This window comes from Psychromonas sp. psych-6C06, from assembly GCF_002835465.1.
Lineage (GTDB): Bacteria > Pseudomonadota > Gammaproteobacteria > Enterobacterales > Psychromonadaceae > Psychromonas.
Genome location: NZ_PIZM01000013.1, coordinates 1 through 57,671 on the forward strand (window position 1 = coordinate 1; position 57,671 = coordinate 57,671).

At 39.4% G+C, this 57,671-nt stretch carries 54 protein-coding genes and 1 tRNA gene (1 of these 55 running past the window's edge); 35 read left to right on the plus strand and 20 right to left on the minus strand.

What is annotated here, in order from left to right:
• Positions 1 to 868: 868 nt before the first annotated feature.
• From CW745_RS15005 to CW745_RS15015, 3 genes are all read left to right on the plus strand, one after another.
• On the plus strand, positions 869 to 1,249 hold the full coding sequence (locus tag CW745_RS15005) for a Rap1a/Tai family immunity protein (protein ID WP_101109515.1): 381 nt from the start codon (positions 869 to 871) through the stop codon (positions 1,247 to 1,249).
• Complete coding sequence (locus CW745_RS15010; RefSeq protein ID WP_101109516.1) at positions 1,246 to 1,740, plus strand: T6SS effector amidase Tae4 family protein; 495 nt, start codon at positions 1,246 to 1,248, stop codon at positions 1,738 to 1,740. The genes CW745_RS15005 and CW745_RS15010 overlap by 4 nt, the downstream gene beginning before the upstream one ends.
• A 375-nt stretch (positions 1,741 to 2,115) precedes the next feature.
• Positions 2,116 to 2,820, plus strand: a complete 705-nt coding sequence (locus tag CW745_RS15015) for a hypothetical protein (protein ID WP_101109517.1) — start codon at positions 2,116 to 2,118, stop codon at positions 2,818 to 2,820.
• A 242-nt stretch (positions 2,821 to 3,062) separates the two neighbouring features.
• On the opposite strand, the gene CW745_RS15020 is transcribed toward CW745_RS15015, so the two are convergent.
• From CW745_RS15020 to CW745_RS15035, 4 genes are all read right to left on the minus strand, one after another.
• Positions 3,063 to 3,578 carry a methyltransferase domain-containing protein gene (locus tag CW745_RS15020; protein ID WP_101109518.1) on the minus strand — a complete coding sequence of 172 codons (516 nt, stop codon included), beginning with the start codon at positions 3,576 to 3,578 and terminating at the stop codon, positions 3,063 to 3,065.
• Complete coding sequence (gene radA, locus CW745_RS15025; protein ID WP_101109519.1) at positions 3,578 to 4,987, minus strand: DNA repair protein RadA; 1,410 nt, start codon at positions 4,985 to 4,987, stop codon at positions 3,578 to 3,580. The genes CW745_RS15020 and radA overlap by 1 nt, the downstream gene beginning before the upstream one ends.
• A 4-nt stretch (positions 4,988 to 4,991) precedes the next feature.
• A complete protein-coding gene (locus tag CW745_RS15030) occupies positions 4,992 to 5,657 on the minus strand; it encodes a regulatory protein RecX (protein WP_101109520.1) in 666 nt (221 codons plus the stop codon).
• 119 nt (positions 5,658 to 5,776) lie between these two features.
• Positions 5,777 to 6,742, minus strand: coding sequence for a VanZ family protein (locus CW745_RS15035; RefSeq protein WP_101109521.1), 966 nt, complete (start codon positions 6,740 to 6,742; stop codon positions 5,777 to 5,779).
• A 133-nt stretch (positions 6,743 to 6,875) separates the two neighbouring features.
• Here CW745_RS15035 and CW745_RS15040 point away from each other — a divergent pair, with 133 nt between their 5' ends.
• Positions 6,876 to 7,697, plus strand: coding sequence for a GGDEF domain-containing protein (locus CW745_RS15040; RefSeq protein WP_101109522.1), 822 nt, complete (start codon positions 6,876 to 6,878; stop codon positions 7,695 to 7,697).
• Positions 7,698 to 7,703: 6 nt separating this feature from the next.
• On the opposite strand, the gene CW745_RS15045 is transcribed toward CW745_RS15040, so the two are convergent.
• Both CW745_RS15045 and CW745_RS15050 read right to left on the minus strand, forming a co-directional pair.
• Positions 7,704 to 8,504 (minus strand): hypothetical protein, encoded by an 801-nt coding sequence (locus CW745_RS15045; protein WP_101109523.1) that lies wholly within the window; start codon positions 8,502 to 8,504, stop codon positions 7,704 to 7,706.
• A gap of 65 nt (positions 8,505 to 8,569) precedes the next feature.
• Positions 8,570 to 9,913, minus strand: coding sequence for an MATE family efflux transporter (locus CW745_RS15050; RefSeq protein ID WP_101109524.1), 1,344 nt, complete (start codon positions 9,911 to 9,913; stop codon positions 8,570 to 8,572).
• Positions 9,914 to 10,095: 182 nt separating this feature from the next.
• Here CW745_RS15050 and CW745_RS15055 point away from each other — a divergent pair, with 182 nt between their 5' ends.
• Positions 10,096 to 12,801, plus strand: a complete 2,706-nt coding sequence (locus tag CW745_RS15055; RefSeq protein WP_101109525.1) for a GNAT family N-acetyltransferase — start codon at positions 10,096 to 10,098, stop codon at positions 12,799 to 12,801.
• 15 nt (positions 12,802 to 12,816) lie between these two features.
• Positions 12,817 to 13,737 carry a M15 family metallopeptidase gene (locus CW745_RS15060; RefSeq protein WP_238596841.1) on the plus strand — a complete coding sequence of 307 codons (921 nt, stop codon included), beginning with the start codon at positions 12,817 to 12,819 and terminating at the stop codon, positions 13,735 to 13,737.
• Between the two features lie 21 nt (positions 13,738 to 13,758).
• Here the strand turns inward: CW745_RS15060 and CW745_RS15065 are convergent, their stop codons facing one another.
• Positions 13,759 to 14,097: an MGMT family protein gene (locus tag CW745_RS15065; protein WP_238596842.1), complete on the minus strand. Its 339-nt coding sequence runs from the start codon at positions 14,095 to 14,097 to the stop codon at positions 13,759 to 13,761.
• Between the two features lie 68 nt (positions 14,098 to 14,165).
• On the opposite strand from CW745_RS15065, the gene pepN reads away from it, so the two are divergent.
• The 3 genes from pepN to CW745_RS15080 all read left to right on the plus strand — a co-directional run bounded on the left by pepN (position 14,166) and on the right by CW745_RS15080 (position 18,865).
• Positions 14,166 to 16,820: an aminopeptidase N gene (gene pepN / locus CW745_RS15070; RefSeq protein WP_101109526.1), complete on the plus strand. Its 2,655-nt coding sequence runs from the start codon at positions 14,166 to 14,168 to the stop codon at positions 16,818 to 16,820.
• Positions 16,821 to 16,968: 148 nt separating this feature from the next.
• Complete coding sequence (locus CW745_RS15075) at positions 16,969 to 18,381, plus strand: SLC13 family permease (protein ID WP_202973210.1); 1,413 nt, start codon at positions 16,969 to 16,971, stop codon at positions 18,379 to 18,381.
• 10 nt (positions 18,382 to 18,391) lie between these two features.
• On the plus strand, positions 18,392 to 18,865 hold the full coding sequence (locus CW745_RS15080; RefSeq protein WP_101109528.1) for a response regulator: 474 nt from the start codon (positions 18,392 to 18,394) through the stop codon (positions 18,863 to 18,865).
• Positions 18,866 to 18,888: 23 nt separating this feature from the next.
• Here the strand turns inward: CW745_RS15080 and cysZ are convergent, their stop codons facing one another.
• Entirely contained in the window at positions 18,889 to 19,674 is a 786-nt protein-coding gene (gene cysZ, locus CW745_RS15085; protein WP_101109529.1) for a sulfate transporter CysZ, read from the minus strand.
• Positions 19,675 to 19,855: 181 nt separating this feature from the next.
• On the opposite strand from cysZ, the gene zipA reads away from it, so the two are divergent.
• From zipA to CW745_RS15105, 4 genes are all read left to right on the plus strand, one after another.
• Complete coding sequence (zipA, locus tag CW745_RS15090) at positions 19,856 to 20,764, plus strand: cell division protein ZipA (RefSeq protein WP_101109530.1); 909 nt, start codon at positions 19,856 to 19,858, stop codon at positions 20,762 to 20,764.
• Between the two features lie 232 nt (positions 20,765 to 20,996).
• The gene (gene ligA, locus CW745_RS15095) at positions 20,997 to 23,003 is read left to right on the plus strand and encodes an NAD-dependent DNA ligase LigA (RefSeq protein WP_101109531.1); all 2,007 of its coding nucleotides are present in this window, start codon (positions 20,997 to 20,999) and stop codon (positions 23,001 to 23,003) included.
• 10 nt (positions 23,004 to 23,013) lie between these two features.
• Positions 23,014 to 23,274: a DUF5062 family protein gene (locus tag CW745_RS15100; RefSeq protein WP_101109532.1), complete on the plus strand. Its 261-nt coding sequence runs from the start codon at positions 23,014 to 23,016 to the stop codon at positions 23,272 to 23,274.
• A 28-nt stretch (positions 23,275 to 23,302) separates the two neighbouring features.
• Positions 23,303 to 24,007, plus strand: coding sequence for a DUF3581 family protein (locus tag CW745_RS15105; RefSeq protein ID WP_101109533.1), 705 nt, complete (start codon positions 23,303 to 23,305; stop codon positions 24,005 to 24,007).
• A gap of 101 nt (positions 24,008 to 24,108) precedes the next feature.
• Here CW745_RS15105 and grxD read toward each other — a convergent pair whose 3' ends face one another.
• Positions 24,109 to 24,441, minus strand: coding sequence for a Grx4 family monothiol glutaredoxin (grxD, locus tag CW745_RS15110; RefSeq protein ID WP_101109534.1), 333 nt, complete (start codon positions 24,439 to 24,441; stop codon positions 24,109 to 24,111).
• Positions 24,442 to 24,643: 202 nt separating this feature from the next.
• Here grxD and CW745_RS15115 point away from each other — a divergent pair, with 202 nt between their 5' ends.
• Entirely contained in the window at positions 24,644 to 25,225 is a 582-nt protein-coding gene (locus CW745_RS15115) for a Fe-Mn family superoxide dismutase (RefSeq protein ID WP_101109535.1), read from the plus strand.
• A gap of 254 nt (positions 25,226 to 25,479) precedes the next feature.
• Here CW745_RS15115 and CW745_RS15120 read toward each other — a convergent pair whose 3' ends face one another.
• Positions 25,480 to 26,691, minus strand: a complete 1,212-nt coding sequence (locus CW745_RS15120; protein WP_202973208.1) for an amino acid deaminase — start codon at positions 26,689 to 26,691, stop codon at positions 25,480 to 25,482.
• Between the two features lie 114 nt (positions 26,692 to 26,805).
• Between CW745_RS15120 and CW745_RS15125 the strand changes: the two genes are divergently transcribed.
• Genes CW745_RS15125 through recR form a run of 5 tightly spaced genes read left to right on the plus strand, consistent with a single transcriptional unit; the run spans position 26,806 to position 31,913 of the window.
• Complete coding sequence (locus CW745_RS15125; RefSeq protein WP_101109537.1) at positions 26,806 to 27,672, plus strand: MurR/RpiR family transcriptional regulator; 867 nt, start codon at positions 26,806 to 26,808, stop codon at positions 27,670 to 27,672.
• A 20-nt stretch (positions 27,673 to 27,692) separates the two neighbouring features.
• Positions 27,693 to 29,135, plus strand: coding sequence for a D-aminoacylase (locus CW745_RS15130; RefSeq protein ID WP_101109538.1), 1,443 nt, complete (start codon positions 27,693 to 27,695; stop codon positions 29,133 to 29,135).
• Positions 29,125 to 29,514 (plus strand): RidA family protein, encoded by a 390-nt coding sequence (locus tag CW745_RS15135; protein ID WP_101109539.1) that lies wholly within the window; start codon positions 29,125 to 29,127, stop codon positions 29,512 to 29,514. The genes CW745_RS15130 and CW745_RS15135 overlap by 11 nt, the downstream gene beginning before the upstream one ends.
• 16 nt (positions 29,515 to 29,530) lie before the next feature.
• Complete coding sequence (locus CW745_RS15140; protein ID WP_101109540.1) at positions 29,531 to 31,273, plus strand: family 20 glycosylhydrolase; 1,743 nt, start codon at positions 29,531 to 29,533, stop codon at positions 31,271 to 31,273.
• Positions 31,274 to 31,316: 43 nt separating this feature from the next.
• Positions 31,317 to 31,913 carry a recombination mediator RecR gene (gene recR / locus CW745_RS15145; RefSeq protein WP_101109541.1) on the plus strand — a complete coding sequence of 199 codons (597 nt, stop codon included), beginning with the start codon at positions 31,317 to 31,319 and terminating at the stop codon, positions 31,911 to 31,913.
• A gap of 71 nt (positions 31,914 to 31,984) precedes the next feature.
• Here the strand turns inward: recR and CW745_RS15150 are convergent, their stop codons facing one another.
• Both CW745_RS15150 and CW745_RS15155 read right to left on the minus strand, forming a co-directional pair.
• Positions 31,985 to 34,249, minus strand: coding sequence for a YgiQ family radical SAM protein (locus CW745_RS15150; protein WP_101109542.1), 2,265 nt, complete (start codon positions 34,247 to 34,249; stop codon positions 31,985 to 31,987).
• A 173-nt stretch (positions 34,250 to 34,422) separates the two neighbouring features.
• A complete protein-coding gene (locus CW745_RS15155) occupies positions 34,423 to 36,396 on the minus strand; it encodes an exoribonuclease II (RefSeq protein ID WP_101109543.1) in 1,974 nt (657 codons plus the stop codon).
• 169 nt (positions 36,397 to 36,565) lie between these two features.
• On the opposite strand from CW745_RS15155, the gene CW745_RS15160 reads away from it, so the two are divergent.
• Positions 36,566 to 36,656: transfer RNA gene (locus CW745_RS15160), tRNA-Ser, on the plus strand.
• Between the two features lie 277 nt (positions 36,657 to 36,933).
• On the opposite strand, the gene CW745_RS15165 is transcribed toward CW745_RS15160, so the two are convergent.
• The 4 genes from CW745_RS15165 to CW745_RS15180 all read right to left on the minus strand — a co-directional run bounded on the left by CW745_RS15165 (position 36,934) and on the right by CW745_RS15180 (position 40,738).
• On the minus strand, positions 36,934 to 37,683 hold the full coding sequence (locus tag CW745_RS15165; protein WP_101109544.1) for a hypothetical protein: 750 nt from the start codon (positions 37,681 to 37,683) through the stop codon (positions 36,934 to 36,936).
• A gap of 600 nt (positions 37,684 to 38,283) precedes the next feature.
• The gene (locus tag CW745_RS15170; RefSeq protein ID WP_101109545.1) at positions 38,284 to 38,493 is read right to left on the minus strand and encodes a hypothetical protein; all 210 of its coding nucleotides are present in this window, start codon (positions 38,491 to 38,493) and stop codon (positions 38,284 to 38,286) included.
• A gap of 215 nt (positions 38,494 to 38,708) precedes the next feature.
• Positions 38,709 to 40,508 (minus strand): DUF3413 domain-containing protein, encoded by a 1,800-nt coding sequence (locus CW745_RS15175; RefSeq protein WP_101109546.1) that lies wholly within the window; start codon positions 40,506 to 40,508, stop codon positions 38,709 to 38,711.
• A 5-nt stretch (positions 40,509 to 40,513) separates the two neighbouring features.
• A complete protein-coding gene (locus tag CW745_RS15180; RefSeq protein ID WP_101109547.1) occupies positions 40,514 to 40,738 on the minus strand; it encodes a DUF1414 domain-containing protein in 225 nt (74 codons plus the stop codon).
• A gap of 155 nt (positions 40,739 to 40,893) precedes the next feature.
• Between CW745_RS15180 and yejK the strand changes: the two genes are divergently transcribed.
• The 6 genes from yejK to CW745_RS15210 all read left to right on the plus strand — a co-directional run bounded on the left by yejK (position 40,894) and on the right by CW745_RS15210 (position 46,187).
• Positions 40,894 to 41,955, plus strand: a complete 1,062-nt coding sequence (gene yejK, locus CW745_RS15185) for a nucleoid-associated protein YejK (RefSeq protein ID WP_101109548.1) — start codon at positions 40,894 to 40,896, stop codon at positions 41,953 to 41,955.
• Positions 41,956 to 41,982: 27 nt separating this feature from the next.
• Positions 41,983 to 42,849 (plus strand): 6-carboxytetrahydropterin synthase, encoded by an 867-nt coding sequence (locus CW745_RS15190; RefSeq protein WP_101109549.1) that lies wholly within the window; start codon positions 41,983 to 41,985, stop codon positions 42,847 to 42,849.
• A gap of 56 nt (positions 42,850 to 42,905) precedes the next feature.
• Positions 42,906 to 43,256 (plus strand): HIT domain-containing protein, encoded by a 351-nt coding sequence (locus tag CW745_RS15195; RefSeq protein ID WP_101109550.1) that lies wholly within the window; start codon positions 42,906 to 42,908, stop codon positions 43,254 to 43,256.
• Positions 43,257 to 43,270: 14 nt separating this feature from the next.
• Positions 43,271 to 43,870 (plus strand): penicillin-binding protein activator LpoB, encoded by a 600-nt coding sequence (locus tag CW745_RS15200; protein WP_101109551.1) that lies wholly within the window; start codon positions 43,271 to 43,273, stop codon positions 43,868 to 43,870.
• A gap of 71 nt (positions 43,871 to 43,941) precedes the next feature.
• Entirely contained in the window at positions 43,942 to 45,201 is a 1,260-nt protein-coding gene (locus CW745_RS15205; protein WP_101109552.1) for a hypothetical protein, read from the plus strand.
• Positions 45,198 to 46,187 carry an LPP20 family lipoprotein gene (locus CW745_RS15210; protein ID WP_101109553.1) on the plus strand — a complete coding sequence of 330 codons (990 nt, stop codon included), beginning with the start codon at positions 45,198 to 45,200 and terminating at the stop codon, positions 46,185 to 46,187. The genes CW745_RS15205 and CW745_RS15210 overlap by 4 nt, the downstream gene beginning before the upstream one ends.
• Here the strand turns inward: CW745_RS15210 and CW745_RS15215 are convergent.
• A complete protein-coding gene (locus tag CW745_RS15215; protein ID WP_238596843.1) occupies positions 46,165 to 47,064 on the minus strand; it encodes a 2-dehydropantoate 2-reductase in 900 nt (299 codons plus the stop codon). The two genes, CW745_RS15210 and CW745_RS15215, sit on opposite strands and share 23 nt — an antisense overlap.
• A gap of 123 nt (positions 47,065 to 47,187) precedes the next feature.
• Between CW745_RS15215 and CW745_RS15220 the strand changes: the two genes are divergently transcribed.
• Positions 47,188 to 47,670: a YajQ family cyclic di-GMP-binding protein gene (locus tag CW745_RS15220; protein WP_101109554.1), complete on the plus strand. Its 483-nt coding sequence runs from the start codon at positions 47,188 to 47,190 to the stop codon at positions 47,668 to 47,670.
• A 6-nt stretch (positions 47,671 to 47,676) separates the two neighbouring features.
• Positions 47,677 to 48,540 carry a DnaJ C-terminal domain-containing protein gene (locus CW745_RS15225; RefSeq protein WP_101109555.1) on the plus strand — a complete coding sequence of 288 codons (864 nt, stop codon included), beginning with the start codon at positions 47,677 to 47,679 and terminating at the stop codon, positions 48,538 to 48,540.
• A gap of 15 nt (positions 48,541 to 48,555) precedes the next feature.
• Here CW745_RS15225 and CW745_RS15230 read toward each other — a convergent pair whose 3' ends face one another.
• Positions 48,556 to 48,921, minus strand: coding sequence for a hypothetical protein (locus tag CW745_RS15230; RefSeq protein ID WP_101109556.1), 366 nt, complete (start codon positions 48,919 to 48,921; stop codon positions 48,556 to 48,558).
• Positions 48,922 to 49,054: 133 nt separating this feature from the next.
• Between CW745_RS15230 and CW745_RS15235 the strand changes: the two genes are divergently transcribed.
• From CW745_RS15235 to CW745_RS15260, 6 genes are all read left to right on the plus strand, one after another.
• Positions 49,055 to 50,983, plus strand: coding sequence for a DNA topoisomerase III (locus CW745_RS15235; protein ID WP_101109557.1), 1,929 nt, complete (start codon positions 49,055 to 49,057; stop codon positions 50,981 to 50,983).
• A 344-nt stretch (positions 50,984 to 51,327) separates the two neighbouring features.
• Positions 51,328 to 53,187: a TIGR00341 family protein gene (locus tag CW745_RS15240; RefSeq protein ID WP_101109558.1), complete on the plus strand. Its 1,860-nt coding sequence runs from the start codon at positions 51,328 to 51,330 to the stop codon at positions 53,185 to 53,187.
• A 145-nt stretch (positions 53,188 to 53,332) separates the two neighbouring features.
• Positions 53,333 to 54,100 carry a precorrin-6A/cobalt-precorrin-6A reductase gene (locus tag CW745_RS15245; protein WP_101109559.1) on the plus strand — a complete coding sequence of 256 codons (768 nt, stop codon included), beginning with the start codon at positions 53,333 to 53,335 and terminating at the stop codon, positions 54,098 to 54,100.
• The gene (locus tag CW745_RS15250) at positions 54,093 to 54,689 is read left to right on the plus strand and encodes a histidine phosphatase family protein (RefSeq protein ID WP_193755630.1); all 597 of its coding nucleotides are present in this window, start codon (positions 54,093 to 54,095) and stop codon (positions 54,687 to 54,689) included. The genes CW745_RS15245 and CW745_RS15250 overlap by 8 nt, the downstream gene beginning before the upstream one ends.
• Before the next feature lie 191 nt (positions 54,690 to 54,880).
• Positions 54,881 to 55,363, plus strand: a complete 483-nt coding sequence (locus CW745_RS15255; RefSeq protein ID WP_101109561.1) for a GNAT family N-acetyltransferase — start codon at positions 54,881 to 54,883, stop codon at positions 55,361 to 55,363.
• A gap of 23 nt (positions 55,364 to 55,386) precedes the next feature.
• Complete coding sequence (locus tag CW745_RS15260) at positions 55,387 to 56,160, plus strand: hypothetical protein (RefSeq protein ID WP_101109562.1); 774 nt, start codon at positions 55,387 to 55,389, stop codon at positions 56,158 to 56,160.
• 306 nt (positions 56,161 to 56,466) lie between these two features.
• Here the strand turns inward: CW745_RS15260 and CW745_RS15265 are convergent, their stop codons facing one another.
• Positions 56,467 to 57,009, minus strand: a complete 543-nt coding sequence (locus CW745_RS15265; protein ID WP_101109563.1) for a DUF2058 domain-containing protein — start codon at positions 57,007 to 57,009, stop codon at positions 56,467 to 56,469.
• Positions 57,010 to 57,143: 134 nt separating this feature from the next.
• Between CW745_RS15265 and CW745_RS15270 the strand changes: the two genes are divergently transcribed.
• Positions 57,144 to 57,548, plus strand: coding sequence for a CBS domain-containing protein (locus CW745_RS15270; RefSeq protein ID WP_101109564.1), 405 nt, complete (start codon positions 57,144 to 57,146; stop codon positions 57,546 to 57,548).
• Here the strand turns inward: CW745_RS15270 and aat are convergent.
• Positions 57,545 to 57,671: the final stretch of a leucyl/phenylalanyl-tRNA--protein transferase gene (aat, locus tag CW745_RS15275; RefSeq protein WP_101109565.1), read on the minus strand. Its footprint extends 590 nt past the window's final position; only the last 127 of its 717 coding nucleotides appear in the window; its start codon lies beyond the right edge, outside the window; its stop codon occupies positions 57,545 to 57,547. The two genes, CW745_RS15270 and aat, sit on opposite strands and share 4 nt — an antisense overlap.

Below are 57,671 nucleotides of genomic sequence, written 5' to 3' on the forward strand. Positions count from 1 at the left end.
ACCCACTGACCGTACACGCCGCGCTGACGAGCCATAATAAGCTGACTCGGCCTTGCTATTCGGGCTCGAGGCCCAGTTGACTATTCGAGTTTAATGCTTGGAGTCCTATACAACGTTCTCACTTGTTAACGGTCTCTCAAATGAGGAGCCTGCAATTTACCGAACTGTTGTATAAGAAGGCTTTGGTTGCAGCCAAAGCTTGGGCCTCACTTTACCTAAACGGGTTTAAAAGGTAACTATTTGGTGGGGTAATTATCCATACAAGGCAATTAAACGGAACTAAAACAGTGGGTTACGTTTCGCTTCGCTACACATTATAACCCACAATTTTAGTCCGCTTAGCGCGGCGTTATCAGGCTTACGAAATTGGCTTTTGGGTTGTTGTGAGTTTGGTCGTGTTTGGAAGGGCAGTTTTCAATTGAATGTGTTGTGCCTTGTGGTTTTAAAGTAACATTCAAAGTATTTCAGCTTCGGTGTCAAACCTTGGCTTTTCACTGGATTTAAAATAAGTGTTCAGTTTCACATTCATTGTGCAACTTTCTATTTATTAACGGCGCTAAAACCTATTTAGGTTTACACTCGCCGTGCTAACAAGGCGTTTAAACGGAACAAAAACAGTTGGCTTTTGTTCGTGCCTCACAAAGTATAGCCAACTATTTTTGTCCGCTTAACGCGGCGTTAACTGGCTTGATATATTCGCATATATCTATTGTTCATCACTTAAATTTCAGACGTTATAATTGATATATGGTAACTATCTGTTTTATATATTGGTATTTATTAATCTGTTGTTGTGGGGATATAGAATTCAGGTATTATTGCCTTTTAAGTTATTTAGTGCCTAATGAGATACTTTTAAGGAGCAATAATGAAAACAAAATTTGGGATGATCTTTATAATTCTTACTAGTTCACTGGTCTCAGCGAACAGTGAATCTATCCACATCCCCAATAATGATCGACAGCCACTGAATATTGCTAATCAGCCTCTATCTGTAGATAAGTTATATAATTCATATCTTAGTAAACAGGTAAGTGAAAGAAGGTTAGCTGAAATGTATTTTATTGGAGTTATCGATAGCACAGAAGGCACCGAGTGGTGTGGTTTTCAGAGTGTTAAGGCAACATCAGTACAAGAACTCGCTTTCTCTGCTATAGAAGCTGCTATACATACGAAACCTTCAGAAAGAGCATCTAAAGTTATAATTTCAAAATTACACAACACACTGCCATGTAAGGAACAAAAATGAGACCTAGTTTTCATAAATTATCTTCTAATTTCTATTCTGCCACTGCATATATGCCAAACTACCTAAGTGGTGATAAATTGTATGATGAAGTCGGCCTAAGCTACCAAGGCCTCATAAAACAAAATGCAGCTTATGCGAATACTTGTGCTACCAGGATGAGTTTAGCGTTACTTAAGTCAGGAATTATTTTTGACGGAAGGTTACAAATAAAGTCTGGTAAGTTTAAAGGGAGGTACTTGGAAACTGGTGCAAAATTACTTGCCGATCAACTGATGAGGCCAAGTGTATTTGGAAAGCCCAAAATTTATCGCCCAAATAACTTTAGCAACCAAGTATTAGGCTCTAAAGGTGTTGTGCTATTTTGGAAAATTGACGGATATGGTGGTGGTCACATCGATTTAATAGATTCAACCAATGTCGATAATGACGCAGAATGTAGTTCAGCTTGTTATTATGATTGTAGAGAAATATGGTTTTGGGAATTAAAGTAGCTTTCGAGCAAGAGCCAGTTAACAAGTCGTTTAAACGGAATAAAAACAGTTGGCCATTGCTTCGCGATTGTAGCCAACCATTAATTTCGGTTTAACGAGGCGTTATGTGACAGCTGTAAACGTGCGTAGTCACATTATCGAGAATTTTTCGCCCCAATAACGGGATAAATTACTGCTTATATTTATTTTTGATATATTAAGGTATAAAAATAAATTGGTTATATTGCATCTTGGTATTTGCTAATTTCTAGTCACAACACACAACATGATAGGCTATTGATGAGAACAATAGCTTTTAAATAACATTGGAATTATCAAAAAGATATGTAGCAGTTCAAACTGTCTTATAGCTAGCATACAATTAAGGATTTATATATGCCACAGTATCAACTTTTCGTACACGAAGAAAATAAAGGTTTGACTTATTTAGAAGCGAATACTGAAACCTACAATCAAGAGAAAGAACAGTTATTAGGTCAAGGTTTCATTATAGATACTAATTACTATATTCAAGCTAAATCAGGCGCTGAGGCATTGGCCCAATATGGTGATATAACAACGGAAGCGTTATATAATTATGCGCCAACAGTTATCTCAGCCCAAGGCGCTGTTGAGTCTACAGGTTTAAACCTTTGGAATACAAAAGCTTTAGCAACAAAAATAAAAAAAGACCTATTATCAGAAACTGAATGGAAAAATTATTACCTAGCAGGCTCATTAATTATTACCATATCAATCTATGTAGCATCTCTATTTCCGAGAGAAAATACCTTGTCTATTCTGATTGAGGCAATATTAATGATTGGTATTTTTATATTTGGCATTAACACTACCTTTACTACACATAAAAACAACGGCAAACCTGTTTGTAATTACATTGCAAAAATGGTCTCGCTATTCGTGCCACTAACTATCAAGTTTATTATTTTTTCATTTTCAGTAGGCTTTGCAATAGGCATGGCTGAAGTTTCTGGTTTACCTCCTTTCTTTGCTGATTGGGTGTTTGTTGTACTGAATGTAGCGGTACAAGCATTGATCTTCTGGCGTTTAAACGTTCATTTACATAGCATTAACTCATAACAAGCATTTTAAACGAAACTAAAACAGTGGGTTATTGTTCGTTCCTAAAGATCTGGACATCCGTACACTTTAGCAATTCAATGCGTACCCAAAAATTTCCGATACTTTTTCTTACTGTTAAGAAAAAGTGACTCGCTGAAAGGAGAAATGTGTGCAAAGTAGGTTCAAATATTGAATGGATGAGCGCAGACGAGTTAGAAAATATTTCGGAATGGCACTCACTGAGAACCAGTCTAATCCAGTTAGTAAATAGGTTTTTGACAAACAATTTGTGCAATCGCGCGATCTGGATTGCGTTTTATCCCTTCAAAATAGTGCAAACAGTGCCAGCCTTCAAAGTGTGTTTTTAACTCATTTTCTTGTAATAAAAAGGCATCACGATTCGGGCGTCCAAATTGCCTGTTCTCAGTGGTGAAGGTTTCATAAATAATCAATCCACCCGGCGCAATCGCTTGGTGAATTTGAGCCATTAGTGGGCGATGTAAATAGCGAAACACGATAATAGCTTGATAACTTTCTGCCGGGAGTTGAAAGTTGCCGTTTTCAAAGTCTGCGCAAATACATTGTGACGCGTCAATCATCGCGTTTGTTTTTAAGCGACTTAAAAGGTCTTGATTATGATCAGCAAAGTGCACCGGCAAACCCTGCTGATGTAAAAATAAACCGTTACGCCCATTGCCACAGGCCAGATCAAGTATCGGTTTTTCATTTTCCTTGAAGTAAGGTAAATAGCTCTCTAATAACGGTGAATGCGTCATTAATTTAGCGCCTCAATCAGAGCTTTAATATTTTTAAGGGGGTGGATCGTTTGATTGCCTTTAACAAATTGTTGCATCGATTTATGGTAAGCCACTTCGGGTATAAAGATCTGCTCTTTACCGTGACTCAACGCTTCGCGAACACGAGGCACTATTTGTGGAACTTGACGAAGCTCGCCGGTTAATGCCACTTCGCCAATAAAAACCGCGTTTTCAGGCAAAGGTCTTGAGTTAATTGAACTGAGCAAGGCAGCCGTCACTGCCATATCGGTAGAGGTTTCCGAGTCTGCCATTTTAAGGCCGCCTACCAAACTGATATTAATATCGTAATAGGTGGGGATACCGCCATGCTTTTTAAGTACCGCGGTAATAAGTGATAAACGACTATAGGAAACCCCAATACAGTTACGGATAGATTTCTCTCCCTCAACTTCGGTGGCAAGTGCCTGAATCTCAATTAACAAATTACGCGCACCATCTTTAATGACGGTAATTGCAGAGCCTTCAAAATGTTCTTCACTGCCGGATAAAAATAGTCGGCTAGGGTTATCTACCGAGCGCATACCAAATTCGGTCATCTGAAAAATACCGACCTGCTCGGTATCACCAAAACGGTTTTTATCGGCACGTAAAATACGCACTGATGCGTCATTAACTTCTATGTGGATCGCGGTATCAATAATGTGTTTGAGTGTTTGTGGGCCTGCCATCTGCGAATTTTTATTCACCTGCCCAACTAAAATAAGGGTGATACCGTGTTGCTTACACAGGCGGTTTAAAATTTTGGCGCAGGTTTTAACCTGAGTAACACCACCAGCACTACCATCTACTGCATTTGATTCAAAGGCTTGAATGGAGTCAGCAATTAAGAACTTGATGTTATTTTCAATACACTGATCAACAATATCTTCGATACTGTCGGTATCGCTAAGCATAAAGTTTGCTTCATTAAAGTTAAGTTTAAGGCGTTCAAGGCCACGTTTTGCCCATTGGCTTAAACTCTCTTCTGCGGTCACATAAAGGGTGTTCATGTTTTGTGACATCACTTCGGCGACTTTGGTTAATAACGTGGTTTTACCCGAACCCGGATCACCACTGATTAACACTACAGAGCCCAAGGTAATGCCTCCGCCGAGGACGCGATCGAGCTCAGAAAGTCCAGTGGAAACACGTGTTGCATTCTCAACCTGTACTTGATTTATACGTTGCACACCAATGCTTGGCCCGGCATAACCACCGCTAGTATTGCGTTTTACCGCTGCATTAACCGATTTTGTTGTGCTGGTGGGCTCGCGAAATTCAGTGATGGTGTTCCATGCCTTACATTCGCTACATTGACCTTGCCATTTGGTAAAGTCGGCGCCACATTCGCTGCACACGTAGGCGATTTTTGTTTTTGCTTTAGCCATGGAATTAACTGTCCTGTTCGCTTAGTTGTATGTTGTATTGTGTGATTGCTTTTTGGCAATCTTGATAAGAGTAACCACGCGAGACAAGAAAACGCAGCGCTTTATCCTGCTGTTTTTTATCGCTGATTGGCTCTCTAAACTTACCATTGAGTAGTTTTAGCGCATCGCCCAATGCATCGTAATCTTCGATTGGATAGGCTTCATTATGGCATTCTATCGCGCTAAAAATATGTTCAAAAGTATGACCTTTGTTTTGCAGGAAGGCCATCACTTTCTGTTTCAAGTGCGCATTCTCTATTCGCTGTCGATAACGCTTATCAAGGAGCTGCGTGGCGCTATCAATATAATCAAATTGACTGGCTTGAAAGTGGTGCGATGCTTGTTGCTGGCTGATCCCTTTTTGCTGCAGATCGCGCTGTATGCGGTTAATGCCATAACCTTTGTTCTGTGCGCTACGAATAAAGCTTTCTGTAAAACGATCATCATCAAGGTACCGATAGCTATAACACTCATCAATCACCGCATCAATCCACTGTTGATTATCAGTTTTTCGGCTAAGTTTACTGCGTAGCTCTTGCTCACTGTGATCGCGTCGGCTCAAATGCCAAAAGGCAGAACGTTTCACCGCTTCGATATCATTTGCAGGTTTTATGGGTTTATTAAATGCCATCGTGTTACTCAGCCTTAAAGGGAAACGGTTTATGCACAATGCCGCTTTTATCGTTATCTTTCAACAGCGCATCAAATTACGTTTTGCGATTTTAACTGTACTTTATTTAACGAGGTTATTTAGGGAATTAACTTGATCTCATCGATAAAGAGGGTGATAGGCTCTTTTAGCTTGTACATATAAAAATCGATACCAGCCATCTGTGTTAAATCGATATCTCTTGCCGTAGGGTTTTGTTGAATATCTATTAAACTGATTTGATGCGTGGACCAGCCCGGTGGCAATAACACGGTACGACCAAATCGATAGGCACGTGTGGCATGTTTCTTACCATAATGTTTGTCAGTCATGATAATACGCAACGGTACGGTGGTCTGATTCGGGTTAAAAAAATCGAATTGTAGCTGTTGATAAGCTGCATTTTCATTTACATCACCTGTTTGCCAATTTTCTTCAAAGTAGCGCAGAACTACTCGACTTGCTTTACGGCTTTCAAAGCGTGCCTGTAGTATATTGTGATTACGGCCCTTATATCCTTCTGGCAATGTGTCGATATTGATAATGCTAATTGGACCATCAGCTTTCCATCGAGTTAGTGCTGTTTGATTGTAATAGTTGGCGATAACTGGAAGATCTTTGCGCAGGCGGTATTCATCATAGGCGGTTAAGATTGTTGGCGTTAATAGAGTAATTAGAACAAAGGCATAACTTGCCCTTAAAGCCATTTTTATCGGCTGACTTGGTGTGAAATTTCCCAAATAAAAAAGCGCAAGTAGCGTACCTAAGTAGTTATAAAAGAGATCTTCTACCTCTGCACTGCGATAAAAAAGGGGTTGCAATAGTTCGATGCAAGTTCCGATGATAAAACAGCTTAGGCTTAACAGCAGAAATTGTCGCTTAAAATTAGCACGCCTAACATAGGGGATTTTTTTTAATGCAAGCGAGCTAAAAAAAGCAAACACAACGATATGCCCTAGTGGCCATAAGGTTAAAATTAAGCGAAAAGGAAGTAATTCGGGGATCTCACCAAATAGCATGGTGATTAACAGTGTTGCTATCAGAATAAGAGAAGCTTTTTTAAACATAGTGAGCATCGGTTGCAAAAAAGGCAGAATAAACCGACTCGCAGGGCAGTGCAATCTATAATATTGATTAATCAGTGGTGATTTTCAAATGATATTCTATATTATGAGAATATTTGGCGTTATTAAGGTTAATATGGATGTTTTAAATCAACAGGGAGAGATCATAGAGTTAGATACAGGCTTTCGATTTGGCGATGCTTTTTTCTCGTTGTTAAACTTCATAAAAAAACCGACTCCCCACGATGCAAAACGAACGACCTGTGAAGCACAGTGCTACCTTTTTTATCGCGATATTATGAATTATGGTTTTGTAGACTCCCATAATCAACACCTTGCCGATGGTCGTTTAGATCTTGCTGCTAAAAACCTAAATGCAATTAATGATATTGCCGTTGACGATTTAACAGGGTTAAAAAAGAAAGAGTATTTAAAACGTAAATTAATCAGCCTTGAAAGTGAAGTTTATCTAGGAGAGCTGTCAGACTTTTCCCTCATTATTTGTGATCTAGATAAATTTAAAGATATTAACGATGATTTTGGACATTCAGTCGGTGATGATGTATTGGAATTATTTGGTAAACTTCTTTTAGAAACCATAAGGCCTAGCGACTTCGCTTACCGCTACGGCGGTGAAGAATTTCTTATTCTTTTACCTGAAACCAATTTACAGGAAGCATCATTAGTTGCGAAACGTCTCTGTTTGGTGATTGATGAGCGCTTACAGGTGGGTCACTATGGGCTTAATCAAGTCACCGCTTTTGATCTTCCTAAATCAGAGTTCTTGGAAGAAGAGTCGGGAATTAATGATGCTTTTTTCTTGGCAAGGAATGTGACTTGTAGTTTTGGGGTTGCCAATTATCTTGAAAATGATCAATCGACCGATACTTTGTTTTTAAGCGCCGACGAAAACCTTTATATTGCTAAGGAAAATGGGCGCAACCAAGTTGCGCCTTAGTTGCTACTAGTCTATTGAGATTAGTTCAGGTCTAGCCATTAATGGCGATATTTGCTCCTTCGCATCATCAATCTGTTGCAGTGCGCGTTTAAGAGAACTACGTAGATACTTTTTCAAATGTTTACTGGCAATATCTGGATTTATTCCCTTTAATCGACAAAATAGGGCTAGAGCAAAGACCATTTTATCTTCTGATAAACAGGCATGTCGATTTGCTGCTGCATTATAGCAACTGCCACAACCCCCTCTAAATGTGTAAGCTGAGTTACTCATTAAAATACCAAAACCCATAAATACGGCCAAAATTTCCGTTGCAGGCGCAAATAATTGCTTTCCTCCCAATGGGGTGATCTGTGTTTGCGCGACTAAATGCTGCGCAATATAATGCGCGAAGCTGGCACTCAAATCTTCAGGCTTTAAGGTTTGATTTAGGTTGTAGGTAATAGTCAGGGGATGTTCACTGTGAAAAGGGAGCAGTGTTGAGTCTGCAGAGTTACGTTTGACACCCGCACTAAAATCAAGGTTTAAAAAAGCGGGAGGCAGGCTTGCAAATGCAGCAGGATGCACCAATTGCATCGGCCAATGGCTCAATCCAGTATATTTAAGCGTTGCGCCAAATACAGTATTAGCAACCGCTTGATGACTATCGACGTTGCCAGGAAAGAATTTATCGCTAGGCTCAATTAATTGTGTACGCTGAAAAAACTCTTCGCTATCAAAATGTGCAAGTGCCCAATCGAAGGTGTTAAATATCCACTTTGCATCCTCATCCGTGAGTAGTGGCTTTGCCTTAAAAATATTAAACATGGGATCCGTCTCAATAAAATGAAGGCGTGATGATAACGTATTGTGACTTTGAGTTTCGTGATCCGCTAGGCGTTTAACTTTCTTTGTATAACGAATAAACGCTGCCCTAACAAAACAGCCGCTACAGTTAACCCCATAGTAATACCTATCCAAAAACCTTTTGCACCTAATGCAGGGATTAGATAATCCGTCATCGCAAGGAGATAACCCAGTGGCAAGCCGACAACCCAATAAGCGATAAAAGTACGTGTAAAAATAGCGGTCATCTCTTTATAGCCACGTAAAGCACCAGCTGCAACAACTTGAATGGCATCCACACACTGATAAAGGGCCGCAAATAACAGCAGTGTAATGGCAAGTTGAATAACCGCTTCATTATCAGTATACAGTGTTGCAATCTCATATTTAAAAATCACAGTTAACAGCGCTGTAATAGCAGAAAGACCCAAACCAATCGCTAAGCCTGAATAAGTTGATACTTTAGCCCCTCGGGTATTTTTTTGGCCTAAATTAAAACCAACACGAATACTAACCGCACTACCGATACTCATGGGTAACATAAATACCATGCTTGAGAAATTCATTGCTATTTGGTGCGATGCAACAACCAAAGCACCTAATGGAGCGACTAATACGGCAATACCCGCAAAGATAGTCACCTCAAAAAACATGGCGACCGCGACGGGTAACCCTAATGCTGAAATCGAGAAGATTTGTTTCAAATAGGGGCGTTGAAAATGTTTGAACAGTGGAAACTGCTGTAATTTTCTGGTGATTGCTACATAAGCGGCTAAGGCAAAAAGCATAAACCAGTAAACGAGTGTTGTAGCAATACCGCAACCGACACCGCCTAATGCAGGCATGCCAAATTGCCCATAGACAAATATCCAGTTAAGCGGGATATTTAAAATTAAGCCAGCAAAACCAATCACCATTGCCGGTTTGGTTAAGGATAAACCTTCGATATAATTGCGTAATGCTTGAAATAGTAAAAAAGCAGGGACTGCTGGTAAAACCGCATACAAATATTGTGTCGTGATGGTCTTAAGTGCCGGTTCAATAGACATATAACCAACAATGGTGCCGGCATTGTAAAGAATTAAGATAATTGGTATCGACAGTAATAGCGCAAGGTATAAACCTTGCTGTCCTGTTTTAGGTATTTCCTGCAAGTCATTTGCACCATGCGCCTGTGCAGTTAATGGAATAAGCGCCATTAACACTCCAACGCCAAATAAAATACAGGGTAGCCAAATACTGGCTGCGATAGAAACGGCGGCCATATCGTTTGCACTCACGCCACCAGCCATGATGGTATCCACAAACCCCATCGCAGTTTGCGCAAATTGAGCAATAAAAAGTGGCATACTTAATTTGAGAATTTTAGTTATTTCTTGAGAGTATGACACACTGGCTCCAGTGGAGAGGGGAAAGTTGCAGTCTATGCCGATCAGATGCGGCACGCAATGCCCGATTCAGATTATTTTTGTAAAAATAGTCACGATCAAACACATATTTTTATAAAAAAAGTCAAGCAGGAAAGTATGGCCCGAGTAAACTCAATAAAGTTGCAATAAGAAGGGAATTTATAATGGGGTTACAAACACTTAAGCACTTCTTTAATCCAAAAACCATTGCCGTCATTGGTGCGTCAGTTCAACCGCATCGTGCCGGATACTTAGTGATGAATAATCTATTAGCGGAGGGGTTTAATGGTCCCATTATGCCGGTTACGCCTAAATATCGTTCTGTACATGGGGTGCTTGCTTATAAAACCATTGCCGATTTACCAATTACCCCAGAGCTAGCAGTGATTTGTACCAACGAATTTCGAATTGCAGAGATTTTGCCTGCGTTAGCAGAAAAAGGCTGTAAATCGGCCATTATTGTGACGACACCCAGCGATGCATCACTTTCCGATGAAATTTATCTACTGGCTAAATCATTAAATATTCGCCTGCTTGGCATGAGTAGTTTGGGACTAATTAACCCGCATGCCCAAGTAAATGCAAGCCTCGCACATTGTAGTGCTCTGAAGGGAAATATTGCTTTCATTTCCCAGTCTGCAGCCGTTTGTACTACGGTATTAGATTGGGCAAATAGCAAGCAAATTGGTTTTTCTGCATTTATCTCACTAGGTGACGCGCAGGATATTGGTTTTGCTGAGTTATTAGATTATTTAGCCCGTGATAGTAAAACACAATCTATTCTGTTGTATGTTGATAGCATCAAAAATGCACGTGAATTTTTATCGGCCGCACGTGCTATTTCACAGCATAAATCGGTGTTAGTAATAAAATCGGGAAGCTCGCAATTGGGCGCAAAAGCAGCTGCGCTTCATAGTAAAGGCCAGTTTGGCCACGATAGTGTTTACGACGCAGCTATCAAGAGAGCAGGTATGCTTCGTGTGCATGATTTACATGAATTGTTCGCGGCCGTAGAAACTTTAGCTTATTCCAATTATCTACATGGTGAGCGCCTTGCTATCATCACCAATGGTGGTGGTCTAGGCATTATGGCGGTGGATAATTTAGTGACGGAAGGAGGTAGGCTAGCCGAATTAGATGCGCCATTATTATCCAAATTAGACAGTTGTCTCCCTAAAAATTGGTCGCGCAATAATCCTATTGATATGATCGGCGATGCCGATCCGAAACGTTATGCGACAGCCCTCAGCCATTTAATGGATAGCGATCAAGTAGATGCTATATTAATTATGCACTCTCCATCTGCATTATCAGATAGCCAAAACAGTGCCAAAGCAATTATAGAGGTCATAAAAAATCACCCCAAGCGTAAACAGATTAATATTCTCACCAATTGGACCGGAGAGGAGGCCGCGAGACCAGCTCGAACCTTATTTACGCAAGCTAAAATCCCTACTTTTAGAACCCCTAAGGGGGCCGTAACCGCTTTTATGCACCTTGTGCAATATCGTCGTAATAAAAAACTGTTGCTAGAAACGCCAACGACTTTACCGGAGAATTTAGTCTACGACACAACCTATGCACATCAATATATTACTGATGTGGTGCATCCTGAAACGCTATCCACTAAATTAGATACCTATTTAGCGACACCGCTTTTAGCTGCTTATCATCTAAACACGATTAAAACCGAAGTGGCAAATGATGAAGAGCAGGCATTAGCGTTAGGTAAAGAGATCGGTTTCCCGCTAGCAGTGAAAATTAATTCGCCAGATATTGAATATAAATCACAGGTACATGGTGTTATCCTGAATATTAATAACCAGCAGGAGCTGTTTTTAGGATTAAGCGCAATTAATAAACGTGTAAAAAGTCTTTTACCAGAAGCTCGCTTAACCGGCTTTACATTACAAAAAATGGTCGCCAGTGGGATCGGTTTAGAGCTACGTGTGATGATCAAGCAAGATCCGACCTTCGGGCCGATTATTGCCGTTTCGCAGGAGAGTGATGCGCGCGATTTACAGACTACTTTAGAAAACGCAGTGGTTGCTCTGCCACCATTAAACATGGCATTGGCACGTTATCTGATGATTCAGGGCATTAAAGATAATAAAATTAAAATTAAGCGTGCCGCACAGGACTTTGATATGGATGCGGTATGCCTAATGCTGACCCGTATTTCACAAATGTTATTAGATAATCCTGAGATTAAAGATTTAGATCTCAACCCGGTGCTCGTAGTTGGCGATCAAGTCACCATTCTTGATAGTCAAATTCATCTCGCATTGGCAAGTGAGGGATATTTTGGCCAACTCGCTATCAGCCCCTATCCCAAACAGCTTGAAGAAGATGTGTTGCTACGCAATGGGCAAAGCGTTTTGGTGCGTCCTATCACCGCGGAAGATGAAGCGCGTCATCAGTTATTTGATGCTGCGTTAACCGAAGAAGATCGCTATAAACGTTACTTTTCACAGCGTGGAAAAATGAGCCATGAAGAGATGGCGATGTTAACTCAGATAGATTATGAACGGGAAATGGCCTTCATTGCAGTGCGTCTTGATGAAAACAGTGAGCAGGAAACCTTAGCAGTAGTGCGCGCCTCAATTGATCCTGATAACATTGATGCTGAGTTTGCCATGATAGTACGCTCTGATTTACAGGGCCTTGGCTTGGGTAAACTGATGCTTGATAAATTGATCCGCTATCAAAAAACCAAGGGCACGCTGTATTTAACCGGCATGACCATGCTTTCCAATGTTGGCATGGCAACGCTGGCTAAAAAATTAGGGTTTGAAGTACAGCGTGATATCGAAGAGGGGGTGATTAATATGTCGCTTTCTCTAAAAAAAGCAGAAAATATAGAACAATAGGAACAAGCTAAAACAATGTTTCCATCCATTTTAAAGCTAGCAACAGTGATTGCGTTATTTTGTTTTCCGATGAGTTTGCTGGCATCAAGTGTTGTGTCACTCTCCACACCGCGCTGTCAGAAAATGCAGCAATTAGGCGTAATACAAGCTGAGGCGCCGGTGCAATGTGAGCGCTTACGTGAAGTGCGTTTTGATTATATCGATTTTCAAGGCAAGGTTCATCGAGATGGTTCGTTGGTGGTTATGGATGCCGTTGCTCCTTATGTCAGTGCTATTTTTAAACAGTTATATGAAATTCAATTTCCCATTCATCAAGCAAAACCGATTGAACATTACCACGGTGATGATAAGCGCTCGATGGCGGATAATAATAGCTCCGCCTTTAATTATCGCGCCCTGACAGGCAAGCGCAGTTTATCGTTACACGCCTACGGTTTAGCCATCGATATCAATCCACAACAAAATCCTTTTATTGAGTTTAATGCCCAGGGAATGGCTAAATTTAGCCCCCTTGGCAGTGAAAAATACGCTAACCGTATGCGTTGGCGTTTAGCTAAACAATCACGTATGGGCTTTGCTGAGCAGGTGATTGATATTTTTGCTGATAATGGCTTTTTATATTGGGGAGGTTATTGGGATACCCCCATCGATTATCAACACTTTCAAGTAAGCCGTGATATGGCTACATTAATGACAACACTTTCTGCGCCCGATGCAAAACAGTTTTTTGAAAACTATGTCAATTGGCATCGCAGCTGTAAGGCGATGTATCCGCTTGCTTACTCACAGCATCGTGTTAATGATTATGTACATTATTTGAAAAACAGCTTATCAGTAAAGTCATTGACTCAACATTATCAACTTAAGCCACAGGCGATATTAGCCGCACTGAACAGGCCTGCCAAAAGATCTGCTATCTGCGTTAAACAGTATTAAATGCCATTATAAAATGGATGTTTAGTAAAGATAGTGTCGAAAATTAATAACGGTACCTTCCTCAGTGACTTCAATACCTTCTGCTAATAAACGTTGTTTCTGCTTTAACTGCCGATCACCAGTTAATGACAGTTTACCTTGGCTATTAATAACGCGATGCCAAGCGAGTTTAGTATCGCTAGGTAGCTTAGATAACGTCTTGCCAACATGGCGAGCATGATTAGGGTAACCTGCGCGTTTTGCCAGTTGCCCATAACTGCACAATTTACCCGCTGGCAAAGTCGCTAACACGTTGTAAAGTGACTGTTCAAATTCATTCATGCTATCTGTATCGCCTTTTAATTGAATCACTAATTGCACTTTGCATCCTTAGTGGTTGCGAGTATATTAACTCTTTTGTCGTTCCCATTAAATAAGAGTGCCTTATCATGAGCCAATCCTCCTCTATTGAAGAAAATAATGAACAAGTGATTGAAAAAAATCCACAAGAGAAACATCTTGCCGACTATCAGCCCTCTGACTTTTTAGTAGACAGTTTAGACCTTGAATTTGACCTTTATGATCAAAATACCGTAGTGAAAGCGACCAGTCAGGTGAAACGTGTTGGCGGCGATAACAGTCCGTTAGCTCTTTTTGGTGAACAGCTTAACCTACGTTCGCTTCGCGTTAATCAACAAACATTTGAAAACTATAAACTGGTGGAAGGTGGCATCGAACTGGTTGAATTACCTGAACAGTTCATCCTTGAAATTGAAACCGAAATCAATCCATTGGATAACAAAGCGTTTGAAGGTTTATATAAATCAGGTGATGCTTTTTGTACTCAGTGTGAAGCGGAAGGGTTTCGCCGTATTACCTATTATTTAGACCGACCCGATGTATTAGCAAAATTCAGCACTAAAATTAGTGCAGATAAACAACTTTACCCATCATTACTTTCAAATGGTAACCGTGTTGAGCAAGGTGATTTAGATAACGGCCGTCACTATGTTAAATGGGTTGATCCCTTCCCAAAACCTGCGTATCTATTTGCCCTTGTTGCTGGTGATTTTGATTGTCTACGCGATACCTTTGTGACTAAAAGTGGACGCACGGTTGACCTTGAGTTGTTTGTTGATAAAGGCAATTTAGATAAAACCGCGCATGCGATGTTATCACTTAAAAACGCCATGAAGTGGGATGAAACTCGTTTCAATTTAGAATATGACTTAGATATATACATGATTGTCGCCGTTGATTTCTTCAATATGGGGGCGATGGAAAACAAAGGCCTAAATGTCTTTAACTCTAAGTTTGTATTAGCGAATTCACAAAGTGCCACTGACCAAGATTATTTAGGAATCGAAGCGGTCATCGGCCATGAATATTTTCATAACTGGACCGGAAATCGTATCACCTGCCGAGATTGGTTCCAATTGAGCTTGAAAGAGGGCTTAACGGTATTTCGTGATCAGGAATTTAGCTCCGACATGGGCAGCCGCCCAGTAAACCGAATCGCAAATGTAAAAGTTATGCGTAATCATCAGTTTGCTGAAGATGCAGGACCAATGTCTCACCCTATTCGTCCAGCCTCGGTGATGGAGATGAATAACTTCTACACGGTGACTGTTTACGATAAAGGCTCTGAAGTGATTCGTATGCTACATACCCTATTAGGTGAGCAAAAATTCCAACAGGGGATGGGGCTATATGTTGAACGTCATGATGGTCAGGCCGTTACCTGTGATGATTTTGTAGCTGCCATGACCGATGCCAGTGGTATCGATTTAACGCTGTTTAAACGTTGGTATTCGCAATCGGGTACGCCACAAATCAATATTAGCGATCACTTTGATGCATCAACAAATAGTTATCAACTAACTTTTAAACAGAAAAATTTACCGACCGCTGATCAAAAGAAAAAGGAACCGCTACATATTCCTGTGGATATTGAGCTCTTAGATGCTCAGGGCAATGCATTAGATTTAGGAAATGCTCAATTAACGAAGGTAATTAGTCTGACACAAAAAGAGCAAACCTTTGTATTTAAAGGCTTAAGTGAAAAACCTGTGCCTTGCTTATTCCGTGGATTCTCTGCACCTGTAAAATACACATATGGCTATAGTGATGAACAACTTTTACACCTGATGCGTTTTGCAAGTGATGAATTTTCGCGTTGGGATGCAGGGCAAACGTTATTTAATAAATACTTAGTAAGCAATGTTTTATTAAAACAACAAGGGCAAGCATTTACTCTACCTACGCTGTTTGTAGATGCGTTTAAATCTGTGCTGTTAAACGACCAGTTAGATCCAGCACTGATTGCTGATATGTTTGAGTTTATCAGTGAAAGTGGTGCAATGGAGCTTTTTGACTGTGTTGATATCGAAGCCTTACATGAAGCGCGTAATTACATTATCAAGACACTGGCGACTAGCTTACAAAGTGACTTTGTGACGCTTTATCATCAGCACCATGTTGCCGGTGAATACCAACCTAATAGCGCGGATATTGGGCAGCGTAAATTAGCTAATTGTGCTATCGCTTATATTGCTAAAAGCGATAAAACCCTAGCTAATGAGTTAGTGCTAAAGCAAATTGAAGATTCTAATAATATGACCGTTCACCTCGGTGCGCTTCAAGCTGCAAATAGCGGTAAATTGGCATGTCGTGATGCGGTAATGGCAGACTTTGATGACAAATGGTTTGAAAATGGCTTGGTGATGGACAAATGGTTTGCCCTACAAGCTTCTTTGTCTAGCGATAGTGTGTTGGCAAATATTGAAGCGCTGTTTGCTCATCGTAGTTTTGACTATAGTAACCCGAATCGTTTACGCGCTTTAGTGGGCACCTTTGTCAATGCAAACAGCTATTATTTCCATGCGATTGATGGCAGTGGTTACCGTTTCTTAACCGATCAGTTAATAAAATTGAATAGTCAAAACCCGCAGGTCGCCGCACGTTTAATTACGCCACTGATTCAGTTTAAACGATTGGATAAAACACGCATTGAATTGATCAAATCACAGCTGCAGCGCTTATTGGCGATTGATGATTTATCGCTGGATCTTTATGAAAAAGTGAGCAAAGCATTAGCGCAATAAATAACAGTGCATTAGCTAATAAATAATGTGACCATCAAAGCCTTTCTGAATATTCAGTCAGGCTTTTTTTTTATGTTTTGATCTACTGCAGTACTTTATACAGGGATAGGTCCAAAATTAGTTTATGGCCGACTGACTATGAAGGGCGATTATGAGTAAATATCTGAAATTTATCCTTCCTGTGATTATTCCATTAATCATTCTAGCGCTTCCTGCTTCAAGCTTTGGCATTGATGGTTTAACAATGGTTGAACAAAGGGTGATTGCAATATTTGTAATGGCTGCGTTATGTTGGGTACTCGAGCCAATTCCTATTTATGCGACCTCGTTATTGATCATCGTACTTGAGTTATTAATTATCTCAGATAAAGGGTTGTGGTTTACCAAAGTTACTTCACCTGATCTAGGTAACTTACTCAGTCATCAAACCATAATGGCTACTTTTGCTTCTCCGATTATCATGCTTTTCTTAGGAGGATTCTTTCTAGCACTAGCGGCCACTAAATACCGACTGGATATTAACCTTGCCCGTGTGCTTTTAAAGCCCTTTGGAGAAAACCCTAAATACGTCATGTTAGGCTTGATGATCATTACTGCTATTTTCTCGATGTTTATGAGCAATACCGCAACGACTGCGATGATGTTATCGATATTAACCCCGGTGATCGCGCTGTTTGCACGTGATGATTTAGGCAAGGTAGCTTTTGCGTTATCCGTGCCTGTTGCCGCCAATATTGGTGGCGTGGCAACCCCCATTGGAACACCACCAAATGCCGTTGCACTTAAATATTTAGTAGATGAAAACAATATTACTTTTGGTGGTTGGATGGCATTTGGCGTGCCCTTTGTAGTGGTGATGTTATTGATTGCCTGGCTACTGTTAAACTCACTTTTTCCTGCAAAAATTAAACGGATAAAACTCGATATTAAGGGGCAGTTTTTAAAAACGCCAAAAGCGATAATTGTTTATGTCACCTTTATTGTGACCATCTTATTGTGGTTGATGGGAGGGCTGCATGGTATGAACTCTTACGTTATCGCGTTGATTCCAGTGGCCGTGTTTTCTATGTTTAAAATCATCACCAAAGAGGATTTAAAGAAGATCTCATGGGATATTTTGTGGTTAGTCTCAGGAGGCATTGCGTTGGGCGTTGCGCTTGATAAATCTGGGCTTGCTAAGAATGCGATTGACGCGATCCCTTTTTCAAGTTTCCACCCTTTGTTGCTCATGGTAGGAGCATCATTACTTTGCATCATTATGGCTAACTTTATGTCTAATACCGCCACGGCCAATTTATTGCTTCCGTTAGTGGCTGCTTTAGGGGCTTCGATGCACGATGTATTACCATTTGGCGGAGAAGTCGCGCTTATCTTGGCGGTGACTTTTGCTGCTTCATTAGGCATGTCTTTACCAGTGAGTACACCGCCTAATGCATTAGCCTATGCATCAGGCCAGATTGAAACAAAACAGATGGCTAAAGTTGGCATCATATTAGGCATAGTTGGATTATTAATCACCTTTGCAATGTTATACATATTGAATCAAATCGCCTTTATTTAGGAGTAGTCAGATGGAAAATATTAATATTATTTGTGTTGATGATGAACGTGAAGTACTTGATTCTGTGGTGCGAGATCTTGATGAGTTGAGCGAGCTATTTAATATTGAAGAGTGTGAATCTGCCATCGAATGCCTCGAATTGTTAGAGGAATTAGATGCAAATCAAGAGTATGTAGCGGTGCTTATTTCTGACCATGTTATGCCAGAGAAAACGGGCGTTGAGTTGTTAACCGAGGTTGAGTTAGATCCGCGTTTTTTAGGCACCAAAAAGTTGTTGCTCACTGGGCTTGCCACCCAAGCAGATACTATCCGTGCTATCAACAATGCTAAATTAGATAATTTCTTGGAAAAAGTATGGGACCCTGCTGAACTATTACAAACAGTTAAGGAGTTATTGACAGAGTTTATTGTTGAGCGAGGCATCGAGTATGACGCTTATATTGAAAAACTCGATGCCCCAACCTTATACCGATTATTAAAATAATCTCTATGTAAATATCGGGTTAATTAATGCTCTGTTATCTGCTTTTTTTTGATTGCTAGCTGTTCATGTTTGTAAATATCGACCCAAAATGCTGTTGCGCCACAAACGGCAACCGGCATGATAATAAAATTAAGTACAGGAATGGTCGTGAAAAAGCTGATCAACATGCCAAATGTTAAGTTTTTACCCAATCTTACTGATAGTGCTTTTTTCATATCTGCGAAAGGGATTTTGTGGTTATCAAAGGGAAAGTCTGCGTATTGAATCACCATCATCCAGCCAGCAAAAACAAACCAAACGAAAGGGGCGACGAGTTGCCCAAAAGCAGGAATAAAAAACAGTAGCCCGCAAACAAGCATACGTGGTAAAAAATAGGCCCACTTTTGTAACTCTCGCTTAAATATCCGTGGCAAATCTTTAACAAGATCCATTAAACCATCGTCATTTATTGGCTCACCAATTAATAAATTTTCTGTTTTTTCAGCTAACAATCCATTAAAAGGTGCCGCTATAAGGTTGGCAACCGTAGAAAAAATGAAAGCGAAACTGACCAGTAATGAAAATATTAAGAATGGCCAAAAAAGGTAGCTCAGCCAACTTAACCAGTCAGGTAAACCAGCCATGTAACTTTCTATCCAATCAGTGATAGTAGTGAACAAGAACCAAAATGCACTGGCGAAAATGAGTACATTGATCATTAATGGAATTAGAACAAAAATACGTAGTTTAGGGTGGCTTAATAATTGTGCACCTTTAAGCAGGTAATTGATCCCTGAAACTGGGTTATTGATGTTGGTATTATTTAACATTTAACAAGTCCATATCATTCATAATGAAGGTATTTTACTCTGCTTTGCATAAATAATGGTAGAAAATAATTATTCCTTAACAGTTTTATAAAAAAAATCGGGCTAGTGATGGACGCTCGCCAGTATTCAATGCTAGTTTAGCGATATTCAACCAATCGTTATCCAATCAAGAGTAACAAAAATGCAACATTTTCAATCAATTCTCATCGTTATCGGACTGCTTGCAATCGGCGGTGTCCTTATTCATGGTTATTTGGTCAGTCGTAAAGAGAAACAGTCTGCATCTGAAGGTGATGTCAGAGTTGATATATTTGCGGAAAAATCGTCTCCGCAGGAAACGCCTCAAGAGAGTGATGGAGTGTTGGGTGAAGTACGTATTATTAGTAATGAGGGCAGTGAACCTGAACCAGAAAATATCGATTTCTCACAGGTTGTTGATGATGATCAGATAGAGCCTATAAAGTTTGATGAGACTGAAGAAGTTGTGCAAGCATCAATAAAAGTTGATGAACTAGCCCCTGAAACGGTGGACGTTATCGAAGAAGCAGAAGAACTTAAAGTTGTGGCTACTTCTGAAGAACAAGATACTGTTGAAATTGTGAGTCCTGTTGAGCCAGAGGTTGTTGCTGACGAGAAGGTCAAAGCGGATTCTGAAGCAACTGATAAAGTAGCGGTTCAACCTCAAGACTTATTTATTTTTAACGTTGTTGCGCGTGAAGATAATCAGCTTGGTGGGCATGAATTGCTGCAGTTTTTCTTAACTTCTGGCTTTCGTTTTGGTGAGATGTCTATTTTTCATCGTCATCAGGAGTCAGACGGTACTGGTCCGGTATTATTCAGTATTGCTAATATGATGGCTCCTGGCATATTTGATGTTGATAATATGGAACAGTTTAAATCTGAAGGGGTGTCTTTTTTCTTGACCGCACCTAATAAAGATATCGACATTAAAAAATCCTTTGACATGATGCTACGTGCTGTTGAGCAGATGGCTGAGGAGTTTGACTGTGATGTCCTTAATGCCGAGCGTGAACCCCTTACTAAAGCGCAATTTATTGAGTACAATAACCGTCTACTGCGTTATATCTAGTTAGTAAAATTAGTGATAGCGCATTGTTGTTTAAAGCCTCGAATATCGAGGTTTTTTTATAAATAATACTATACGAAGTAAATAGTTTTTCTATTTTACTGGTTAAAATAACTTATATTTTCGTAAATGAGAACAATCATTTACGTCAAATTTCGCCTTGAGATAAGTCATTTTTTCTGCGTTAATTTTAGATTAAATACTTAATTCGATTGGTATAAAGATCAGGTTTAAAATGAGCATTGAAAACGAAATTGAGCAATTAAGCGAACAATTAGAAAGCTATAACTACCAATATTATGTCCTTGATAATCCCTCTGTACCTGATGCCGAATATGATCGTGTCTTTCAGAAACTGCTTGCCTTAGAAACAAATACAGAAGGGCATCCACTGCCTAGCTCACCAACACAAAAAGTCGGCGGTGTGGCGCTGAGTAAGTTTGAACAAGTCACTCATGAAATACCGATGCTGAGTCTAGATAATGTGTTCGAAGCACAGGCATTGAAAGACTTTATGAAACGTGCTCAAGATAAGTCCACATCCGCTGAGATAGAATTTTGTATTGAACCAAAATTAGATGGCTTGGCTGCTAGTATCATCTATGAAAATGGGGTGTTAGTGCAAGCCGCGACGCGAGGTGATGGTCAAACCGGTGAAAATGTTACCGAAAATGTCAAAACGATTAAAAATATTCCCCTTAAGCTACGTGGAGAAAATATTCCTGCTCGCCTCGAGGTACGTGGCGAAGTATTCATGCTCAAAGCTGGCTTTGCTAAGCTCAATAAAAAGTTGATGGATGCCGGAGAAAAACCATTTGTAAACCCACGTAATGCAGCCGCCGGAAGCCTGCGTCAGTTAGACTCAAAAATCGCAGCCAGTCGTCCCTTAGCGTTTTATTGCTATGCTGTTGGGGTATTTGATGGCGAGCTCGCGGACAGTCAATTTGCACGTATTGAGCAACTTAGAGGATGGGGATTGCCAGTTTCAGAAGAGGTTAAGCGAGTCAGTGGCGAGCAAGCTTGTTTAGAATATTATCAATCGATCACCGTTAAACGCCCCAATTTAGCCTATGAAATTGATGGGGTGGTTTACAAAGTTGATAATATTGCTTTGCAACAAAAACTAGGCTTTGTTGCTCGCGCCCCACGTTGGGCAACTGCCTTTAAATTTCCGGCTGAAGAAGCTATCACTACTGTTGAAAACGTTGAGTTCCAAGTAGGGCGAACCGGTGCGATCACCCCTGTTGCTAAGTTAAAACCAGTATTTGTCGGTGGAGTAACGGTTTCTAATGCAACACTACATAATAAAGATGAAATATCACGCCTTGGTATTTTGGTTGGTGATTCAGTTGTGGTCAGACGCGCTGGTGATGTTATTCCACAAGTAGCGCGCGTTATACTAGAAAAACGTGATGCAGAAAAATGTAAAGCAATTGTTTTTCCTGCACGTTGTCCAGTTTGTGACAGTGAAGTGGAGCGCATTGAAGGCGAAGCAACCATTCGCTGTTCCGGTGGTTTATTTTGTGGTGCACAGCGCAAAGAGGCGATTAAACACTTTGCTTCGCGTAAAGCGTTAGATATTGACGGCTTAGGCAATAAGTTGGTGGAGTTATTGGTTGATCACAGTCTGATTAAGTCTCCTGCACAACTGTTTAACTTAACAGCAACTCAGGTTTCTTCTTTACCACGTATGGGGGATGTTTCTGCTAAAAAGCTCATTAATAGCTTACAGTTGAGCAAAAAAACGACGCTCGCACGTTTCCTCTATTCATTAGGTATTCGTGAAGTGGGTGAAGCTACTGCGAATAACTTAGCGAACTATTATAAAAATATTGATGCATTAAAAGACGCTTCCGTTGAGAATTTGCAATCGGTGTCTGATGTTGGTGAAATTGTCGCTAAACATATCTACTACTTTTTTCGCCAAGAGCATAATATAGAGGTTGTTAATCAACTACTTGATGCAGGTATCCATTGGCCTGAAATAAAAACAGCGTCACAAAGCGAGCTGTCTTTAACAGGGCAGATATTTGTGATCACAGGATCCTTTACACGACTTACACGAGCAGAGATTAAAACTGCTCTACAAGATAAAGGTGCGAAGGTGGCTGGCAGTGTTTCTAAAAAGACGACCACTGTCATTGCTGGTGAGGCTGCTGGCTCTAAGCTGACTAAAGCACAAGAGCTTGGCATAGCGATCATGGATGAAGATGCGTTGATGAATTTACTAAATAATCTTTAAAGGGAAGCTCATGAAGAAGATAAAAAATGAATCTCAACTACTACAACATGCGATAAAATTAGGGGCAAGTTACGCCCTTAAACGAGGTTATGCAGGCATTGATGGCACTACTTCTGCTAAAGATAAGCAAGAAGTTATTTATCGACTGCTAGTACAGGATAAACTCATTACACCATTAAATAAGAATGATGAAACGACGGCGAATATTCGTCATAAATTGGTGGTTTGGATAATGAAACACCTACCAGCAGATCATTCACTATTACAGTAAATTAGACTAGTAAAAATCGAGAATATTAATGTTATTAACCCCTTTTTATACCACAAAAGACAATTTAATCAGTGTATCAGCAACGCAGGCAAGTGATTTTGCAAAATTACAATGCTTTGATTTTAATCCTATCCACGATCCTGATAATAAACGCTTTTGTGTCCCTGGCGATCTACTTTTTTCATTAGCACTGCATACTTATGGTGTGAGTGAATCGATGAGCTTTACCTTTACCAATATGGTAGGGGCCGATATGGCGCTAAATTTTCCTGAAACAGATGAAAACAGTATTGTGATCACCAATGCACAGGGAAAAAGTGTCCTAGAGATTGAGCGTAAAGGGAAAATTAATCGCGATAGCCACTTTGTAGAGTCATTAATTAAAAATTACGGGCAATTTTCAGGGCAAAACTTTCCAACTTTGCTGATGCCGTTAATGAAAGAGCACGATGTGATGTTTAACCCAAATCGTCCTTTGGTGATGTATAACAGCATGAGTTTTGAATTTGAAAGTGTTGATTTTGAACAATCAATGCGCCTAGAGTTAGCCGATTCAACCTTAGAGGTTGAGCCTAAGCGAGCAAACAGTTACTTACACTTTGATATTTTTGATGGTGATAAATTATCAGGTAAGGGGATTAAAAAGTTAGTGATTGCAGGTTTAAAGCCTTACGATGAAGAAGTTATCACTGAGTTTGTAAAAGGGTATGAAGCAAGACGAGATGCTTTTTAGATAGGCGCCACAGTTTTATAATAAAAAAGACGCTTCAATTAAACATTGAAGCGTCTTTTTTGTTTGTGTTTAGCAATTCGCTTGGCAGCGATTAACAGTAATTATTCTGCTTCTTCACTTGCTTTTGCGGCTGCTGCAATAATTGGTTGAAGTTCGCCTGTCTGGAACATCTCCATGATAATGTCACAACCACCGACTAATTCACCATCTACCCATAGCTGTGGGAATGTTGGCCAGTTTGCATATTTTGGTAGCTCTGCACGGATATCTGGATTTTGTAAAATATCAACATAAGCAAAAGGAGCACCACACTGCATTAATGCTTGTGAAGCTTGTGAAGAAAAACCACAGCTTGGTAATTTTGGTGATCCTTTCATGTAAAGTAGGATGCTATTTTCGCTGATTTGGCTTTTGATCTTTTCTAAAGTTTCCATTTTAATTTCCTAATAATGATTTTTATGAATTGTACCCGTTAACGTTAACGAAAAAAACGTTATTCTCTATAGGGATAATAAAGATTATTTTACCATAAAATAAGTTTGACATAGATCAATTTATTACCGAGAATGAAATATTAACATATTTATTTAAACGTTTGTTACATCCTATAAATGAAGTAGTTACGGAGAAATTATCATGGCAATTGAATTACCAGCGTTACCTTTTGAAAAAAATGCCCTAGAGCCACATATCTCAGCTGAAACTTTAGAGTTTCACTACGAAAAGCACCATGCGACTTACGTTGTAAAACTAAACGGTTTGATTGAAGGCTCTGACTTAGCAAACAGTTCATTAGAAGAGATTGTTAAAAATAGTGAAGGCCCTGTGTTTAACAATGCGGCTCAAGTTTGGAATCACACTTTCTATTGGAACTGTTTAGCACCTAATGCCGGTGGCGAGCCAACCGGTCCGATTGCAGATGCAATTAACCAAACTTTTGGTTCTTTTGATGCGTTTAAAGCCGCTTGGAATGACAAAGCAGTTAACAACTTTGGTTCTTCTTGGACTTGGCTTGTAAAAAAATCAGACGGAGCCTTAGAGATAGTAAACACCTCAAATGCAGCGACGCCGTTGACTGACGAGTCAGTCACTGTATTGCTAACGGTTGATCTATGGGAACACGCTTATTACATCGATTATCGTAACGTTCGCCCTAACTATTTAAATGGTTTCTGGGCATTAGTAAATTGGGATTTTGTAAACTCAAATTACGCGTAAACATGTTTTAGTGAAGAAAATAAAAAGGGTTAAGGTATTATCTTAACCCTTTTTTTATTTATAAATTAATATGTTAACAGTATTAATTTATAAATAAATAGTTGCTCTATTTTACTGGTTAAAGCAACTTACATCTTCGTTGAAACTTTCGTAACGGAAACAAACTCGATAGTGTCTCAAGTTTCGCCTTGAGTTAAGTCACTTTTCCCGCACAAAATTTAGATCATATACTTAATTCGCTTGGTATAAGCCTTTTAAAAAAAGGTATCTAACGTTTCTTTTACCCGATAACTATCATCAATTAACTGTATTTTGCGCCACTTATCAAAGGTTAAACAGGGATGAGAGGTTGAAAAAGCAATCATATCTCCAACGGCAATATCTGCATCAACAGGGCAGGAAAGATAGGCGTGTTGATCCATAATATCAGTTACTTTCCAATTATTTAGCACCTTATTAACTTGTTGGTCGTCAGGGCGATAAATAAGCTCTGGTATAGGTAAACCGGCATCAAATGCGACATTGCGTTTACCCATTCCAATAATCACATGTCCGGGTTCGGGTATCGATTGTACATATGCCCACACTTCCAAACTAGATTGTAAATCAGCACCTAATTCGTTATTTAAATCACAGGCTATTTGACTGCGTGTTACCACCGCTTGTTGCGCCTCTTGATAGATACCGGTGTCATGAATTAGGTAACATCCCGGGCGGATGATAGGAATAATGCGTGAATTAAGTTTTGCTTCAGTAAATGTTTTTGCGACAACATCATACCAAGCACTGCCAGCGCCGGTTAATAAAACCTGTTGGCTATCAAAACAATTTGTTTCGATTAAATGATGTGTGAAATGGATGGTACTGTTAATAAAATCGCTAATAAGCGTCACTTCATCTTCACCATGAATAACGCCTTCATAAAATTCAACACCACAAAGTTTTAAATGTTTAAAGCGATTAATTGCTTCAATGACCTGTAGTGCACTGTTTTTATCGCGACAGCCACAACGACCTGAAGCGACCCCAATTTCTAATAACAAGTTGAGATTGACGTTTTTATCTCTAAAAAATTGACCCAGTTGTTCTACATTCGCGACGCTATCGACTAAGCAATAAAATTCAACTTCACGATCCGAGATCACTTCATGAATAAGGCGCATATTTTGTTTGCCAATAAGCTGATTGGCTAACATTAAACGTTTAATTCCATGCTCGTAAGCACTGACGATTTGTGGTGCTGTGGCTAATGTGATCGCCCAAGCACCTGAATTCAACTGTAACTGAAATAGAGCGGGTGTCATCGATGTTTTGCCATGTGGCGCTAATTTAACGCAGTTTTTCTCAGCAAACTTTTGCATCCAGTTGAGATTATTTTGGATTCGAGAGTGATAAAGCACTGCACAGGGAAGACTGAGATCTTCATTTAATAAGTTTAAACCAGAACTGCTAACTGAAATTGCCATTTTACAAACACTCCCTTTTATCGACTTTTGTGTAACTAAATAACAAAATAAACTTTGATTTATGATATTAAGTAACATTATAATCAAGTTTGTACCTGATAGTAAGGATTAATTGTGCAACTAGATGTTGATATCGTTTCGGTTATAAATGAAAAAATGAGAGCTTTTAGCAGTGCAGAGCAAAAAGTGGCACAGTTAATTTTAAAAGATCTGTATTTCTCGGCAAATGCCAGTATTGCCGAGATCGCTGAAGCCGCCGATGTCAGTGAGGCTTCCATAACCCGTTTTGCCAAAGTAGTGGGCTGCCAAAACGTACGAGATATGAAAATGCGTATTGCCCAGTCATTAGCGGTGGGGCAACGCTTTATTAGTGATGTTCCCGTTGAGTCGACTGGTATCAGTGCTATTTATGAAAACATTAAACATGCTTTAAATGAAAATGCGACATTAATTAGTGAAGATATTTTGCATCAAGCCACTGAGTTGGTCACCAAGGCAAGGCAAATATTAGTCTTTGGTGTTGGTGGGGGATCAACCGTCTTGGCACAGGAGATCCAACATCGACTGTTTCGATTAGGACATTTTTGCCAGTCATATAGTGATCCTATGTTGATGCGTATGGCGGCATCCACATCGGAAAAAAATGATATTGTTATCTGTTTATCCCTAAGTGGCTATTCTGCGGATGTACAAGAAAGTGCGCGCATTGCCAAACACAATGGTTGCCAGATTATCGCCATAACTCAAAAGGGGACACCACTCTGTGAAGCTGCATCGTTGCTACTACCGATAAAAATAGAGGAGAGTGATTACATCTTCAAACCCACTGCATCTCGTTATGTGATGATGGCTGCTATCGATGTACTGGTGACCGAAGTCGCTATCAATCAGAAACATAAAACCCGAGAAAAGCTAAGAAAACTAAAAGTTAACCTTGATAATTATCGTGGTAAAAGCGATCGCTTGCCACTTGGTGATTGAACTTAAAATGGGGTAAAGAGATGTTATTAATAAAAAATGCATTGATTATTGATGGAACAGGTAGACCCGGTTATCACGCAGATTTACGCATTCATGATGATAAAATAGCTTCAATTGGCAATATTCAAGCAAGGCCTCAGGAGGTTGTTGTTGATGCAGGCGGGTTAGTGCTTGCACCGGGTTTTATTGATGTACATACCCACGATGATACACAGGTTATCAAACAACCAGATATGCTCACAAAAATAAGTCAGGGGGTTACTACCGTCATTGTTGGCAACTGCGGTATTAGTGCATCTCCAGTTACTTTAACAAATACGCCACCCGATCCAATGAATCTATTAGGGCAAGCAGATGATTTTAATTACCCTAGCTTCAAAAGTTATATTGACGCCGTCTTAAAAGCACAGCCACGCGTAAATGTAGGTGCGTTAGTAGGGCACACATCACTGCGTAATAATGTCATGGATTGCCTACAGCGAAGTGCCACTGATGATGAAATATCATCAATGCAAACCCAGCTTAAACAGTCATTAGCAGATGGCGCTATTGGTTTAAGCTCTGGCCTTGCCTATGGCAGTGCGCAATGCGCCACAATAGATGAAGTCAAAGCCTTGGTGGCTTGCTTAGCGACTTATAATGGCGTGTATACGACACACTTACGCACTGAGTTTGATGAAATAATTTCTGCGATGCACGAGGCCTTCGATACCGCAAAATCTGGAAAAGTGCCATTAATTATCTCGCATTTAAAATGTGCGGGGGCAAATAATTGGGGGCGGACGACTGAGACGCTTAAATTACTTGAGCATAAAGCGCAAACGCAAAAAGTTGCTTGCGACTGTTATCCCTACAGCGCCAGCTCTTCGACGTTAGATCTTAATCAGATCACAGCTGACTTTGATATCTTTATCACTTGGTCAGATGCGGAGCCACAAATGGCGGGTAAATTATTGGCTGAGATAGCTGATGTTTGGCAAGTTTCACTCCTAGAAGCCGGCAAGCGATTACAACCTGCGGGGGCTGTTTACCATGGTTTACACGAAGAAGATGTACAGCGAGTATTAAAGTATAAACGCACCATGATAGGGTCCGATGGTTTACCTAATGATCCACATCCTCACCCAAGGTTATGGGGCGCATTCACCCGAGTATTAGGCCATTACAGTCGCGAATTAAATCTATTTTCACTGCCCGAAGCAATTCATAAAATGACTGGTTTATCTGCGCAGCAATATCAGCTTCGTGGACGTGGAGAAATTAAAATAGGCAATCAAGCAGATCTAGTATTGTTTGATGCGAAAAAAGTACAAGCGAATGCCACCTTTGAAAACCCGATTCAAGCATCGACAGGTATTCAAAGAGTATGGGTAAACGGTCAATTAAGTTACCAGGGAGGCACGCTAATCGGTGGCCGATTTGGACATTTTTTATTAAATAAAGGAGAAAATAATGAGTATTAAACGTTTTGGTGCCGAGGGCGGTACGGGCACTGGTGGCCAACATTTACCTTTTTCAAGTGCAGTAGAAGCGGGTGGGTTTTTATACGTTTCAGGGCAAACACCGATGATTGATGGCGAAGTTGTTGAAGGTGGAATTGTAGATCAAGCACGACTGACGATCCAAAAATGTGTCGATATCATGGAAAGTGCCGGTTATGGGTTACAGGATGTTGTACATGTTAAAGTGATTTTAACTGATTCTCGTTATTTCCAATCTTTTAACAAAGTTTTTAAGGAGTTTTTTGGCGAGCATCCGCCAGCGCGTATCTGCATGGTCTGTGACTTAGTAGTTGATGTAAAAGTAGAAGTTGATGTGACTTGCTATAAAAAGCCACAATAATCACAAGGGGTCAAAAATGAAATTATTACCGATACCTAAAAAGTTAACTTCAAGCGAGGGGCAATGTGATATCGCACTGAATCTCCCTGATGTTATCGACATAGATTGTGCTCCTATTAAGGGGATTGAAGAGCAAACCAATCTAAGTTTAGGCGCACAGGCATTTCATCTTTTGATCACCAGCACCCAAATAACACTCTCTTTTAGCGATCAATTAGGGCGATTGTATGGGCTTAATTTAATTAAACAGATTTCTGAACAATACCCGTTATTTCCTTGTTTAGAGATAGAAGATTCGCCGGACTATCTAAACCGCGGCATTATTTTAGATATTAGTCGCGATAAAGTACCGAAACTTGGGCATCTTTTTAGCTTGATTGACCTATGGGCTCGATTACGTATCAATAAATTACAGCTTTATACGGAACATACCTTTGCCTATGAAGCACACCAAACTGTTTGGCAACACAGTAGCCCCTATAATGGTGATGATATTCGGAAGATCGATCGATATTGTCAGCGAAAAGGTATTGAACTGGTGATTAACCAAGCAACCTTTGGGCATATGGAACGCTGGTTACAGCATGATGATTATAAATATTTAGCCGAACAGACGTCAGGGTTTATGGATCAACGCGGTGATTTTAGGCCATTTTCATTTGGCTTAAACCCTCTAGGCGAGACAAGCGCTGATTTTGTTGACAGATTATTGGATGAGTTAGTACCTCACTTTAGCAGCCAAACAATCAATATAAACTTTGATGAAACCATGGATTTAGGTGTCGGTGTTAGTCGTGATGCCTGCGCCAAATTAGGCAAGGGTGAAGTTTATGTCAGTTACCTCAACAAGTTACTTCAACACACCGAAAAGCGAGGTTTACATACGCAAATTTTCAGCGATATGTTGTTTCATTATCCTGAAATACAAGACAAGCTGCCACGTAATTTAACCTTGCTTAACTGGGGCTACGAAGCTGATCATCCCTTTGATAAAGAGCACCAACAGCTACAAAAAACAGGACTACCCTTTGAAGTTGTTATCTCAACTTGTTGTTTCGCTTCCATTACGGGCCGTTGGCAAAACTGTCAAACACAGATGCTCCGTGGTGCACAATCTGGTCTTAAGTTTGGGGCAACGGGTTATCATATTTCTGAATGGGGAGATATGGGGCATGCGCAACAAACTTCCATGCCGATAGCGGGTTATATTTATGGTGCTGCACTTGCTTGGGGTGTTGAAGATAATCAAGAGATCGATGTTTGTGATTGGCTTAAGTTACTTTATTGCCCTAATGAGCCTCAACTTTCCCCCTATATTATTGCACTGCAAAATGTCTACCTTGATGCTGAAATTACCTGTCCGAACTGTGCCTTTTTTGGGCCACTATTGTTTGATCAAAAATCAGGGCGACATATTAAACATTCGCAAAACTTAACACGAACAGGCTTTGATAAAGCGACTGAACAACTCAAGTTAATGATTAATGGTTTGTGTCAGCAACCTGATAGTTATTTACGTCAGCAGTTAACATGGAGTGCAGAAACTCTTCGTTTCGCTTGTGCTTTAGGGACTGAATTAGTAAAAGAAAATACACGCGATACAAAACAGTTATCGGTCAACAGTAAGCAACAGCTGTTGCCACAACTAGTGCCTTTAATTGTTGAATATGAACGATTATGGAAAATCGATAATCGCATTGGTGGCCTACAAGATAGTGTTTCTCGCTTGCATTATTTACAGCGTTTATTGCAACAATAGCGTAATATAGCGCCTCATTATTGAGATTATCGAGAGAAGAAAGATGAGCAGTAATTTGTTAGATGAATTAACCCAAGCCCTACAAATTTTACCCAGTGTCGGCCCTAAGTCAGCACAACGTATGGTGTATCATCTATTGGATAAAAACCGCCAAGGGGCATTAAAATTAAGTAATGTATTAGAGCGTGCGGTACATGAAATTGGTCATTGTAAACAGTGCCGTACCTTTACAGAGACTGAGTTATGCCATCTTTGTAGTAATGAAAAGCGTAATAACAACGGTGTTATCTGTATTGTTGAAATGCCGGTAGATGTACTTGCCATTGAGCAAACTGCGTTGTTTTCAGGCACCTATTTCGTATTAATGGGGCATCTTTCTCCCTTAGATGGTGTTGGGCCGGATCAACTCGGATTGAACCTATTAGAGTCGCAACTTTCATCGGGTAATATTAACGAAGTCATTTTAGCAACTAACCCAACCGTTGAGGGTGAGGCGACCGCTTATTACATTGCTGAAATGGCCAAGAAATACGCGATTAAAGTGAGTCGAATTGCGCATGGTGTGCCAGTAGGTGGAGAGCTTGAATTTGTGGATAGCACAACCTTGTCACACTCCTTTTCAGGCCGTGCAGAAATATAAAAAAAAGCTTGAAGGCTGGAAAGCTATAGAGCCTTCAAGCCCTCTAGCCTTTTAGCCTTTTAGCTTTTAACCTATTTCCCTAGCTTGATTTTTCGTGTCGAGCCAATCTTATTTTTACTGTTCGGGCGTGATTTTTTCGCTCCCAGTTTATTGCTTGCAGATTTACCTTTGTTTTTAAACTGATCTAACCCGGTATGTCGACTTAACGCCGGTTTGGATGCTTTAGCTCCCGCACTCTTTTTCACTGCCGTTTTTAATTCATCACGTGTTTCTGGTGGTACCAGACAGTTTGCTCCACGACCAATGAGTTTACGTGCAAGACCAAGTCGTTTAAGCGCTTCACGAATCTCAGGCCAGTTTTCAGGCACATGGTAGCGAAGAATCGCTTTGTGTAAACGACGTTGACGTGCGCCTTTGGTGATGACAACCTCTTCACTCTCTTTGTTGACTTTATGAAGCGGGTTCTTCTCTGTATGGTACATGGTGGTTGCATTTGCCATCGGAGAAGGGTAAAAGTTTTGTACTTGATCTAATTTAAAGTTATTACTCTTTAACCATAACGCTAAATTGATCATATCTTTATCAGTGGTACCTGGATGAGCTGAGATAAAGTAAGGGATCAAATACTGTTTTTTATTGGCCGCTTTTGAGTATTTTTCAAACATCTGCTTGAAAGCTTCATAGCTGCTCATGGTCGGTTTCATCATCTTATCAAGCGGACCTTTCTCGGTATGCTCTGGTGCTATTTTAAGATAACCACCAACATGATGTTCAACCAACTCTTTGACGTACATAGGATCTTCAACGGCGATGTCGTACCGTACCCCTGATGCGATCAATATCTTTTTAATACCTGGGAGTTTACGTGTACGGCGGTATAGGCTGATAGTATGCTGATGATCGGTATCCATATGATGACAAATATCAGGAAATACACAACTTAAACGACGACAGGTTTGTTCCGCTTTGGGGCTTTTACATTTTAGACGGTACATATTCGCCGTTGGACCACCAAGGTCGGAGATAACACCGGTAAAACCGGGTACTTTATCGCGAATCGTCTCAATCTCTTTAACAATTGAGTCTTCCGAACGACTTTGAATGACACGGCCTTCATGTTCGGTAATAGAGCAGAAAGTACAACCCCCAAAACAGCCACGCATAATATTGATAGAAAAACGGATCATATCGTAGGCAGGGATTTTAGCATCGCCATAACTTGGGTGAGGTACTCGTTGATATTCAAACCCAAATACCGCATCAATCTCTTCTGTGGTAAGCGGATAAGCCGGCGGGTTTACCCATAATAAACGTTGCCCATGAAACTGTGCTAACGCACGGGCACACCCAGGATTGGTTTCTTGATGCAATACACGTGACGTGTGTGCATACAATACTTTATCTGTTTTGACTTTTTCAAAACTTGGAAGTTGAATATAGGTCTTTTCCCAAGGTTTCTTTTTGTGTGATTTAGCCAGTGGCGGTAATACCGTAATTGGCTGGGTCACGTCTTCCTGTGTCGCACTACTTTGATCGGCTATCTGCTGCGTTGCACACTGCACATTTATATCGGCATAGGGGCTGATGATTGGATCTATTTTTCCTAATTGGTCAACCTGTTGAGAATCGATGCCATCCCAATTAGGCAATGCTTCTTTAACTAATACCGCAGTGCCACGAATATCAAGCATCTCTTTTGGTGATTCACCCTGTGAGATACGGTGTGCAACCTCCAGTAATGGTCGTTCTGCATTACCGTATAATAAAATATCTGCTTTTGAATCTAATAAAACAGAATGACGAACTTTGTCTGACCAGTAATCGTAATGGGCGATACGACGTAAACTTGCTTCAATACCACCGATCACAACAGGTACATCTTTATAGGCTTCTTTACAGCGCTGTGTGTAAGCCAAGACAGCGCGATCAGGACGTTTACCGCCTTCATTATTTGGCGTGTAGGCATCATCATGACGCATACGTCGCTCTGCTGTATAACGGTTGATCATAGAGTCCATGTTACCCGCAGAAACCCCAAAAAATAGATTCGGTTTGCCAAGCTTCATGAAGGCATCTTTGCTGTGCCAATCGGGTTGCGAAATAATACCAACACGATAACCCTGTGCTTCAAGTGTGCGGCCAATGACAGCCATTCCAAAACTGGGGTGATCTACATAGGCATCACCGACAACAATAATAACATCACAGCTATCCCAACCGAGTTGTTTCATCTCTTTGCGCGACATTGGTAAAAATGGAGCCGGCTTTTCATTGCGCCCTTTGTAGGACGGGTATGAAAAAAGTGGGCGCTCAGCCTGTAGTAGATCAAGACTCATTATTGTTGCCTGTAATAGTAAATAATCGCGCAGTCTAGCATAGCTAATCGATTTTCTTAACCGCGAAATTTATGAGGATATGATAGGAGTGTAAAGTGGTAATATGTGCTTAGCAGATGGAAGTACGTTGCATATTATATTTACTTTAATATACAACGCATTGAAGTTTTTACTTATTCTGGAATGATAATAGGGTCAGCTAAACGGCCAATTAATTGCCCTGTTTCCAGTTTTACATTATTCAAAATTACATCAATAACATCGCCCAGTTGCAATTCTGTTTGCTCTGCAACCATGACTTTACCTAACTCACGATCACAAGTGATCTGTTTACTGTCTTTAGCATCACTGCATAATAAGCTGCTAGGAATAAAGAATGTGGCACCATTTTCTTGAATGCGTACACGTACTCCAGCTTTGATAATATCGAATATTTCCGCCTTGTAACGCCAATTAGATTGTTCTTGTTCTTTTAAGTATTGGCTATAAAGTAGGTTATTAACGTCACGTTCAGCAAGACGTTGCGATTTACGCGCTTCGTTTAGCAATACACCAATATCATCACTAATGTGTACATCATTTTTACCAAGTAATACCGATTTAATTAAACGGTGGTTAAGCAGATCACCATATTTACGAATAGGAGATGTCCAAGTTGCGTAATAATCGACGCCCATGGTGAAGTGCGCTTCTGGTTTATTTTTAGTGTCGGCGTACGCAAGTAATTTACGTAGACGGTGATCTAAATAACAGTTATGAAGTAGGGCTGTTTGTTGGCGCATTTTGGTGTAACCGGAAAGTGTGCCAAGCGTTTCAGCGTCTGACTCAATATTAAATTGGGCAAGTAGCTCAACTGCTTTTTTCAAACGATCACTAGCAAAACCGGAATGAGTATTAAATACACCTTGCTGTTTATGTTTTGCTAAGAATTGTCCTGCACAGATGTTTGCAGCAATCATCGACTCTTCAACAAGACGGTTTGCCGTTCGTCGTGGCTCACAAAGAATTTCGTAAACTTCACCACGGTTATTAAGCTTTAAGGTGTAATCTGGTTGGCTTTTAAAGACGACGTTATTTTCAGTTCGCCACGCTAAACGTTTAAGTGAAGCTTCACTTAAAGTAGTGAGCTGATCGCTTAGCTGACGATTTGGTTTCCAATGAGTACCATTTTCGTTTTCACTTTCAAGGTAGTCAGAAACATCACTGTAATTAAGTCGGTAATGAGACTTCATCCAAGCTGCAAAAAATTGTGCTTCGCCTACTATTTCGCCATCAGTGTTAATTTCTATTTTACAACAAAGTGTCGCGCGTTTTTCCCCCTCTTTGAGCGAACATAAACTATCGCTGAGGTCTCGTGGCAACATAGGGACATTGAAGTTAGGTAGATAAAGTGTGAACCCTCGACGTTTAGCCTCCGCATCCATGTCACTATCTTCAGGAACATAAGCACTTGGATCCGAGATAGCCACCGTTAAAAACCAGCCGTTATCGCTTTTCTCAATGTATAGCGCATCATCCATATCCTGCGTATTGATGCCATCAATGGTAAAGAAGGGGAGTTTAGTGAGATCTTCTCGTGGTAGTTCAGGGTCAATCACTTGCCAAGGGTGATTAAATTCTGGCGCTTTGTTAGGAAGCTTATGTGTCGCAACGGTAATCAATCGATAAGCAAAAGGATCAGAAGCATCTGCGACCTTTTCAATGACCTCTACTAAAAAACCGTTTCCTGCTTCAAGCGCATGTTTAATCAATTTGACGGTCACCCAATCACCATCTTGGTAGCCTAGCTGAGTGAGCTTTTGGCCCCCTTGGATTTTAAAAAAACCTTTTAGCAAAGCATTATTGGGTTTGATGGTAATTTTGTTTTGTTGCATCGAGAGTTTCGCAACAAATTCCTGTGTCTCGCTATGTTTTAATTGCTGAGGCTCAGCTGTGCTTTTGTCACCATTTTCACGAATAAAGGCTGTAATACGATCACCGTGTAATACTTTTTTCATCTCATTCGGTGGTATAAAAAAACGTTTACCTTTATCTGTTTCTAAAAACCCATAACCTTTATCAGTTGCTTTTACGATCCCTTGTCGCTTGGGAATATCTTGTTGGATCTTTTCTTTTAATTGACTTAGCAACGGATTGTTTTGAAACATATAATAAAAACCTTAAGATGAATGCAGGTTAGAAAAACTAGATATAGGAATATAAAGTTTTATCTCAAGCAATAAAAGAGGCAAATGTCTAAAAGGGTAAAATATAAAATTAATTATAGAAATAGCTTGGCTTTTTAAGCAAACCTGTTTATTATGCGCCTCGTTCTGCGGAGGGGTGGCAGAGCGGCTGAATGCACTGGTCTTGAAAACCAGCGAGGGTTAATAGCTCTCCGAGAGTTCAAATCTCTCCTCCTCCGCCACATTAAAAAAATCGCTTACTGTTTTACAGTAAGCGATTTTTTGCTTTCTATCCCTTTGCAAATACCCCGATAATATCGAGCGGAGTAATTATCCCAAACGATTTTGTGAAGGCAGAGCTGCTAATACCAATTCCAGTAAATAGCTGATCTATTTAACTGGTTAAAATAACTTATTTCTACGTTGTAAGTTTCGCAAAGGGAACAATTATTTACATCAACTGACGCTTTGAATTAAGCCATTTTCCCTGTGTACTACCAGATCACTTTCTAATTTACATTATTGCATCTGTTGTTTGTATAAACGCTGGCCATGTTCGTCGCGTACTTTAGCAAGGGTATTCCAAAAGGTGATCGCCTCGTCGGCATAGTTTTTAGTGTATCTGTGCGATAGTACAAGATACCAACTACTGGTTAGAAAAGGGATAGGAAGCTGTTTCATGTTTTTAACTATTCCTTTTTTCCTCAGTAGTGTTTCACCAATCGCACGTTCCACCACATAGCCATCAATTCGCTTTCTTGCCACTAACCCAAGCCCTTTTTGATGCGACAAGTTGGATGGGAAAAGCACCCCTAATTGTTTGAGTTTTTGATACGCGACATACCCTAGCGGGGCAGATAGTTGCAGTTTTTGTTGATTAAAACTTACACCATTCCAGCTAAAGTCACTCTCTTGATGAACAAAAATAGGGTATTCAGCTTGCCAGATCACTTTTGACTGGTCTAATTCTCCATTCTTTTTTTTCGGAAAAGCGTATAACAAATCTCTCTCTTGAGTATGGATCACTGCAAATGCACCATCCATCTCTCCTTGCTCTACGGATCTTAAGCAACGTTTCCAAGGAAGGTTGTGCAACACAACGTTAAAATCTCCCTGTGCGCTAATTAAATCCATGAATTCATTAAATATGCCTTTATTTTCAATACCGACATAGGGAAGGTTTTCTGTGTCCTCTGCACATATATTAACTGTGTTAGCAAAACTATTGTGCATTAGTAAAAATAATAGAGAGCCTAAAAGTATTTTCATTTTGAAAACCTTATCGAGTAATTTGGATAAGAGAGCCGACTAAAATACCTTTTAAATGAAAGCAATTTACAGTCTCATAATTAGTAATAAATATAGTCCAAAATACACCTATTTTTTTATTTGATATTTTTGCAGTGTACTCAATAGATGAAGAGAGATAGTTGAGATGCTTACTTTGCATATAAAATTAATTCAATGCAGGATATAAATTTCCCTCTGATTATACCAAGCCCACTAAATAATTGATCAATCTTACTGGTTAAAAGAAACTATTTCAGCGCTAAAAATTTCGTAAAGGAAACAACCGTTTGCATCAACTTTCGCCCTGAACTAACTCCTTTTTGCTGCGTAATTTTTGACCACTATATTAGCGGAATGGGTATTACTTTAAAGGTATCTGATAATTGATGGTTTTATTTATGCTTATAGTATTTTCAAGCAGAGATGATGAGTTTTTATGATAGTACTGAGAATGTCGAATGTGGTAGAGTCTTTGCAATATCAAGAGTTTGAAGAGGGGAATCACTATTTGTGATTGTAAAAAGTAGTGTAAAAAAAATCCCATGCAATGATGAGATTTTTTGATTTATGCTGTATCACCTAACATAGAAGATAATATAGTCCGGATACGGCACCAATATTTAATAGTAGATGTAAGTAAAGTGCATGGTGTGCGTTATTGCATTTTTCTTTTTCAGCGAAACGATTAATTTTATCTGCAATTAGATTTTCTTTTTTATAGAGAACTTGGTATATACCGTTTAATTTAGTTTCTATTTTGGTCGTTTCGTCAAATGAAAGCGAGTCCATTTGCGCAGTCCTTTAACATAGTTGTATTTACACACTATTGCCCGATAGTGTGAACCCACTTATTAGCCACTCGTACTTTAATTTGCTCTATACCGGCATGTACTTTGAGTTCATTACTAAGAAGAGGTAACACATTATCATCGCCAACACTATTTTAAAATGACTTAGCGCAAATCATTTATGTTGTATTTGGTTTCAGTTAACGGTTTTAAGAATTAATCTTTAAAATGACGCAATTGCGATAACACATCAATCAATAACGTGATGTCAAAATCATCTTCGTTGAGAGCAATTCCCTGCCAGTTAATACTAGATATGTCGCCATTATTATCAAATTGGGTAATTTTATCTTTCTCATAAATGACATATTTTTGCAAATCCCCAGACAATACATATGCTCTGCTGCGATTATCAAAAAGGCTTTGTCCGTTACTATATTGTTCACTGCTGTTTTGAACCCCTAATGCTTCTTCTAAAAGCGTTGGGGCAATATCCACATGGCTTGTCATACGTGTGATACTTCTGTTTCTTTTTCCTGGCCACAACACAATTAATGGCACATGTGCATTGTTTATGGCCGCTTGTGGAGACCTCTCTTTCTCGAAGGAAGCTCCATGGCTACCTGTGATAATGACAATGGTATTACTCAGCGAGCCGTTGTCCTTTAATGTTTGCACCACTTTGCTTATTTGTAGATCAATATCAAGCACTTGTTGCTGGTAACGTTGCATTTTTTCACTACGCTGTGCCAAGCTAAAGTTATTATCGTTTAGTGCTAGGGCATTACCTGCTTGCTGATAATATAAAAAACTAAACTTCTTATGTTTCGCGTCAGAGCTATTAATAAGCCACTCTTGCCACTTTTTGGTTATTTTTTGGTTACTGACACTGGCGATATTCTCATGTAATTGAGGGGTATCAAGATGACTAAAGCTACTCTGTAAAAACTCTGGATGTAAAAAACCGACACTCGAAAATAAACCAAACTGATACTGTTTTTGTTGTAGTCGATCGATTAAAACAGGTGCCACATAGTTTAAAGTTATCTCTGACCAGTAGCGGTTTGGCAAACCATAAAATAGGCTGAATAAACCCTGTGCACGATTACTAGCGCCACTATAATGTTGTGTGTAATTAAGCCCTTCATTGCTAAGTTCAAAAGTATGAGGCATGTTTTTTTCATTAAGGAGATCAGCACGCAACGCTTCAACAGTGATAAACAATATATTTTTATCATTATGTTGATTAATGTCATCTAAAAAAGTTAATGGCTTTTTAGGGTAATTGAGGGCAGAGGTGTTTTCACCTTGTTGGCTAATAATACGTTTTTGTAATTTATCATCACTTAACCAACCCTGTTTCGTTAAAAAAGTACGCGCAGTCATCGGGTAAGATAAAGGATATAACGATTTTTGTTGGGTAATTGGCCTATATTGTTTCGCATCCGCCCAGATATAAGTTAGATGAGAGACAATAAAGCTAGCAAACAGGAAGATTGCAATCGGTTTACCAATCCCTTTTGCCTGAAGCTGGCGACCTTTTCGCCAAACAAAAAACGAGATGGTAAATTCAATGGCAAAAATGATTGGGAACGAGATGTAATGCAAATTAATATCGTAGATCTGCTCAACTTGTTCAGGTTGCTGTAGGAATTGCCAGATCAGAGGCGTTAAGTGGAACTCGTAAAGCCGGAAAATTTGTGTATCAACAATTAAGAATGCAATGGCTGTTGTACTAATGAGCATTGCGACTAAACGATATAAGCGTTGGTTAGGGATCACAAAGGCGAGTGGAAAAAGCAAAACGCCAAAAACCATCGCAGATACAAAGCTAAAATGTCCAATTAAACTGATAAATTGGTAGGCAATACCTAACCCAGAATCAGATAAGCCCGCATATTTGATGTAGCGCAGGCTGATGAGCGAAACGATGATCAGGTTGAAAAAAGTAAACCAATGCGCCCAGTTAATTAAACGCGATACGTTATCGTGGAATTTATTACCCGTTTCAACCATAAGAGTTATTTATCTTTTGTGTTAATAGATGCCGTGAATGCTTTAACAAATTTTTCACCAATAGCTTGACGTTTATTCGTCGGCACTTGGCTATTAATAATATGAGTTAGACTATTTCCTAATACCATCAGACTTAAGTCAACGGATACGTCATTTTTATGAAGTACTTCCATCACTTCATCTAGGATATTTTCAATTTTTTCGTTTGAATATTTTGAGATAATAGGCATTAGTTTAAGTCTGTATTAATTAAGAAAAAGCTATAATACATGAGTCATACAGAGATACCAATCTTAGGTCGAGAGTTTTTATTTATAAAACTGATTTTATGCGTACGGCTTTGGTGGCATAATCGCTTTTCTGTTTAAATTCTGGTGTACTATTTATGAATATCTCTGCAACTAATATTATTTTACACTCGCTCGACTACAACGTTGAAGGCGTTTTAGAATGCACTAAACGTGAAGGCGAGTTACCAATCTCTCCCTCTATTGAACAATTTTTAACAAAAATTCATAGCACCTATCAAAGTAAAACGAATAAAGCTTTTGCTTCTTTTCCAACAGAAACTGATAGACCACAAGTATTTCAACGTGCCCTTGAGAAAGAGATGGCCGGCGAATTAGACTTTGTTAGCTTTTCTCAAACTGCTGTTGATTGTTTAGTCGCTGAACTGCAAAAGCAAGATTTTGCAGAGCAGGGTATTTTACTGATTAGTAAGTACAGTTGGACTGCGAGTGATTACCTACTTATTGCATTGTTGCAAAATAATGAATCGGTGAGTGTTAATGAAAATTTAGAGCTAACCAGTAGCCAACATCTTGAAACCAGCAAAATTCAATTAGTGACGCGTATTGATCTTACGTTATTGGCTCGTTCACCTGAATCAAATCGTTACCTTTCTTTCATAAAAGGGCGAGTTGGGCGTCAGGTATCTGATTTCTTTCTTGATTTTATGGGCGCACAAGAAGGGTTTGATGCCAAAGTTCAAAATCAAGTGCTAATGAAAGCTGTAGAAGAATTTTGTGAAAAAGAAGCGCTTCCGATGGAGAAAAAACAAGAAGTGCGGGAAGTTGCCTTTGATTACTGTAAAGAGCAACTAAAGCAGGGGGAGGATATCGAATTAGCAACGCTTTCTGAGCAGATGCAGGAATCGCCCAAATTAGAAGGGAGCTTTTACGATTTTGTTAGCGAAGATTATCAGCTAGAGCAAAACTTCCCTGCTGATAGAAGTGTAATGCGTAAATTAACTAAATATGTGGGTCAAGGCGGTGGAGTAAGTATTAGCTTTGATCAAAAACACTTAGGCGAACGTATTCAATATGATGCTGATAGTGATACCTTATCTATTAAAGGTATTCCACCCAATTTACGAGAACAACTTAAACGTGATGCAAGCGAAGCATCAACCACTACGAACAATGATGATGAAAGTGCGCCGTTTTAACAGCCGTGCTTTCTATAGGGTAAATAAATGAAATTATTTGTACGCGACCTAACGGTTATTGATGCGACATATTTAGATGCACAACGTGGCTTCGTTGGGGAAAGTTATATCGTTGACGTGGTATTAACTGGTGGGCTAAATGAGCAATCGATGATTCTGGATTTCTCGTTAGTGAAAAAACAGATCAAAGCGATTATTGATACTGAAGTTGATCATAAACTGATTGTACCACATGCTTCCTCTCGCTGTTCAGTGACACTTGAACCACAGCGTACACAGGTAAATTTTAAGCTTAATGACAATAGTTATATTCAGCTTAAATGTCCCAATGAAGCATACTGTTTATTAGAAAGTGAAACAGTATCTATTGAAGTATTAGAAACCTACCTTGAACACCTAATTCTTTTACAACTACCGGAAAATGTTGGTAAATTAGAGGTTAAGTTGCGTACTGAAAATATTGATACGCCTTTTTATCACTATACACATGGTCTGAAAAAACATGACGGTAACTGTCAACGTATTGCTCACGGGCATCGTTCAAAGTTAGATATTTTTATAAATGATGAGTTTAATCACTCATTAGTGCAGGATTGGGCAAACCGTTGGCAAGATATCTACTTGGTCAGCAAAGATGATATTATCGATAAGCGTGATTTATCATTTATTGTTAAAGCCAATGATATTGAAAAATTATGTTCTGCTTACCATGCGCCACAGGGATATTTTGAATTGTTAATCCCTGCACATCGTGCTGAAGTTTTACCAAAGGATACAACCGTTGAAGAGTTAGCCGACTTTATCTGTGAGCAAACTAAAAAACGTGTTGGTAATGACCACGTTAAAGTATTTGCCTACGAAGGTGTTGGCAAAGGAGCGATTGCTGAGCTATAACTATTACTTTAATTACGCTATGCTTTTGAAAAATAGTAAAAGATTAAGGGAACAACATGGCAGAAGAAACAATATTTAGAAAAATTATCAATAAAGAAATACCTTCGGATATGCTTTATCAAGATGATTACGTGACCGCTTTTCGTGATATTTCACCACAGGCTAAAACACATATTTTGATTATTCCAAATAAACTGATCGCCACCGCTAATGATATTGAAGTGGAAGATGAAGTATTGATTGGAAAGTTATATACCGTTGCCAAAAAACTTGCTAAACAGGAAGGGATTGCTGAGTCAGGTTATCGTTTAATTATGAATTGTAATGGAGATGGCGGACAAGAGGTCTACCACATTCATTTACACCTGCTAGGCGGCCAACGTCTAGGTAAACTTATTACTACTTAAGCTTGGAGATACACATGAAAATTAAAAATAACTTCCTATTTATTGCATTAGCAACACTCTTCCTTTCTGCTTGTTCAACTTCTGTTGAACGGTTAGATTCTCAAAAGGAGGTCGATTTGAGTGGTGCGTGGAATGATACCGATTCACAGCTAGTTGCCCGTGAAATGATTGAAGACTCTCTTTCTCGCGCTTGGATTTCAAACTTTGTAAAAGCAGAAGGTAAAGATCCTGCTGTTATTGTTGGTAAAGTACGCAACTTAAGCCATGAACATATTAATACGAATACTTTTATTGCAGATATGGAGCGAGAGTTAATTAACTCTGGTGAAGTACAATTTGTAGCAGCCGCTGGCGCACGAGAAGAAATTCGTGAAGAGCGTGGTGATCAAGACCTAAACGCATCAGAAGAAACGCGTAAAGAGATGGGCCAAGAGTACGGTGCAGATTATATGATGCAAGGGCAGATAAATACTATTATTGACGTAGACGGCACAACACAAGTACGTTTCTATCAAGTGAACCTTGAGTTAGTAAGTATCAAGGATAACCGTAAAGTATGGGTAGGCCAGAAAAAAATTAAAAAGCTAGTTAAAAATAGCAAGTTACGCGAATAAACTACAGCAAACTTACGGGCATGTTAGGTATTGCCCGTAAGATTTTTTATAGCCTTTTATAGCGAAGCCCTATGCAAAAAATAGTGATAATCTTCATGATCTCCATGTTGGCCGCCTGTGCTGGACATCAGCGTGAGACTAATAAATTAGCAAATCAACTCTATCAAAATAACCCACAAACTATTCTTAATCAGCTTCAATCTAGTTCACCTAATGAGCGAGACTATGCGCAATTCCACCTCAATACAGGCTTTTTACAATTTTTAGTGGGAGATTTCCCTACTGCAATTGAAACATTGACTCAAGCAAAAAAAGAGATGGCAGTACTAGAAGCAACCTCTATCAGTGAAAACGCAGCTGCCGGAACAGTTAATGAAACATTACGTAGCTATAGCGGATACCCAACCGATAGAGTGATGGTGCATAACGTATTGGCCTTAAGTTATCTATTTAATGACGATATTGATGGCGCACGTGTTGAAATGTTGCAGGCCGATATTGCAATGAAAAAATTAGCTAAGAAAAAGTCGCTTGTTGGTCAATTCGCTAATACGCATCTTCTTTCGGGCATTATTTATGAACTCCTTGATGAACAATCAAATGCACTGATTAGTTATAAGAATAGCGAATCGATCATAAAGGCACGAAATTTGTCGGTGCCAGTAGGATTGCAACAAGCGCTTCTACGCATGAGTTTCGCCGTCGATAGGGATGGCCAATATCTGAGTTACAATAAGCTATACAGTGGTTTTGAAAAACCACTTCAAAATAGTAATAACAAAGTGTTTGCAATTTATTTCGATGGTGTAGTGAGTAGTAAAATCGAAAAAACGGTGATTGTTCCAAGTGGAAATGATGATCAGTTAATACGTATTTCAGTCCCTGCTTACCCGCAAAGTCGATACAGAGTTTCACGAACCAAACTAACAGATGCAACTCAACAAATAAGTAGCGAGTTGGTTGAAAACTTGGAAGTCTCTGTACGTGAGGATTTAGCGAAAGAATACCCTTCAATATTGCTCTTAACAACAACACGAGCAGTGGCGAAATACGAGCTGGTTAAGGAAGCGGATAAACAAGATTCTTTGCTTGGCGCTTTAGTGAATTTAGTGACGGTACTCACTGAAGTTGCAGATTTACGGAGTTGGAACATGCTTCCAGCGTCGGTACAGTTTGCTTATATAGAAACCCCGGACAATCAAATTATCGTCAATAAAAATAACAGCACGCCTGAGCAAATCACCTTACAAAAAAACTCTCGTAATCTGTTATTAATATCAAGTTTAGAAGCCCCTATTTTTCATTATCAACAAACATCGAGGTCTTTATGAGTAGCACCCGCGTTTTATTGTCATTTATAACTGTATTTTTTATTGCTAGTTGCGCTTCAACCTCGGAAGAGAAACGCCCACAATGGATAGATAACGCTTCTTCAATTTATCCTGATAGTGACTATTTAACGGCAGTGGGACAAGCTTCGAAAAGGGATAGAGCAGGTAAAAATGCCACGGCTAATTTAGCTGAAATATTTTACGTTACCGTTCGTGCAGAAACGAATACACTCACGGAAGCAACAAAAGCGCAAAGTGCATTGGGTGTTACTGCTGAAAGTTCGACATCACTGCAGCGCAATATACAAACAGAAACGGATCAAGCATTAAGTGGCGTTAAAATTAAAAATAGTTGGTTAAGTCCATCGGGTGAGTATTATGCATTGGCAGTGCTTGGAAAACGTACTGCTGCGATGAGTTTAAATGAATCGATTATTGCACTTGATAACTCAACTGCTGAGTTTATTAATTACAGCGTTAATATTGCGCCAAACAGTATCTCATCGCTTAATGCATTACGTGCTGCACGTGATGAACAGATGGCTCGACAAATGGCTAATCTACAATTAAAGCAAGTCGGTGTTTCTGGCGTACCCACAGATATTTCCAGTAAAAAAATAGAACGCCTCATTGCTCAGAAACTTGCATCAATGCAAGTTGCTGTAGATAGTGATAACGATAGGCACAGCAAAACACTACAATCAGGACTATCACAGCTCGGCGTCAATGTGGTTGATAAGGCAAATATTGTCGTCAGTGCCGACGTTGACATCACAGAGCCTACCTTAATAAAAGGATGGTATTGGCTTCGTGGCAGTTATGAGCTTTCCATTTCTGAGAACGGACAGGTGATTAGTCGTAAACGCTGGCCGGTAAAAGTTTCTGCAAAACAAGCAGATCTTCTTAACCTAAGGCTTCAAGATAATATTAATGCCAATATTAGCGAATATTTAAAGCAACTGGTTAGTGACTCTCCAACGCTATAATTTCATTATATAGCTTTCTTATTAAAGGCGTTTCAATGTTGAGTTGTTGCGCTTTTTTTAATAAGTAACCATTAATATACTCAATTTCAGTAGGGCGCTTGTAAAAGATGTCTCTATTCATTGAAGAGTAGTTGTTGCTGGTGGCATCGATAACGCCATTAATGGTGCTTAATAATAACTGTTCATCAAATTTTAAATCTAATCTTTTAAGTACCTGCATTGCTTCTTTGATCAGTTGTTTTATTTGATCCTGAAATACCGCTTTTGACAACTCGCCATTGCTTATTTGAAAAATTGCACTAAGCGGGTTAATAGCAATATTAATCAGTAATTTTAACCATAATTTTTTCTCAATGTCCTCGCACCAATGACAGTTACCAAGTGCTTGGTTCAATGTCGCTAAAAGAGATGCAAAATTGCGAGAGGCGCAATTAAAAGGACCGAAGTAGGTAACGCCCAAGCCTGTTTGTACAATGTTGAATGGTGCAGAGAGTAAACTAGCATTTGCGGTGGTGGCGCAAATAATTGGGTTTTGGGGTAATAATTGCGCGACTTGTTCTGCGCAGCCCATGCCATTGTGCATTAAAATGATCACTTGCTGCTCACTAATCTGACTTCGGTATTGCTTGAGCGCTTGTAATACTTGAGGCGCTTTCACGCAAACTATGAGGGGACTACTTGTATCGCTTAAACATTGTGAAATAGAACAAGGATAACACTGTTCTTCACCTTGCAGGTTAGTGTAGTTAATACGTTGTGGAATATTATTTTTTCTGGAAACAAGGTGTACCTGCTGACCACAATTGAGCAAGTTAGCTGCCCATAAACAACCGATTGCACCATCTCCAATTATCTGCCATGTCATATTACTGTACATTTACCTTAACCTACTAGTTATATTGCTTTCATATATTTAATGTTAAGCGCATCATAACATAGCCCCAAGTGAGAAATTCTGGTAACTTAGCGCATATTTTGAATTTATTAACAGGAGAATAAAATGCCTTCATTTGATGTCGTTTCTGAAGTAGATGTAGCGGAATTACAAAATGCCGTTGATAATGCCAATCGCGAATTAAAAACACGCTTCGATTTTCGTGGTGTAAAAGCAAGCTTTAGTTTTGAAAAAGGAGTGGCAAAACTATCATCTGAGCATGATAAACAATTACGTCAATTACTTGATATTCTTCGTGTCCATGTTATTAAACGTGGTATTGACGCGAGCTCAATGGAAACAGATAAAGCCAACCATAGTGGTCAATCATGGTCTCAAACTGTCAAGTTTAAAGAGGGAATTGATCAACCGATGGCGAAAAAAATTGTTAAGTTAATTAAAGACAATAAAATGAAAGTTCAAACTCAAATTCAGGGTGAAGAGCTACGTGTGACGGGTAAAAAACGTGACGATTTGCAAGCTGTAATGGCCTTAATTCGCGGGGCTGAACTTGGCCAACCGTTCCAATTTAATAATTTTCGAGATTAAAGCAACATGTCAAAACGAGATTGTTACGAAGTACTTGGCGTAAGCAAAAGTGCGTCGGATAAAGAGATAAAAAAAGCCTATAAAAAATTGGCCATGAAGTACCATCCGGATCGTAACCCTGATAATCCGGTAGCTGAAAATAACTTCCGTGAAGTGAAAGCTGCCTATGAAATATTAGGTGATGAAGAAAAACGTCAACAATACGATGATTTTGGACACAGCGCTTTTGATGAAAATGGTCATGGGCGACAGGGCGGTTTCGGTCATGGTGGATTTGGTCAAGCGGGCGGTGGCTTCGACGATATGTTTGGTGGTATGTTTGGCCAGCGCCAACAACAGCAATATCGACCACAGCCAGAAAAAGGTTCTGATATTATCGCAACGGTAGAGATTACCTTAGAAGAAGCTGTTGAAGGATGTGTGCAGGAGATAAAACTCCCTAACAACCCTGTGCTTTTAAAAGTTACTATTCCGGCGGGTATTGATAAAGGACAGCGCGTACGTGTCAATGGTAAAGGTAATCCGGGGACACTAGGTGGCCCTCATGGCGATCTATTAGTCGAGGTAAGCCTTGCAGAACATGATACCTTTAAACGTGAAGGACGTGATCTGTATTGCGACATTGATACTCCTTATACAACGGCTGCGTTAGGTGGAAGTTTAAAAGTACCGACCTTTGCGGGCTTTATTAATATTAAAATTCCTGAAGGAACGCAAGCGGGAAGAAAATTCCGTATCAAAGGAAAAGGAATCAAAGCGATGAAAGGCGATGCGGTTGGTGATCTTATTTATGAGGTTGTGATTCCGACCCCGACATCACTTTCAGATCAGCAACGAGCATTGTTAGAGCAATTAGCGAACCTGTCTTAGCTGATTATCAATCTGTTAGATCTCATCACCTGGCTTGATGGGATCTTGTTCCTTGTCTAATAAATTTTGAATCTTTCCCGAGCCTTCTGACCAAGCATCTTGACTCCCTGATTCAATATCTTCCCAAACATCCTGACTATTTTCTTTACCTTGCTGCCATAATTCACTACTTTTTTCTTTACTTGATTCCCAGAGCTGTTGTGATTTTTTTGAGCCTTTTTCCCACCATGTTTCAGAGCTTTCTTTACTTGCACTCCAAATATCTTCAAAGGCTTTTTGAGTCGACTCTTTTGCTGCATCCCAATCAATCTCTGACGTATCTTCGGCATGAGTCAGTGCTGTTAGGCTAAATAGTGTACAGGCGATGATGAGTCGTTTCATTGTCTTTATCCTTGTGAGCAAATATTCATATTAGTCATTGAAATGGTTCAACAGTTCAAATATTCACTATTTTACTTGAACTATCTGTTAACTTTAACTACTGTGTAAAAAAACAGTTAAGAGTTTGTGTTACATGATATTATATATTGCCGAAAAGCCAAGTCTTGCGCGCGCGATCGCGGATGCATTGCCCAAACCCCATCGTAAAGCAGAAGGGTGTATTCATTTAGGCAATGGCGATATTGTTAGCTGGTGCATTGGTCATCTTTTGACTCAAGTTGATCCTGAAGAATACGATCCTATCTATAAAAAATGGCAGTTTGAACACTTGCCAATCATACCTGAAAAATGGAAGTTAAAATCAACGCCACGTACCAGCAAACAACTTGCTGTTTTAAAGAAACTCATTAAACAAGCTGATCAGCTTGTTCATGTTGGTGATCCCGATAGAGAAGGGCAATTACTGGTTGATGAAGTGATCCATTTTAGTGGTGTTAAGGGCAACAAGCTTCAACAAACACAACGTTGTTTAGTCAGTGACCTAACTATCAATGCCGTAAAACGTTCATTACAACAGTTACGCTCGAATCAAGACTTTGTCGCTTTGTCTACTTCTGCGCTAGCAAGAACACGTGCTGATTGGTTATATGGGCTGAATTTAACACGCGTTTATACACTACAAGCACAAAAATGTGGATACAAAGGGGTGATTTCAGTTGGGCGTGTGCAGACACCTTTATTAGGATTAGTCGTACGCCGCGATGAACAGATTGCCTCTTTTGTTAGTAAACCATTTTATGAGGTATTAGCGCACTTAAGTAGCGAGCAAAATGAATCTTTTACAGCAAAGTGGAAACCCAGTGAAGCGTGTCTAAAGTATCAAGATGAAGAGGGACGAGTAGTAATTAAAGGGCTTGCTGAAAATGTGGCCGCTAGAATATCAGGACAACAAGGGACTGTTTCTTCATTTGTAGCCAAAAATAAAAATCAAGTTGCGCCATTACCCTATAATTTGTCTGCCCTACAGATAGATGCAGCAAAGCGATACCACTATAGCGCGCAGCAAGTGTTAGACAGTTGCCAAGCATTATATGAGCGTCATAAATTGATTACCTATCCTCGCTCAGATTCACGTTATTTACCACGTAATCACCATCGTCAAGCAAACTTGGTTACTAAGGCGATTGCTCATAATGAACCTAAACTAAAACTGGCTAGTGAAGGGGCTGATTTAGCCATTAAAGGTCGAGCGTGGAATGATAAAAAGGTTGATGCACACCATGCGATTATTCCTACTGATAGCCATAAAGCGCTTGCGACATTGGACACACAATCACGGAATATCTATCAACTGATTGCCAAACAGTATTTAATGCAATTCTACCCTGATTATCGTTATGCAGAATGTGTTGCTGAGATTGAAATAAACGGTGGCATATTTATTGCGAAAGCTAAAAGCAGAGTAAGTGATGGCTGGAAAGCATTGTTAGATAAACAAGAGAAAGATACGTACCTACCCACTTTGAACAAAGGTCAAAAACTTCATTGTGCAAAAGGGGAAGTTGTGGAAAAAAATACCCAACCTCCTGCGCATTTTACCGATGCGACATTATTATCTGCTATGAGTAATATTGCGCGATTTGTAAAAGATGCAAGCTTAAAATCGGTGCTCAAAGAGACCGATGGTTTAGGTACCGAGGCGACGCGTGCCGGTATTATTGAGTTACTGTTTAAAAGGCAGTTTTTAAAACGAACAGGAAAGGTGATTATCGCCACTGACGTTGGTAATAAACTGATCCAAAGTTTGCCTGAAACCTTAACGCTCCCTGATATGACCGCACAGTGGGAGATGCAACTTAATGCAATCAGCGACAAGAAGCAAAGCTACAATGGTTTTGTATTACCATTACAACAGCAATTATCCAAAGTGATTGATCAAGCGATAACTGATGGACCTCAAGCATTAAAAGATTTGCCCATGACCAGTAACCCATTCAAAAAAAGTTATCGTAAAAAAACGACGATCAATAAAAGAGGATCAAGAAAAAAGCAAAGAGCGTAATTCAATAAAACATTCCATTCTGAACATCAGCTTACATGATAAGTTTACTTTGTATTGGTTGTTATTTAACCTAAACTCGAATAATGAAGACGAAATTGTCATCTATATTAACCACTTAACGGTTCATGCCATACAGTGCTGATAGTTTTCGGTAGTTCAAGGTAAATCAGCGTTGCAATAGCTGACTATTGTAAGCCGATTTAACGCAGCAATGTGGGAAAATAGCAGTGCTGTATCGGTTTGCTTACTCCGAGTTTAAGTTATTTTTATAAGATGACTTCTTCGATTGCTATATTGACTCTTAGTCAACATACTACATGTGCTGTTATTTATGGGATTAATATATGTCGGATAGTTTTTTATTGTTTGATGAACAAGCTAAAGAGCAAATAAGTGAACGCTTATTACCACTATTTGTCGATCAAATATTGCTCAAAGCATGGGATACGAAATCTCCAGCTGAATTCCCTTCACAAAGTCGTGTTTACGCATATGTCAGTGACCGACATGCTCCGGATGTGATTGAAGCCGCTATTAAAGGTGACTGGATATTAGCAATATTACCCTATGAAGGTGCTATTTATGCTCGCAGAGGTTTTTGTATTGAAGAAAACCTTGAAAAAGCACTACTAGAAGCACAACTTGCGACATCAAAGAAAGTGGATGTGCTACGTTGTAATGGAAAAGTTGTTCTTAGTACTGTTGTCTTGGGGGAGTGTTTCAATTTATTGCCTACCGCGAAAAGCTTAAGTTGGCGTGATCGCATGTCGTTAGCATGGAAAAACATTACTAAAATCCGTGCTATTCGCCCACAAAAAATGAGCTTCACGACCGAAAATGAAAGCTGCTTTAGTACCGCGTTAATTGGTTTAGTCATTATCGAGCATGCACATGGTTCGTCACTCTCTCGCAATATATTACCTGATACTCATATTAATGATGGTATGTGCCACTCCATGCTAGTCGCGCCACGAAGTGTCGTGGAAATGCTGCGTTTCTTTGTGATGGCTCCCTTTTCTAGAACGGTTAACTTACCTAATTTTCTCGGATTATTAAAAACTAAATCCTTTAGCGTAGTGAATGGTAAAGCGCTAACTTATACAGTGGATGGACAACTTCATCAGGCAGACCAATTAACACTAGATACACAATCTAGAGTACTTAATCTTCTAGTCGGCCCTGCATTGCCAATTGTAGACACTTCGCCAAGTCATAAAGAGCAACGCAAGATATCACGATTGCCAGCCGGAGAAGCAATTACTGCAATGGTTAGTAAAGAGCTTCCTTTTGTTGCACACGCTGCGACGGAAGAGTTTAAAGATCTCTATCAACTACTGCGTGAGAATGCGAAAACTTCTAATTCTTTTTTGACATTAATGGTGCTATCAACGTTATTAGCGAGTGTTGGCTTGTTTGCGAATTCAGCCCCTGTCATCATTGGCGCGATGATACTGGCACCGTTAATGGCACCTATCATCTCATTTTCTATGGGATTAGTAAGGCAAGATAATAGTTTACTAATATGTAGTATCAAAACCCTATTGATAGGGCTTTTCCTCTCTTTAGGTTTTGCCGCAACAGCCAGTTTTATTATGCCGATGGAAACCATTACGCCCGAAATTGCCGCAAGGTTAAGCCCTAGTTTATTAGATTTAGCCGTCGCTGTAATTTCAGGCATCGCTGGCGCTTATGCTCATGCTCGCGTCGAAGCCGCAAAAAGTATGGCGGGTGTTGCTATTGCGGTTGCCTTAGTGCCACCACTTGCGGTAATGGGGATTGGTTTAGGTTGGCTTGACTTTCATGTCACGAGGGGGGCTTTGCTTTTATTTCTAACTAACTTAGCTGGTATTGCTTTAGCCGCTTCGCTGACTTTCTTAGCGTTAGGTTTTGCTCCATTCACAAGAGCTAAAAAAGGCTTAAGTATTGCTTTGCTAGGAGTCGCGATAGTCAGTATACCTCTAGTTTTTAGCTTTATTCGTTTATCAGACGAGTCTTCGATTATCCAACAATTACAGGGTAAACAGATTGGTGAGGTAACTCTTCGTCAGGTTCATGCAAATGCAATAAAACCCTTAGCATTGTCAGTCGAACTGGTAACGCCTTCTGCTTTGACAACTGCGAATATAGATTTTATTAAAGATAATATTGAACAGCAATTGCAACGCGAGGTGATACTTGAAGCAAACATTGTTATTAGAAGATAAAACAATTTTTGATGCTCTTTAATGTAGCTAGATTTATTGTGTACTGATCTGTTTATACGTAAAAATTGTTTTTGCTAATCCTACTATTTGTCAGTTGATTGTCGTAATATGTCGTCAATCAACTGGCAAATGGGGTTTTCAAAAAATGAAAGTGTTAGTCGTTGGCGGGACGGCCGATGGACGTTACTTGGCTAGTGAGTTATTTGAGTTAGGTTTTAACGTTATCTACAGTATCGCAGGCCAAGTGCGTAAAGCGACCTTACCTTGCCCTGTGATAACTGGTGGTTTTACTCAGTTTGGTGGTTTGCAATCCTTTATTATCGAAAATAAAATTACCCATATAGTCGATGCAACGGATCCTTTTGCTCAAAAAATGAGTGAAACTATTGCACGTGTTGGGAAAGTGCTATCGCTGTGTACAATTCGCTTCCAACAGCCACCTTGGATTGAAAAACAGCAAGAATATTGGATAACAGCGACTTGTTGGACGACATTGATTCAAGAGTTAACAAAATACGAGACATTATTTATTGGTGTTGGTCAGATAAGTGAAGCGTTATTATTGCGATTAGCCGCGCAAACTAAGCTACTGCTATTACGTACGGCTATGCCTGTAAAATATACATTACCTGAGAATACCATTTGGATAAAAGCTCTCGGCCCTTACCAACTTGAAAATGAGATAGAGCTTCTTAAAAAACACCATGTAGATGCCGTTATTAGTAAAAATAGTGGGGGACATTCGACCTATGCGAAAATTCAAGCCGCTACTGAGTTAGGTATTCCTATTTATCAATTTGACCGGCCCCAGCTTACACCATTGAGATATGAATTTGAGCGTTCATCCAGATGTATAGAATTCCTATTAACATTAAATAAGAGTAGTGATGCAGGAGCTACCTTTCATGGATAAGAAAAAAACACAAAGAACTTACTTTTATTTGGCTCGTCATGGACAAACTCATTGGAATATAGCACATCGCATTCAAGGGCAGCTTGATAGCCCTTTAACGACTGTAGGGCAACAACAGGCAAAAGATTTAGCCGATGCTTGCCAGGTACATCAAATCACGAAAATATTAACCTCTTCATTAGGGCGTGCAGTTGAGACCGCAACTATTTGTGCACAACAGTTACAACTACAGCAAACAACCTTGAAAGGGATTGAAGAGCGAAATTTTGGTCTATGGGAGGGAAAGTTAACGGGTGAAGTGCAACGTTGCACTGATTATGACGAGATAACTTCACAAGTTACTGATATAGCTCCACCGAATGGCGAAAGTGCGGCTCAACTGTTAATGCGGTTTGAAACAGCTCTGAAACAACAGTTTACGCTTATGCCTTGTGATAACTACCTTATTATTACGCATGGCGATGTGCTACGTTGTTTTATGAGTCAGTTTCTCGCACAGAATGAAATAACAACGGGTTATGATTATAAAAATGGCCATATTATATCAATGTGTTATGACCACAGTCGCGAACAATTTATACCTTTATGATCTTATTTACTCTGTTATTAGAGACATTTTGGTTGATAAAACATGGCCGTAACAACTGAAAGTTAAAAAACTAAGTCTGAAATAATTTCGATGCTTAAGAAGATATTGACCAACAGCGCGTTATACAGGGAGCAAATTTCCCTCAAAACTTTTAGCAAATACTACAGATATTTACCATTCAGGAGGCCTTTATGGGCTATAAAATAGAAATTATTAATCAACGCTATGATGCACATATCGCAGAAATAATCAAAAAAGTTGGTGCGGAGTTTGGTGCTGTAGGCGAGGGCTATGGGCCCTCTGATGATGAAGTTCAAGCAATGAGCGTACATTATCAAGATAATAAAAAGAGTCGTTATTTAGTCGCGATATTAGATGGAGAGGTTGTTGGTGGGGTTGGTATTGCCCCGTTTAATGGCGAAGTGGAGGTGTGTGAATTACGCAAATTATTTCTGCTACCACAATGTCGCGGTTTAGGTATTGGCAAACAGCTAGTCTTGCAGTGTTTACAATATGCCAAAGACAAAAACTTTAAGCGTTGCTATTTAGATACTCTTAGTTGTATGGGAGCTGCTATTTCTTTATATGAAAAATTGGGTTTTGAACATTTAGCTGCACCCTTAAGTGGCACGACTCATGGAGCTTGCGATATCTGGATGCTCAAAACGTTATAAGTTTCAACAAGAATGGTTGAATTGTGGATAACCCCTATATGCAGTTACCGTCAATAAATGAAAATGTACCTCGTATTTTGCATCAGCAAAATTTGCATGGTCATACTTTAGTTGTGAAAGAATCAGAACCATATCGTTGGTTTGAATATGCAGGAAGTTCAATTCAAGCAATATTAAATAAAAACTTGCCTGCTCAAATCGTCTCCCCGGTTGCGCAAACACTTTTAATTTTTTTAGGAGTTAATCAACATTCACAAAAGGTATTAAACTTAGGGCTTGGCGGTGGGGCTGTTGAACGAGCTTTATCAGTGCAACGCAATATACATCTTACTTCTATTGAAAAGTCACAAGCGATTATTGATGTTGCTAAACAATACTTTCAACTAGGTGATAACAGTAAGATCATCTGCCAACCTGCAGAGCACTTTATCAACAGCACGACAGAGCAATATGACACAGTGTTATGCGATATATTTATTGGTGAGAGTAATCCTGCCTTTTTATTTCAAGATACCTTTTACCGACAGCTATTAAGCATTAGTAGTTCAAAAGCTGTGCTGATTATTAATTTGCGCTTTGAAAGTGAGGAACAATTACTTAACTATATATTGATGTTGAGAAGTCATTATGCACATATCGCATTATTAGAGTTTGAACATTTTTCAAATATTGTTTTGTTAGGCAGTGTTAATAAATTGCCTGACAAACAACAGTTACAAAAGCAACTTTACACGTACGAAAGTAGCGGTGCGCACTCTTTTGGAGCTATCCTTAATAAAATGCGATATATCCCTTAATAGGTCTAGTTAATTAACTTCAATACTGGTTGATGGAAACGTTATAGTATCGTTTTCCTTTTCATCACTGTCCGCAATAGACTCTAAGAACAAGATCCTAGTCAATGGCATAGTGAGGCCTTTGCCCTTGAGTTAAGTCTTTTTTCCTGCGCAAAATTTAGTACACATGCTTAATTCGATTGCTATTACTCAGTTTGCTATAAGATGGCGGTAAATCGGGTATGGGCATTAAAAAACAAGTGAGCTAGCGATACTAAAAACTTGATTTTTGTTTATTGAGTATCGCTTTTAAATTTAAGGTAATGATTACCAAATTAAATCGTCAGGGATTGCAAACTCAGCATAAGGATCATCGTCATCAAAGTCTTTTGCATCCGTTTTCTCATGCAGTGCCACTAATACAGATGCATCAATTTCAGCTAATTTTTCAGTGGCTTCTTTGTTAATCAGATAAAACTCTTCATTTAACACGCAAATTGCTAAGCGTCCGTTGATTAAGCTTTGTTGAGTAAGATCATTAATCGCGATACGTTTGACCTTGTTTTCAAAGGTAAAATGGTAATCTATCTCACCCTGATAATTTTTTTCACAATGCTGCGCAATCATTTGTATTAATTTACCATGTGCTGCTCGCTCATCAAGCGCTGCTTGTACCGCTCTATTTTTTTCTAAATCTTGTTGCTTTTGTTGTTCTTTTTTAGCGTCAATAGCACGTTGTTCATCGGATATCTCAATGCTACCTTTCTTCTTTTTTTGTTTAGCTTTACGACGTTTTTCAGTTTGTGCTTGTTTGGCTTTTTGTTTATTGATAAGCCCTGATTTCATGAGTTGTTCTTGTAGTGAGGCCATGCGTTACCTTTGCAAATAAAAAGAAAAAAACATTTTAACGACAAAGTGGAATGAAGGAAATTTTTTATTGTAAATAATCGACAAATACCGAAAAGGGATTAAGCTTAAATAATAGCTAAAAGTAGGGGAACTATATGAATAATCTAGAAGTTTCACATTACATGATTGGTAAAAGCCTGTCCTTTAAAAAAGAGATGTCAGTACAAACAGCTGTTGAAATACTATTAAAAAATGAGCAACTTGGTGGTCCGGTAATAGATGAGTCTGGCCGTGTTATTGGTTGGTTATCAGAGCAGGACTGTTTAGCTAAGATGCTAGAGGCAAGTTATTATTGCGAGCTTGCTGCTTTAGTCGAAGATATTATGGTTTCTCCGGTGGTCACGGTAAAAAAAGAGATGAGTATTGTTGATCTTGCACAAATGATGCTTAAGACTGCACCTAAAATTTATCCGGTGGTGGATAGTGGAGATCACTATATTGGCCTTATTTCACGTAAAAAGGTGTTAGCTGCAATGACAAAGCAGGTTAAGCTTTGTTAATTTGTTTGAATACTAATGGGTTGTTTGTCCCAACAACCCGGTTTTAACAACGCATTTTTTGTTTGCAATAATTTATTTATAAATTCTGTACGGCTTATTGTAGTCACTCCTAGGCGCTGTAAA

Excerpts from the sequence above, each read along its gene's own strand:
- CW745_RS15005 (WP_101109515.1), top strand. The coding sequence starts at position 869 with ATGAAAACAAAATTTGGGATGATCTTTATAATTCTTACTAGTTCACTG.
- CW745_RS15010 (WP_101109516.1), top strand. The coding sequence starts at position 1,246 with ATGAGACCTAGTTTTCATAAATTATCTTCTAATTTCTATTCTGCCACT.
- CW745_RS15015 (WP_101109517.1), top strand. The coding sequence starts at position 2,116 with ATGCCACAGTATCAACTTTTCGTACACGAAGAAAATAAAGGTTTGACT.
- CW745_RS15020 (WP_101109518.1), bottom strand. The coding sequence starts at position 3,578 with ATGACGCATTCACCGTTATTAGAGAGCTATTTACCTTACTTCAAGGAA.
- radA (WP_101109519.1), bottom strand. The coding sequence starts at position 4,987 with ATGGCTAAAGCAAAAACAAAAATCGCCTACGTGTGCAGCGAATGTGGC.
- CW745_RS15030 (WP_101109520.1), bottom strand. The coding sequence starts at position 5,657 with ATGGCATTTAATAAACCCATAAAACCTGCAAATGATATCGAAGCGGTG.
- CW745_RS15035 (WP_101109521.1), bottom strand. The coding sequence starts at position 6,742 with ATGTTTAAAAAAGCTTCTCTTATTCTGATAGCAACACTGTTAATCACC.
- CW745_RS15040 (WP_101109522.1), top strand. The coding sequence starts at position 6,876 with ATGGATGTTTTAAATCAACAGGGAGAGATCATAGAGTTAGATACAGGC.
- CW745_RS15045 (WP_101109523.1), bottom strand. The coding sequence starts at position 8,504 with ATGTTTAATATTTTTAAGGCAAAGCCACTACTCACGGATGAGGATGCA.
- CW745_RS15055 (WP_101109525.1), top strand. The coding sequence starts at position 10,096 with ATGGGGTTACAAACACTTAAGCACTTCTTTAATCCAAAAACCATTGCC.
- CW745_RS15060 (WP_238596841.1), top strand. The coding sequence starts at position 12,817 with ATGTTTCCATCCATTTTAAAGCTAGCAACAGTGATTGCGTTATTTTGT.
- pepN (WP_101109526.1), top strand. The coding sequence starts at position 14,166 with ATGAGCCAATCCTCCTCTATTGAAGAAAATAATGAACAAGTGATTGAA.
- CW745_RS15080 (WP_101109528.1), top strand. The coding sequence starts at position 18,392 with ATGGAAAATATTAATATTATTTGTGTTGATGATGAACGTGAAGTACTT.
- cysZ (WP_101109529.1), bottom strand. The coding sequence starts at position 19,674 with ATGTTAAATAATACCAACATCAATAACCCAGTTTCAGGGATCAATTAC.
- zipA (WP_101109530.1), top strand. The coding sequence starts at position 19,856 with ATGCAACATTTTCAATCAATTCTCATCGTTATCGGACTGCTTGCAATC.
- ligA (WP_101109531.1), top strand. The coding sequence starts at position 20,997 with ATGAGCATTGAAAACGAAATTGAGCAATTAAGCGAACAATTAGAAAGC.
- CW745_RS15100 (WP_101109532.1), top strand. The coding sequence starts at position 23,014 with ATGAAGAAGATAAAAAATGAATCTCAACTACTACAACATGCGATAAAA.
- CW745_RS15105 (WP_101109533.1), top strand. The coding sequence starts at position 23,303 with ATGTTATTAACCCCTTTTTATACCACAAAAGACAATTTAATCAGTGTA.
- grxD (WP_101109534.1), bottom strand. The coding sequence starts at position 24,441 with ATGGAAACTTTAGAAAAGATCAAAAGCCAAATCAGCGAAAATAGCATC.
- CW745_RS15115 (WP_101109535.1), top strand. The coding sequence starts at position 24,644 with ATGGCAATTGAATTACCAGCGTTACCTTTTGAAAAAAATGCCCTAGAG.
- CW745_RS15120 (WP_202973208.1), bottom strand. The coding sequence starts at position 26,691 with ATGGCAATTTCAGTTAGCAGTTCTGGTTTAAACTTATTAAATGAAGAT.
- CW745_RS15130 (WP_101109538.1), top strand. The coding sequence starts at position 27,693 with ATGTTATTAATAAAAAATGCATTGATTATTGATGGAACAGGTAGACCC.
- CW745_RS15135 (WP_101109539.1), top strand. The coding sequence starts at position 29,125 with ATGAGTATTAAACGTTTTGGTGCCGAGGGCGGTACGGGCACTGGTGGC.
- CW745_RS15140 (WP_101109540.1), top strand. The coding sequence starts at position 29,531 with ATGAAATTATTACCGATACCTAAAAAGTTAACTTCAAGCGAGGGGCAA.
- recR (WP_101109541.1), top strand. The coding sequence starts at position 31,317 with ATGAGCAGTAATTTGTTAGATGAATTAACCCAAGCCCTACAAATTTTA.
- CW745_RS15150 (WP_101109542.1), bottom strand. The coding sequence starts at position 34,249 with ATGAGTCTTGATCTACTACAGGCTGAGCGCCCACTTTTTTCATACCCG.
- CW745_RS15155 (WP_101109543.1), bottom strand. The coding sequence starts at position 36,396 with ATGTTTCAAAACAATCCGTTGCTAAGTCAATTAAAAGAAAAGATCCAA.
- CW745_RS15165 (WP_101109544.1), bottom strand. The coding sequence starts at position 37,683 with ATGAAAATACTTTTAGGCTCTCTATTATTTTTACTAATGCACAATAGT.
- CW745_RS15170 (WP_101109545.1), bottom strand. The coding sequence starts at position 38,493 with ATGGACTCGCTTTCATTTGACGAAACGACCAAAATAGAAACTAAATTA.
- CW745_RS15175 (WP_101109546.1), bottom strand. The coding sequence starts at position 40,508 with ATGGTTGAAACGGGTAATAAATTCCACGATAACGTATCGCGTTTAATT.
- CW745_RS15180 (WP_101109547.1), bottom strand. The coding sequence starts at position 40,738 with ATGCCTATTATCTCAAAATATTCAAACGAAAAAATTGAAAATATCCTA.
- yejK (WP_101109548.1), top strand. The coding sequence starts at position 40,894 with ATGAATATCTCTGCAACTAATATTATTTTACACTCGCTCGACTACAAC.
- CW745_RS15190 (WP_101109549.1), top strand. The coding sequence starts at position 41,983 with ATGAAATTATTTGTACGCGACCTAACGGTTATTGATGCGACATATTTA.
- CW745_RS15195 (WP_101109550.1), top strand. The coding sequence starts at position 42,906 with ATGGCAGAAGAAACAATATTTAGAAAAATTATCAATAAAGAAATACCT.
- CW745_RS15200 (WP_101109551.1), top strand. The coding sequence starts at position 43,271 with ATGAAAATTAAAAATAACTTCCTATTTATTGCATTAGCAACACTCTTC.
- CW745_RS15205 (WP_101109552.1), top strand. The coding sequence starts at position 43,942 with ATGCAAAAAATAGTGATAATCTTCATGATCTCCATGTTGGCCGCCTGT.
- CW745_RS15210 (WP_101109553.1), top strand. The coding sequence starts at position 45,198 with ATGAGTAGCACCCGCGTTTTATTGTCATTTATAACTGTATTTTTTATT.
- CW745_RS15215 (WP_238596843.1), bottom strand. The coding sequence starts at position 47,064 with ATGTACAGTAATATGACATGGCAGATAATTGGAGATGGTGCAATCGGT.
- CW745_RS15220 (WP_101109554.1), top strand. The coding sequence starts at position 47,188 with ATGCCTTCATTTGATGTCGTTTCTGAAGTAGATGTAGCGGAATTACAA.
- CW745_RS15225 (WP_101109555.1), top strand. The coding sequence starts at position 47,677 with ATGTCAAAACGAGATTGTTACGAAGTACTTGGCGTAAGCAAAAGTGCG.
- CW745_RS15230 (WP_101109556.1), bottom strand. The coding sequence starts at position 48,921 with ATGAAACGACTCATCATCGCCTGTACACTATTTAGCCTAACAGCACTG.
- CW745_RS15235 (WP_101109557.1), top strand. The coding sequence starts at position 49,055 with ATGATATTATATATTGCCGAAAAGCCAAGTCTTGCGCGCGCGATCGCG.
- CW745_RS15240 (WP_101109558.1), top strand. The coding sequence starts at position 51,328 with ATGTCGGATAGTTTTTTATTGTTTGATGAACAAGCTAAAGAGCAAATA.
- CW745_RS15245 (WP_101109559.1), top strand. The coding sequence starts at position 53,333 with ATGAAAGTGTTAGTCGTTGGCGGGACGGCCGATGGACGTTACTTGGCT.
- CW745_RS15250 (WP_193755630.1), top strand. The coding sequence starts at position 54,093 with ATGGATAAGAAAAAAACACAAAGAACTTACTTTTATTTGGCTCGTCAT.
- CW745_RS15255 (WP_101109561.1), top strand. The coding sequence starts at position 54,881 with ATGGGCTATAAAATAGAAATTATTAATCAACGCTATGATGCACATATC.
- CW745_RS15265 (WP_101109563.1), bottom strand. The coding sequence starts at position 57,009 with ATGGCCTCACTACAAGAACAACTCATGAAATCAGGGCTTATCAATAAA.
- CW745_RS15270 (WP_101109564.1), top strand. The coding sequence starts at position 57,144 with ATGAATAATCTAGAAGTTTCACATTACATGATTGGTAAAAGCCTGTCC.